Origin of the sequence: Sphingopyxis sp. (assembly GCF_041916015.1) — a bacterium.
GTDB lineage: Bacteria > Pseudomonadota > Alphaproteobacteria > Sphingomonadales > Sphingomonadaceae > Sphingopyxis.
Genome location: NZ_JAYSAH010000012.1, coordinates 1 through 54,030, shown reverse-complemented (window position 1 = coordinate 54,030; position 54,030 = coordinate 1). Strand labels below are relative to the sequence as shown.

General features: G+C 64.9%; 59 protein-coding genes (1 of these 59 only partly in view). 28 read left to right on the top strand and 31 right to left on the bottom strand.

Annotated features, from left to right (window positions below; all coding sequences use genetic code 11):
- Positions 1–539, bottom strand: partial view of a dienelactone hydrolase family protein gene (locus tag ACE3SL_RS01910; protein ID WP_374524070.1) — the 5' portion only. 262 nt of this gene lie to the left of the window's left edge; only the first 539 of its 801 coding nucleotides appear in the window; its start codon is at positions 537–539; its stop codon lies off the left edge, out of view.
- A 195-nt stretch (positions 540–734) separates the two neighbouring features.
- On the opposite strand from ACE3SL_RS01910, the gene hrcA reads away from it, so the two are divergent.
- Together hrcA and grpE are read left to right on the top strand one after the other, a co-directional pair.
- The gene (hrcA, locus tag ACE3SL_RS01905) at positions 735–1,778 is read left to right on the top strand and encodes a heat-inducible transcriptional repressor HrcA (protein ID WP_374524069.1); all 1,044 of its coding nucleotides are present in this window, start codon (positions 735–737) and stop codon (positions 1,776–1,778) included.
- 4 nt (positions 1,779–1,782) lie between these two features.
- Positions 1,783–2,331: a nucleotide exchange factor GrpE gene (gene grpE, locus ACE3SL_RS01900; protein WP_374524068.1), complete on the top strand. Its 549-nt coding sequence runs from the start codon at positions 1,783–1,785 to the stop codon at positions 2,329–2,331.
- A gap of 126 nt (positions 2,332–2,457) precedes the next feature.
- On the opposite strand, the gene def is transcribed toward grpE, so the two are convergent.
- The gene (gene def / locus ACE3SL_RS01895; RefSeq protein ID WP_374524067.1) at positions 2,458–2,991 is read right to left on the bottom strand and encodes a peptide deformylase; all 534 of its coding nucleotides are present in this window, start codon (positions 2,989–2,991) and stop codon (positions 2,458–2,460) included.
- Between the two features lie 31 nt (positions 2,992–3,022).
- Positions 3,023–3,619, bottom strand: a complete 597-nt coding sequence (gene recR / locus ACE3SL_RS01890; RefSeq protein ID WP_374524066.1) for a recombination mediator RecR — start codon at positions 3,617–3,619, stop codon at positions 3,023–3,025.
- A 225-nt stretch (positions 3,620–3,844) separates the two neighbouring features.
- On the opposite strand from recR, the gene fmt reads away from it, so the two are divergent.
- Complete coding sequence (gene fmt / locus ACE3SL_RS01885; protein ID WP_374524065.1) at positions 3,845–4,765, top strand: methionyl-tRNA formyltransferase; 921 nt, start codon at positions 3,845–3,847, stop codon at positions 4,763–4,765.
- On the top strand, positions 4,762–5,502 hold the full coding sequence (gene truA / locus ACE3SL_RS01880) for a tRNA pseudouridine(38-40) synthase TruA (RefSeq protein ID WP_374524064.1): 741 nt from the start codon (positions 4,762–4,764) through the stop codon (positions 5,500–5,502). Before fmt ends, truA begins: the two co-directional genes overlap by 4 nt.
- A 117-nt stretch (positions 5,503–5,619) precedes the next feature.
- Here truA and ACE3SL_RS01875 read toward each other — a convergent pair whose 3' ends face one another.
- On the bottom strand, positions 5,620–6,150 hold the full coding sequence (locus tag ACE3SL_RS01875) for a CarD family transcriptional regulator (RefSeq protein WP_257548901.1): 531 nt from the start codon (positions 6,148–6,150) through the stop codon (positions 5,620–5,622).
- Between the two features lie 315 nt (positions 6,151–6,465).
- Between ACE3SL_RS01875 and ACE3SL_RS01870 the strand changes: the two genes are divergently transcribed.
- Positions 6,466–7,278, top strand: a complete 813-nt coding sequence (locus ACE3SL_RS01870; RefSeq protein WP_374524063.1) for an SDR family NAD(P)-dependent oxidoreductase — start codon at positions 6,466–6,468, stop codon at positions 7,276–7,278.
- Between the two features lie 156 nt (positions 7,279–7,434).
- Here ACE3SL_RS01870 and ACE3SL_RS01865 read toward each other — a convergent pair whose 3' ends face one another.
- The 5 genes from ACE3SL_RS01865 to hisG form a co-directional block, all read right to left on the bottom strand.
- Entirely contained in the window at positions 7,435–9,537 is a 2,103-nt protein-coding gene (locus ACE3SL_RS01865) for a sodium-translocating pyrophosphatase (RefSeq protein ID WP_374524062.1), read from the bottom strand.
- A gap of 188 nt (positions 9,538–9,725) precedes the next feature.
- The gene (gene thiL, locus ACE3SL_RS01860; RefSeq protein WP_374524061.1) at positions 9,726–10,658 is read right to left on the bottom strand and encodes a thiamine-phosphate kinase; all 933 of its coding nucleotides are present in this window, start codon (positions 10,656–10,658) and stop codon (positions 9,726–9,728) included.
- A gap of 197 nt (positions 10,659–10,855) precedes the next feature.
- The gene (gene nusB, locus ACE3SL_RS01855; RefSeq protein ID WP_374524060.1) at positions 10,856–11,305 is read right to left on the bottom strand and encodes a transcription antitermination factor NusB; all 450 of its coding nucleotides are present in this window, start codon (positions 11,303–11,305) and stop codon (positions 10,856–10,858) included.
- Positions 11,302–12,600 carry a histidinol dehydrogenase gene (gene hisD / locus ACE3SL_RS01850; protein WP_374524059.1) on the bottom strand — a complete coding sequence of 433 codons (1,299 nt, stop codon included), beginning with the start codon at positions 12,598–12,600 and terminating at the stop codon, positions 11,302–11,304. Before hisD ends, nusB begins: the two co-directional genes overlap by 4 nt.
- Entirely contained in the window at positions 12,587–13,255 is a 669-nt protein-coding gene (gene hisG / locus ACE3SL_RS01845) for an ATP phosphoribosyltransferase (RefSeq protein ID WP_374524058.1), read from the bottom strand. The genes hisD and hisG overlap by 14 nt, the downstream gene beginning before the upstream one ends.
- Positions 13,256–13,293: 38 nt before the next feature.
- Here hisG and ACE3SL_RS01840 point away from each other — a divergent pair, with 38 nt between their 5' ends.
- Positions 13,294–14,373, top strand: a complete 1,080-nt coding sequence (locus ACE3SL_RS01840; RefSeq protein WP_374524057.1) for a DUF2332 domain-containing protein — start codon at positions 13,294–13,296, stop codon at positions 14,371–14,373.
- A 4-nt stretch (positions 14,374–14,377) separates the two neighbouring features.
- Here ACE3SL_RS01840 and ACE3SL_RS01835 read toward each other — a convergent pair whose 3' ends face one another.
- Together ACE3SL_RS01835 and ACE3SL_RS01830 are read right to left on the bottom strand one after the other, a co-directional pair.
- Positions 14,378–14,845: a DUF1465 family protein gene (locus ACE3SL_RS01835; RefSeq protein WP_374524056.1), complete on the bottom strand. Its 468-nt coding sequence runs from the start codon at positions 14,843–14,845 to the stop codon at positions 14,378–14,380.
- A gap of 126 nt (positions 14,846–14,971) precedes the next feature.
- Positions 14,972–15,169 (bottom strand): YdcH family protein, encoded by a 198-nt coding sequence (locus tag ACE3SL_RS01830; protein WP_374524055.1) that lies wholly within the window; start codon positions 15,167–15,169, stop codon positions 14,972–14,974.
- Positions 15,170–15,308: 139 nt separating this feature from the next.
- Between ACE3SL_RS01830 and ACE3SL_RS01825 the strand changes: the two genes are divergently transcribed.
- Positions 15,309–15,467 carry a YdcH family protein gene (locus ACE3SL_RS01825; RefSeq protein WP_374524054.1) on the top strand — a complete coding sequence of 53 codons (159 nt, stop codon included), beginning with the start codon at positions 15,309–15,311 and terminating at the stop codon, positions 15,465–15,467.
- A 48-nt stretch (positions 15,468–15,515) separates the two neighbouring features.
- On the opposite strand, the gene ACE3SL_RS01820 is transcribed toward ACE3SL_RS01825, so the two are convergent.
- The 3 genes from ACE3SL_RS01820 to ACE3SL_RS01810 all read right to left on the bottom strand — a co-directional run bounded on the left by ACE3SL_RS01820 (position 15,516) and on the right by ACE3SL_RS01810 (position 17,970).
- Positions 15,516–15,899 carry a PilZ domain-containing protein gene (locus ACE3SL_RS01820; RefSeq protein WP_374524053.1) on the bottom strand — a complete coding sequence of 128 codons (384 nt, stop codon included), beginning with the start codon at positions 15,897–15,899 and terminating at the stop codon, positions 15,516–15,518.
- Between the two features lie 94 nt (positions 15,900–15,993).
- The gene (gene dksA / locus ACE3SL_RS01815; RefSeq protein WP_374524052.1) at positions 15,994–16,455 is read right to left on the bottom strand and encodes an RNA polymerase-binding protein DksA; all 462 of its coding nucleotides are present in this window, start codon (positions 16,453–16,455) and stop codon (positions 15,994–15,996) included.
- A gap of 669 nt (positions 16,456–17,124) precedes the next feature.
- Positions 17,125–17,970: a hypothetical protein gene (locus ACE3SL_RS01810; RefSeq protein ID WP_374524051.1), complete on the bottom strand. Its 846-nt coding sequence runs from the start codon at positions 17,968–17,970 to the stop codon at positions 17,125–17,127.
- A gap of 109 nt (positions 17,971–18,079) precedes the next feature.
- Between ACE3SL_RS01810 and ACE3SL_RS01805 the strand changes: the two genes are divergently transcribed.
- The 5 genes from ACE3SL_RS01805 to ACE3SL_RS01785 all read left to right on the top strand — a co-directional run bounded on the left by ACE3SL_RS01805 (position 18,080) and on the right by ACE3SL_RS01785 (position 22,264).
- The gene (locus ACE3SL_RS01805; protein WP_374524050.1) at positions 18,080–18,421 is read left to right on the top strand and encodes an ArsR/SmtB family transcription factor; all 342 of its coding nucleotides are present in this window, start codon (positions 18,080–18,082) and stop codon (positions 18,419–18,421) included.
- Positions 18,418–18,882 carry an SRPBCC domain-containing protein gene (locus tag ACE3SL_RS01800; RefSeq protein ID WP_374524049.1) on the top strand — a complete coding sequence of 155 codons (465 nt, stop codon included), beginning with the start codon at positions 18,418–18,420 and terminating at the stop codon, positions 18,880–18,882. Before ACE3SL_RS01805 ends, ACE3SL_RS01800 begins: the two co-directional genes overlap by 4 nt.
- An 83-nt stretch (positions 18,883–18,965) precedes the next feature.
- On the top strand, positions 18,966–20,240 hold the full coding sequence (gene serS, locus ACE3SL_RS01795) for a serine--tRNA ligase (RefSeq protein WP_374524048.1): 1,275 nt from the start codon (positions 18,966–18,968) through the stop codon (positions 20,238–20,240).
- Between the two features lie 116 nt (positions 20,241–20,356).
- Complete coding sequence (gene surE / locus ACE3SL_RS01790) at positions 20,357–21,133, top strand: 5'/3'-nucleotidase SurE (protein ID WP_374524047.1); 777 nt, start codon at positions 20,357–20,359, stop codon at positions 21,131–21,133.
- Positions 21,134–21,166: 33 nt separating this feature from the next.
- Positions 21,167–22,264, top strand: a complete 1,098-nt coding sequence (locus ACE3SL_RS01785) for a TrkA family potassium uptake protein (protein ID WP_374524046.1) — start codon at positions 21,167–21,169, stop codon at positions 22,262–22,264.
- On the opposite strand, the gene ACE3SL_RS01780 is transcribed toward ACE3SL_RS01785, so the two are convergent.
- A complete protein-coding gene (locus ACE3SL_RS01780; protein WP_374524094.1) occupies positions 22,221–22,547 on the bottom strand; it encodes a DUF423 domain-containing protein in 327 nt (108 codons plus the stop codon). The two genes, ACE3SL_RS01785 and ACE3SL_RS01780, sit on opposite strands and share 44 nt — an antisense overlap.
- A gap of 87 nt (positions 22,548–22,634) precedes the next feature.
- Between ACE3SL_RS01780 and ACE3SL_RS01775 the strand changes: the two genes are divergently transcribed.
- The 4 genes from ACE3SL_RS01775 (at position 22,635) to ACE3SL_RS01760 (ending at position 26,852) form a co-directional block, all read left to right on the top strand.
- Positions 22,635–23,336: an esterase/lipase family protein gene (locus ACE3SL_RS01775; protein WP_374524045.1), complete on the top strand. Its 702-nt coding sequence runs from the start codon at positions 22,635–22,637 to the stop codon at positions 23,334–23,336.
- Between the two features lie 88 nt (positions 23,337–23,424).
- Positions 23,425–24,795, top strand: coding sequence for a 30S ribosomal protein S12 methylthiotransferase RimO (gene rimO / locus ACE3SL_RS01770; RefSeq protein ID WP_374524044.1), 1,371 nt, complete (start codon positions 23,425–23,427; stop codon positions 24,793–24,795).
- 69 nt (positions 24,796–24,864) lie between these two features.
- Complete coding sequence (locus ACE3SL_RS01765) at positions 24,865–26,346, top strand: DUF4403 family protein (protein ID WP_374524043.1); 1,482 nt, start codon at positions 24,865–24,867, stop codon at positions 26,344–26,346.
- A 68-nt stretch (positions 26,347–26,414) separates the two neighbouring features.
- Entirely contained in the window at positions 26,415–26,852 is a 438-nt protein-coding gene (locus ACE3SL_RS01760) for a hypothetical protein (protein WP_374524042.1), read from the top strand.
- On the opposite strand, the gene ACE3SL_RS01755 is transcribed toward ACE3SL_RS01760, so the two are convergent.
- Both ACE3SL_RS01755 and ACE3SL_RS01750 read right to left on the bottom strand, forming a co-directional pair.
- Entirely contained in the window at positions 26,828–27,841 is a 1,014-nt protein-coding gene (locus ACE3SL_RS01755) for an anion permease (RefSeq protein ID WP_374524041.1), read from the bottom strand. The two genes, ACE3SL_RS01760 and ACE3SL_RS01755, sit on opposite strands and share 25 nt — an antisense overlap.
- A 15-nt stretch (positions 27,842–27,856) precedes the next feature.
- Positions 27,857–28,981, bottom strand: coding sequence for a DUF47 family protein (locus ACE3SL_RS01750; protein ID WP_374524040.1), 1,125 nt, complete (start codon positions 28,979–28,981; stop codon positions 27,857–27,859).
- A 194-nt stretch (positions 28,982–29,175) separates the two neighbouring features.
- Between ACE3SL_RS01750 and ACE3SL_RS01745 the strand changes: the two genes are divergently transcribed.
- The gene (locus ACE3SL_RS01745; RefSeq protein ID WP_374524039.1) at positions 29,176–30,708 is read left to right on the top strand and encodes a flavin-containing monooxygenase; all 1,533 of its coding nucleotides are present in this window, start codon (positions 29,176–29,178) and stop codon (positions 30,706–30,708) included.
- A 142-nt stretch (positions 30,709–30,850) separates the two neighbouring features.
- Here ACE3SL_RS01745 and ACE3SL_RS01740 read toward each other — a convergent pair whose 3' ends face one another.
- Entirely contained in the window at positions 30,851–31,033 is a 183-nt protein-coding gene (locus ACE3SL_RS01740) for a DUF3008 family protein (RefSeq protein ID WP_374524038.1), read from the bottom strand.
- Positions 31,034–31,107: 74 nt separating this feature from the next.
- Positions 31,108–31,941, bottom strand: a complete 834-nt coding sequence (locus tag ACE3SL_RS01735; RefSeq protein WP_374524037.1) for a PdaC/SigV domain-containing protein — start codon at positions 31,939–31,941, stop codon at positions 31,108–31,110.
- A gap of 54 nt (positions 31,942–31,995) precedes the next feature.
- On the opposite strand from ACE3SL_RS01735, the gene ACE3SL_RS01730 reads away from it, so the two are divergent.
- From ACE3SL_RS01730 to argC, 3 genes are all read left to right on the top strand, one after another.
- The gene (locus ACE3SL_RS01730) at positions 31,996–33,408 is read left to right on the top strand and encodes a M17 family metallopeptidase (RefSeq protein WP_374524036.1); all 1,413 of its coding nucleotides are present in this window, start codon (positions 31,996–31,998) and stop codon (positions 33,406–33,408) included.
- A 77-nt stretch (positions 33,409–33,485) separates the two neighbouring features.
- The gene (locus ACE3SL_RS01725) at positions 33,486–34,430 is read left to right on the top strand and encodes a C40 family peptidase (protein ID WP_374524035.1); all 945 of its coding nucleotides are present in this window, start codon (positions 33,486–33,488) and stop codon (positions 34,428–34,430) included.
- A gap of 6 nt (positions 34,431–34,436) precedes the next feature.
- The gene (gene argC / locus ACE3SL_RS01720; protein WP_374524034.1) at positions 34,437–35,357 is read left to right on the top strand and encodes an N-acetyl-gamma-glutamyl-phosphate reductase; all 921 of its coding nucleotides are present in this window, start codon (positions 34,437–34,439) and stop codon (positions 35,355–35,357) included.
- 4 nt (positions 35,358–35,361) lie between these two features.
- Here argC and ACE3SL_RS01715 read toward each other — a convergent pair whose 3' ends face one another.
- On the bottom strand, positions 35,362–35,577 hold the full coding sequence (locus ACE3SL_RS01715) for a hypothetical protein (protein WP_374524093.1): 216 nt from the start codon (positions 35,575–35,577) through the stop codon (positions 35,362–35,364).
- Positions 35,578–35,748: 171 nt separating this feature from the next.
- Here ACE3SL_RS01715 and ACE3SL_RS01710 point away from each other — a divergent pair, with 171 nt between their 5' ends.
- On the top strand, positions 35,749–37,089 hold the full coding sequence (locus ACE3SL_RS01710) for a sorbosone dehydrogenase family protein (RefSeq protein ID WP_374524033.1): 1,341 nt from the start codon (positions 35,749–35,751) through the stop codon (positions 37,087–37,089).
- Positions 37,090–37,326: 237 nt separating this feature from the next.
- Positions 37,327–37,986: a GGDEF domain-containing protein gene (locus ACE3SL_RS01705; RefSeq protein WP_374524032.1), complete on the top strand. Its 660-nt coding sequence runs from the start codon at positions 37,327–37,329 to the stop codon at positions 37,984–37,986.
- Between the two features lie 36 nt (positions 37,987–38,022).
- On the opposite strand, the gene dnaN is transcribed toward ACE3SL_RS01705, so the two are convergent.
- A complete protein-coding gene (gene dnaN / locus ACE3SL_RS01700) occupies positions 38,023–39,138 on the bottom strand; it encodes a DNA polymerase III subunit beta (protein WP_374524031.1) in 1,116 nt (371 codons plus the stop codon).
- 164 nt (positions 39,139–39,302) lie between these two features.
- Here dnaN and ACE3SL_RS01695 point away from each other — a divergent pair, with 164 nt between their 5' ends.
- Complete coding sequence (locus ACE3SL_RS01695; RefSeq protein ID WP_374524030.1) at positions 39,303–39,800, top strand: hypothetical protein; 498 nt, start codon at positions 39,303–39,305, stop codon at positions 39,798–39,800.
- Between the two features lie 289 nt (positions 39,801–40,089).
- Here ACE3SL_RS01695 and ACE3SL_RS01690 read toward each other — a convergent pair whose 3' ends face one another.
- Positions 40,090–40,971: a LysR family transcriptional regulator gene (locus ACE3SL_RS01690; RefSeq protein ID WP_374524029.1), complete on the bottom strand. Its 882-nt coding sequence runs from the start codon at positions 40,969–40,971 to the stop codon at positions 40,090–40,092.
- 150 nt (positions 40,972–41,121) lie between these two features.
- Here ACE3SL_RS01690 and ACE3SL_RS01685 point away from each other — a divergent pair, with 150 nt between their 5' ends.
- From ACE3SL_RS01685 to ACE3SL_RS01665, 5 genes are all read left to right on the top strand, one after another.
- Positions 41,122–41,445 carry a UrcA family protein gene (locus tag ACE3SL_RS01685; protein ID WP_374524028.1) on the top strand — a complete coding sequence of 108 codons (324 nt, stop codon included), beginning with the start codon at positions 41,122–41,124 and terminating at the stop codon, positions 41,443–41,445.
- Positions 41,446–41,564: 119 nt separating this feature from the next.
- Positions 41,565–42,803, top strand: a complete 1,239-nt coding sequence (gene rlmN, locus ACE3SL_RS01680) for a 23S rRNA (adenine(2503)-C(2))-methyltransferase RlmN (protein ID WP_374524027.1) — start codon at positions 41,565–41,567, stop codon at positions 42,801–42,803.
- A gap of 216 nt (positions 42,804–43,019) precedes the next feature.
- Positions 43,020–43,481, top strand: a complete 462-nt coding sequence (locus ACE3SL_RS01675) for a hypothetical protein (protein WP_374524026.1) — start codon at positions 43,020–43,022, stop codon at positions 43,479–43,481.
- Between the two features lie 87 nt (positions 43,482–43,568).
- A complete protein-coding gene (locus tag ACE3SL_RS01670; protein ID WP_374524025.1) occupies positions 43,569–43,898 on the top strand; it encodes a YnfA family protein in 330 nt (109 codons plus the stop codon).
- Positions 43,895–44,539, top strand: a complete 645-nt coding sequence (locus tag ACE3SL_RS01665; protein WP_374524024.1) for an MOSC domain-containing protein — start codon at positions 43,895–43,897, stop codon at positions 44,537–44,539. The genes ACE3SL_RS01670 and ACE3SL_RS01665 overlap by 4 nt, the downstream gene beginning before the upstream one ends.
- A gap of 118 nt (positions 44,540–44,657) precedes the next feature.
- Here ACE3SL_RS01665 and virB11 read toward each other — a convergent pair whose 3' ends face one another.
- The 9 genes from virB11 to ACE3SL_RS01620 form a co-directional block, all read right to left on the bottom strand.
- Positions 44,658–45,677 carry a P-type DNA transfer ATPase VirB11 gene (gene virB11, locus ACE3SL_RS01660; protein ID WP_374524023.1) on the bottom strand — a complete coding sequence of 340 codons (1,020 nt, stop codon included), beginning with the start codon at positions 45,675–45,677 and terminating at the stop codon, positions 44,658–44,660.
- On the bottom strand, positions 45,674–46,237 hold the full coding sequence (locus ACE3SL_RS01655) for a TrbI/VirB10 family protein (RefSeq protein ID WP_374524022.1): 564 nt from the start codon (positions 46,235–46,237) through the stop codon (positions 45,674–45,676). Before ACE3SL_RS01655 ends, virB11 begins: the two co-directional genes overlap by 4 nt.
- 560 nt (positions 46,238–46,797) lie before the next feature.
- Complete coding sequence (locus ACE3SL_RS01650; protein WP_374524021.1) at positions 46,798–47,493, bottom strand: TrbG/VirB9 family P-type conjugative transfer protein; 696 nt, start codon at positions 47,491–47,493, stop codon at positions 46,798–46,800.
- Complete coding sequence (locus tag ACE3SL_RS01645; RefSeq protein WP_374524020.1) at positions 47,490–48,332, bottom strand: virB8 family protein; 843 nt, start codon at positions 48,330–48,332, stop codon at positions 47,490–47,492. The genes ACE3SL_RS01650 and ACE3SL_RS01645 overlap by 4 nt, the downstream gene beginning before the upstream one ends.
- Positions 48,329–49,567 carry a type IV secretion system protein gene (locus tag ACE3SL_RS01640; protein WP_374524019.1) on the bottom strand — a complete coding sequence of 413 codons (1,239 nt, stop codon included), beginning with the start codon at positions 49,565–49,567 and terminating at the stop codon, positions 48,329–48,331. Before ACE3SL_RS01640 ends, ACE3SL_RS01645 begins: the two co-directional genes overlap by 4 nt.
- Positions 49,567–51,939: a VirB4 family type IV secretion/conjugal transfer ATPase gene (locus ACE3SL_RS01635; protein ID WP_374524092.1), complete on the bottom strand. Its 2,373-nt coding sequence runs from the start codon at positions 51,937–51,939 to the stop codon at positions 49,567–49,569. The genes ACE3SL_RS01640 and ACE3SL_RS01635 overlap by 1 nt, the downstream gene beginning before the upstream one ends.
- On the bottom strand, positions 51,918–52,202 hold the full coding sequence (locus ACE3SL_RS01630) for a type IV secretion system protein VirB3 (RefSeq protein WP_374524018.1): 285 nt from the start codon (positions 52,200–52,202) through the stop codon (positions 51,918–51,920). The genes ACE3SL_RS01635 and ACE3SL_RS01630 overlap by 22 nt, the downstream gene beginning before the upstream one ends.
- Positions 52,203–52,205: 3 nt before the next feature.
- On the bottom strand, positions 52,206–52,508 hold the full coding sequence (locus ACE3SL_RS01625) for a TrbC/VirB2 family protein (protein WP_374524017.1): 303 nt from the start codon (positions 52,506–52,508) through the stop codon (positions 52,206–52,208).
- A gap of 57 nt (positions 52,509–52,565) precedes the next feature.
- Positions 52,566–53,909 carry a serine hydrolase domain-containing protein gene (locus ACE3SL_RS01620; protein WP_374524016.1) on the bottom strand — a complete coding sequence of 448 codons (1,344 nt, stop codon included), beginning with the start codon at positions 53,907–53,909 and terminating at the stop codon, positions 52,566–52,568.
- Positions 53,910–54,030 lie beyond the last annotated feature (121 nt).

Below are 54,030 nucleotides of genomic sequence, written 5' to 3'. Positions count from 1 at the left end.
ATCCGCGCCTTGACCGCGGCGAGCTCACCGGGCGCGATGTGCATCCCGGCGGCGTCGTTCAGCGGCAGCGACGGCTGCGAAAGAACCGGGGCGAGCACCGCGGGTTCGAGCATCATCGACAGCGCGAAATTGCCGGTGAAGCACATGCCGATCGCGCCGACGCCCTTGCCGCCGCATTCCTTGTGCGCGAGCGCCGCCAGCGCGCGGAGCCACTGGACAGCGGGCGAGCTTTCGTTCGCCTGAAAAGCGCGGAACTGGCGGCTGATGCAACCCCCGATCATCGTGAACAGCGCGCCAGGCATCCGCGGCACCGCGCCGTCCTTTCCGAAGATATGCGGCATATAGACGGTGAAGCCGGCATCGCGGACCCAGCGGGCAAAGCGCGCGACATGCGGGCTGATGCCGGGCATTTCGGTCATGACGATCACGGCAGGGCCGCTACCCATCGTGTAGACGCGGTGCGGGCGGCCGAGCAGCGCGATGGTGCGGTGGTCGAAATCATCGAGCGGGTCGTCCTGATTGAGCAGACGTGTGGTCATATGGCTCTCCCCCGGTTGGAAGGCTATGCAGAAGCGCCACCAATTGCACCTCCTTTTCTTCGTCATTCCCGCGAAAGCGGGAACCCAGCACGCCGACGTTTCAACTGGGTTCCCGCTTTCGCGGGAATGACGAGGTCGGGGCGTCATGTAGACGCCTGCTTGCCCCTCCCCTTCCGCGCCCCTACATCCGTGCGCATGACCACCCCGCCCATCACCGAACTGACCACGCGCGCGCGCGATGTGTTCCGGCTGGTGGTCGATGCCTATCTGGAAACGGGCCAGCCGGTCGGATCGCGCACGCTGTCCAAGCTCGCCGCGCTCAACCTGTCGCCCGCCTCGATCCGCAACGTGATGCAGGACCTCGAAGAGTTCGGCCTGCTCGCGAGCCCGCATACCAGCGCGGGGCGGCTGCCGACCGAGCAGGGCCTTCGCCTGTTCGTCGACGGGATGATGCAGGTCGCCGAACCTTCGGCCGAGGACCGCGCGCAGATCGAGGCGAGCCTGACCGAAGGCGGCCCGATCGAAAGCGCGCTCGCGCAGGCGACCGCCGCGCTGTCGGGCCTGTCGGCGTGCGCCGGCCTCGTCCTCGTTCCCAAGCATGAGCGGGTGCTGAAACAGGTCGCCTTCGTACCGATGTCGGGAACGCAGGCGCTTGTCGTGCTCGTCGCAGGCGACGGGACGGTCGAGAATCGCGTCATCGACATGCCGCCGGGGTTCAACCCCTCGGCCCTCGTCGAGGCGGGCAATTATATTTCGGCGACGCTGTCGGGGCTGACGCTGACCGAAGCGATGGCGCGCGTGCGCCGCGAGATCGAGGCCGAGCGGATCGCGATCGACCGCGCCGCGCAGGATCTCGTCAGCCGCGGGCTCGCGATCTGGTCGTCGGACGGCGCCGACCGCCCGGTGCTGATCGTGCGCGGCCAGGCGAATCTGCTCGACGAAAGCGCGGTCGGAGATCTCGACCGGGTACGGCAATTGCTCGACGAACTCGAAACCAAGCAGGAGATCGCCGGCCTGCTCGACAGCGCGCGCGAGGGCAGCGCGACGCGGATTTTCATCGGGTCGGAGAACAAGCTCTTTTCGCTGTCGGGATCGTCGGTTATCGCCGCGCCCTATCACGGCAGCGACGGCCGCGTCGTCGGCGTCGTCGGGGTTATCGGCCCGACGCGCTTGAACTATGCGCGGATCGTTCCCATGGTGGATTTCACCGCACAATCTCTCTCAAGACTGATACGATAGGCTTATGACGAACATCGAGAATGACACGCCCGTCGAGGACGGCGCGACCGACGACACCGCAACCGCGGCCCCCGCCGCCGAGCCGCAGGACGAAAATGCGAAGCTCGCCGAACAGATTGCGGCGCTGCAGCAGGACTTGCTCTATGCGCGCGCCGAGACGCAGAATGTCACGCGCCGCAAGGACAAGGAAATCGCCGACGCGCACGCTTATGCATCGACCAAGTTCGCGCGCGACATCCTGTCGGTCGCCGACAACCTGGGCCGCGCGCTCGCCGCGTTGACCGCCGAACAGCGCGAGGATGCGGCGATCAAGCCGCTGATCACCGGGCTGGAAGCCACCGAGCGCGAATTGCTGAGCGTGTTCGAACGCAACGGCATCACGCGCATCGCGGCCATCGGCCTGCCGCTCGATCCCAACCAGCATCAGGCGATGCTGGAAATCCCGAGCGACAAGGAGCCCGGCACGATCGTGCAGGAAATGCAGGCGGGTTATATGATGAAGGACCGGCTGCTGCGCCCCGCAATGGTGGGGGTCGCTAAAAAGGCGGATTGATTTCAGCCCGACACCCATTGCGTGTGTCCCCGCGAAGGCGGGGACCCATCATCCGATGGCGGAAATCCGAAACGGCCGGTGATGGCCCCCCGCCTTCGCGGGGGAACATGGACCTGATAATGCCGCCTAAGCGGCCTTGCGCTGCTTCGCGAGCTTCTTGAGCAGCATGTCGCGCTTCAGCTTCGACAGATGGTCGATGAAGAGGATGCCTTCCAGATGGTCGTGCTCGTGCTGGATGCACGTCGCCATCAGGCCCGTCATGCGCTCGCGGTGCGGCTTGCCGTCCTCGTCCTGCCAATCGACCGTAACCTCGGCGGGGCGCGTCACATCGGCATATTGTTCGGGGACCGACAGGCAGCCCTCCTGATAGACGCTATGCTCCTCGCTCTCGTCGGAGAAGACGGGATTGATGAACACGCGCGGAGTGCGGATGACCTTCTTGCCCTCTTCGTCATCGGGATCGGGTTCCTGCAGGTCGATGACCAGGATGCGCTTCGGCACCCCGACCTGAATCGCGGCGAGCCCGATTCCGGGCGCGTCGTACATCGTCTCGAACATGTCGGCGACCAGCGTCTTCAGCTCGGCGTCGAACGTCTCGACGGGCTTGGAAATGACGCGCAGCCGCGGATCGGGGGTCTCTATGATAGGGAGTAGGGCCATGGGTGCGAGGTATGAACTCGGAAGCCCGCCGTCAACCCACCGGCCGCCGCGCCCGGAGTGCCTGTGCCAGCGTCCCCTCGTCGAGATAATCGAGTTCACCGCCGACCGGCAGGCCATGCGCGAGCTGCGTCAGCCGTACCGGATATCCCTCCAGCCGCTCGGCGAGATAATGTGCGGTCGTCTGCCCCTCCAGCGTGGCGTTCATCGCGAGCACGACCTCGTCGATGCCGCCCGCGGCGACGCGGTTCACCAGCGCGTCGATGCTGAGATCCTGCGGCCGTACCCCCTCCAGCGCCGACAGGCGGCCGCCCAGCACATGATATTTTCCGGGAAAAAGCCGCGACTTGTCGAGCGCCCACAGGTCGGAAACCTCCTCGACGACGCACAGGCTGCGATCGTCGCGACGCGGATCGGCGCAGATCGCGCAAGGGTCCTGCGTATCGACATTGCCGCAGATCGTGCAGGTCACCAGCCGCTCCGACACCGTCTGGAGCGCCGCGAGGAGCGGAGCGAAGCTGCTCTCGCGCTTCTTCATCAGATGCAGCACCGCACGTCGCGCCGAACGCGGGCCGAGCCCCGGCAGGCGGGCGAGTTGCTGGACGAGCGCATCGATTTCGGTGGAGGCCATGTACAGCACCTATCGCGCCCACTCGCACCATACAATCCTCTCCCCTTGCGGGAGAGGATGCCGGAGCTTTGCGCGAAGCGCTTAGCGAAGGCTGGAGAGGGGATGCGACGTTGCAGCCCCCTCACCCGCTGCGACTAGCCAGCAAGCTGGCAAGTCTCGCTACCCTCTCCCGCAAGGGGAGAGGGGCACTTGCACAACCCCTGATCCTCCGCCAAAGCGCCGCCCATGCGCATCGCCTTCATGGGAACGCCGCCCTTTGCGGTGCCGACGCTCGCCGCGCTTCATGCGGCGGGGCACGAGATCGTGGCCGTCTATACGCAGCCGCCGCGCCCCGCGCAGCGCGGCAAGAAGCTGCAGCAGAGCGCGGTGCATCTCTGGGCCGAAGCGCATGGCCTGCCCGTCCGCACTCCGAAGAGTCTGAAAAGCGAAGAGGCACAGGCCGAATTCGCGGCGCTCGGCCTTGATGTCGCGGTGGTCGCGGCTTACGGTCTGATCCTGCCGCAGGCGATCCTCGACGCGCCGCGCGAAGGCTGTCTCAACGTCCATGGTTCGATCCTGCCGCGCTGGCGCGGCGCCGCGCCGGTGCAGCGCGCGATCCTGGCGGGTGATGCCGAGACGGGCGTCACGATCATGCAGATGGACGCCGGGCTCGACACCGGCGCGATGCGGCTGGTCGAGGCGACGCCGGTCGCGGGCAAGAGTGCGGGGATGCTGACCGACGAACTCGCCGGCATGGGCGCGGCGATGATGGTCAAGGTGCTGAGCGACCTCCATGCCTTTGTCCCCGCCGCGCAGCCCGACGAGGGCGTCACCTACGCCGCCAAGATCGACAAGAGCGAAGCGCGGCTCGATTTTCTGGTGAGTGCGGTGCAGGTCGAGCGGCAAATTCGCGCGTTCGACCCGATGCCGGGCGCGTTTTTCGAACTCGACGGCGAACGGTACAAGATATTGGCGGCCGAAGTCGTCCATCCGGCGGAGACGATCGCGGGCGCGGCGCCCGGCGTCACGCTCGACGATGCGCTGACCATCGCATGCAACCCCGGTGCGATCCGCGCGACGCGGGTGCAGCGCGCGGGCAAGCCCGCGATGGACGCCGCCGAGTTGCTGCGCGGACGGGCGATTCCGCAGGGCACACGGCTCGCATGACCCGCTTCGCGCTCACCATCGAGTTCGACGGCCGCCCGTTCATGGGCTGGCAGCGGCAAAGCCACGGGCCGAGCGTCCAGCAGGCGCTGGAGGAAGCCGTCACGCGCATCACCGGCGAGGAAACGGCGGTGCACGGCGCCGGGCGCACCGATGCCGGCGTCCACGCGATCGCGATGCGCGCGCATGTCGATATCGAGAAGGCGATCCAGCCCTTCCGGCTGATGGAAGCGCTCAACGCGCAGCTTCGTCCTGCTCCGATTGCGGTGCTCGCCTGCGCCGAAGTCGCCGACGACTGGCACGCGCGCTTTTCGTGCATCGGACGCGCCTATGAATATCGCATCGTCAACCGGCGCGCGCCGCTGACGTGGGACAAGGGGCTGTCGTGGCAGTTCGCGAAGCCGCTCGATGCCGAAGCGATGCACGGCGCCGCGCAGGCTCTTGTCGGCAAGCATGACTTCACGACTTTCCGGTCGGTGCATTGCCAGGCCGAAAGCCCGGTGAAGACGCTCGACCGGATCAGCGTCAGCCGCCACGGCGACGAGATCATCATCGAGACCGCGGCGCGCAGTTTCCTGCACCATCAGGTGCGTTCGATGGTCGGCTGCCTCTCCATGGTCGGCGAAGGCAAATGGTCGGCACGCGATCTGAAAGCCGCGCTCGACGCGGCGGATCGGAGCGCATTGGGGCTCAATGCACCGCCCGACGGGCTGTATTTCGTCGAAGCGCGATACCCCTGATCCCCTCCCTTCGTCACCCGAATCAAGTCCGGATGACGACAAAAGAGAAAGTCGTTGAAACGAAAAAGGGCGGCCCCGCAGGACCGCCCTTCATTCCCCCTTTGGAAAGCCGCGGCCTCAGACCGCCTTTTCCAGATAATATTTCGGCGCATGCTCGTTGAGGATCTGGAGGATCTTCGCCTGCGCGGTCTTTTCGTCGCTTTCTTCCATCGCGCCGAGTTCGCGCGCGAGGCGGCTCGACGCCGCTTCGAAGATCTGGCGCTCCGAATAGCTCTGCTCGGGCTGATCGTCGGCGCGGAACAGGTCGCGGGTCACTTCGGCGATCGACACCAGGTCGCCCGAATTGATCTTGGCTTCATATTCCTGCGCGCGGCGCGACCACATGGTGCGCTTGACCTTCGGCTTGGTGGTCAGGACCTGAAGCGCTTCCTTCAGCGTCTTGTCCGACGACAGCTTGCGCATGCCGACGCCTTCGGCCTTGTTGGTGGGAACGCGAAGCGTCATCTTCTCTTTTTCGAAGCGGAGAACATAGAGTTCCAGCTGCATTCCGGCGATTTCGGATTTCTGCAGTTCGATGACGCGCCCCACGCCATGCTTCGGATAAACGACATAATCCCCGACTTCGAAGACGAGCGTGTTTGCGGACATGCAAGTTCCTTTCTTGGGCCTTGCCGGTGAACTGGGAAGCGCAAAAAGCCGGGTGCATCCTGCCCTCTTCAAAAGGGGGATCGGCGATTTTGGGCGGCGCTAGCCAGTCAGAGTGACAAGGGATATGGCTCCATCGGACGCCAGGCGAAGCCTCGACCCAAGGCAGGCAGAGGCAAACTATCGGCGTGTTGATATTTATTATATCAGATTCGCAACAAAATTGCCACCCCCGCGCGGAAATCCGCGAAACCGGCGGCTTGACGGCGATTCCAATCGGTTTCACCCTGAAACCGGATAACAGATGGGAAGCAGGATATGCAGGATCAAGTCTGGTGGGTGACCGGGGCGTCTTCTGGAATCGGCGCGGCGCTGGCGCGCGGTTTGGCGGCGCGTGGCGCGAAGCTGATCCTGTCGGGGCGCAACGTCGCGGCGCTCGAGGCGGTAGCGAAGGAATGCGGCCCCGGCACGATGATCCTGCCGTTCGAGGCGACCGACTATGCCGCCCTCCCCGCGCTGGCGGACGAAGCGTGGGACTGGTGCGGGCGGATCGACGGACTGGTCAACAATGCCGGCATCTCGCAGCGCAGCCTGGCGGTCGATACCGATTTTGCGGTCTATCAGAAGATCGTCGATGTCGACCTGCTCGCGCCGATCGCGCTGACCCAGCAGCTTCTGCCGCGGATGGTTGCGGCGGGCGGCGGGCAGATCGTCGCGATTTCGAGCGTCGCAGGGATCGCCGGCGTGCCGCTGCGCAGTGCCTATTGCGCCGCCAAGCACGGGCTGATCGGCTATCACGACAGTGTGCGCGCCGAGAATGAGCATCTGGGATTGAAGGTGCTGGTCGTCGCGCCGGGATCGGTGCAGACCAATGTCAGCCGCAACGCGCTGAACGCCGACGGCAGCCGCCGCGGGGAAAGCGACGCGGCGATCGACAACGGCCTGTCGCCCGACTTTGCCGCGACGCAGATTCTGGATGCGATTGCAGCGGGCAAGCGCGAGTTGGTGGTTGCCGAGGGTGCCGAAGCGGCAATCGCAGGCCTCCGCCGCAGCGACCCCGATGCGCTGTTCGACCGGATGAGCACGATGGTCCAGGCGGGCTATGCGCAGCAGATGAAGGCGCAGCGCTAAATCAGATACTTCGTCATTGCGAGCGAAGCGAAGCAATCCAGAGTGGCTTACGCGAGCCTTGGATTGCTTCGCTTCGCTCGCAATGACGAGGCAAAAGAAAAAGCCCCGCCGGATCACTCCGGCGGGGCCTAATTTTCACCCTGACGGGCGCGATGCTTACATCGCGTGTCCCGCCAGCGCCGCGAGCAGCAGCAGCGCGACGATGTTGGTGATCTTGATCATCGGGTTCACCGCCGGGCCCGCGGTGTCCTTGTAGGGATCGCCCACGGTATCGCCCGTCACCGCGGCCTTGTGGGCTTCGCTGCCCTTGCCGCCGTGGTTGCCGTCCTCGATATATTTCTTGGCATTGTCCCACGCGCCGCCGCCCGAGGTCATCGAGAGCGCGACGAACAGCCCGCCGACGATCACCCCGAGGAGCAGCGCGCCGAGCGCCGCGAAGCCATTGTCCTGCCCCGCGACCGCCGAGATGACGTAATAGACGACGATCGGCGCCAGCACCGGCAGCAGCGAGGGGATGATCATCTCCTTGATCGCTGCCTTGGTGACGAGATCGACCGTGCGCGCATAGTCGGGCTTCGAGGTGCCCGCCATGATGCCCGCATCGTTGGCGAACTGATCGCGCACGTCCTTCACCACGTCGCCCGCCGCGCGGCCGACCGCGGTCATGCCCATCGCGCCGAACAGATACGGAAGCAGCGCGCCGAGCAAAAGGCCGACGATCACATAGGGATTTTCGAGGCTGAAATTGACCGTCAGGTTCGGGAAGAATTCCTTGAGGTCGGTCGTGTAGGCCGCGAACAGCACCAGCGCGGCGAGCCCCGCCGAACCGATGGCGTAGCCCTTGGTCACCGCCTTGGTGGTGTTGCCGACGGCATCGAGAAGGTCGGTCTTTTCACGGACCGAATCGTCGAGCCCCGCCATTTCGGCGATGCCGCCCGCATTGTCGGTCACCGGACCATAAGCGTCGAGCGCGACGACCATGCCGGCGAGCGCAAGCATCGCGGTCGCGCCGTATGCGATGCCGATCAGGCCCGCGAGCTGGTAGGCGATGATAATGCCGGCAACGATGACCAGCGTCGGCAGCGCGGTGGCTTCGAGGCTGATCGCGAGGCCCTGGATCACGTTGGTGCCGTGGCCCGTCTCCGACGCCTTGGCGATCGAGCGCACCGGGCGGAAATTGGTGCCGGTGTAATATTCGGTGATCCAGATGATCAGCCCGGTGATGACCAGACCGAGCAACGAGCAATAGAAGAGCGCGCGACCGTTGAAGTCGGTCCCCGCGATATTCGTTTCCATCCCGCCGAGCGCATATTGCGTCGAGAACCAGATCGCCGGAACCGCGAGCACGGCCGAGACGAGGAAGCCCTTGTACATCGCGCCCATCACGTTGTTCGACGAACCGAGGCGGACAAAGTACGTGCCGATGATCGAGGTGATGATGCACACGCCGCCGATCAGCAGCGGCAGCGCCATCAGGCCCGGCAGCAGGTCGCCCGCGCCCTTGAGGAGCAGCGCGGTCAGCACCATCGTAGCGCCGACGGTGACGACATAGGTTTCGAACAGGTCGGCCGCCATGCCGGCGCAGTCGCCGACATTGTCGCCGACGTTATCGGCGATCACCGCGGGGTTGCGCGGATCATCCTCGGGGATGCCCGCCTCGACCTTGCCGACGAGGTCGGCGCCGACGTCGGCGGCCTTGGTGAAGATGCCGCCGCCGAGACGCGCGAAGATCGAGATCAGCGAGGCGCCGAAGGCGAGCGCGACGAGCGCATCGACGACCGTGCGGTCGTCGCCGCCGACCGTCTTGCCCATCTGCGTCGTCAGCACCCAGTAGAAGACCGAGATCGCGAGCAGCGCGAGGCCGGCCACGAGCAGCCCGGTGATCGCGCCGGCGCGGAACGCCAGCGTGAGGCCCGCCTGCAGGCCCTTCTGCGCAGCCGCCGCGGTCCGCACGTTCGAGCGGACCGAGATGTTCATGCCGATGAATCCGGCGGCGCCCGACAAAATGGCGCCGATGACGAAGCCCGTCGCCGATACGCCGCCGAGCGTGGCGGCGATGATCACCGCGACGACGACGCCGACGATGGCGATCGTGCTATATTGCCGTTTCAGATAAGCCTGCGCGCCTTCCTGGATGGCGGCGGCGATTTCCTGCATCTTTTCATTACCCGCGGAGGCGCCGAGCACCTGCCGCGAGGTAATGAAGCCGTAGAGCACGGCCAAAAGGCCGCACGCTATCGCGATCAAAACCGGATTCATGCGTGTCTGTTCCTTCCCCATAAGAGAAGGGCGAACGCATAGATAGCAGTCGAGCACGTCCGACTTATTGTTGCCGGTTCGCTCTCTCCCCTGATGCGACCGCCCCACATATTGGACGGCGGGGTTATGGGAAGAAAGAATGGCGAGGGCAAGCCCGCACTTTCGGCAATTTTCCGTGCCTCGGCGGCCTAATGTGTGAAACCGAGACGTTCCGGCAGCGCGATCCGCTGCGCCTTGTGAATCAGGGTGAGCCCCTCGCCCACCCCCGCATGGCCCACGGGCGTCACCGCGATGCCGAGCCCCGCGGCGATTTCGCGGATCGCCGCCGCCCGGCCCGGATCGGCGGCGAACAGCAACTGATAATCGTCACCGGCGGTCGCCGCGGCGAGGCGCGTGTCGAGGACGTCGGGGCGCACCGCGAGCAGCGCCGCCGACAGCGGCACCGTCTCGACCATCAGCGTGATGTCGCAGCCGCTCGCCGCCGCCATGCGCCCGGCGTCGATCAGCAGGCCGTCGGAGAGGTCCATCATCGCGTGGACATGCGGCACCAGCGCCTGCCCCAGCGCGAGCTGGGGTTGCGGGCGGCTGTAGGCGGCAAGGCAGGTCTCGTTCGGATCGACCTCGCCGAGCCGCATCGCGAGGCCGACGCCCGCGTTGCCGATCGTGCCGCTGACCCACAGCTGGTCGCCGGGCTTCATGCCGCCGCGCGACGGGACGCCCTCCGACGGGGCGCGGCCGATGGCGGTGAGGCCGAAGCTGCGCGGGGCGCCCGCGGGCACCCCGACCGTATCGCCGCCGAGCAGCGGGACGTCGTGGCGGCGCAGCACCTCGCCGAGGCCGCGCACGAAGGCCGCGTCCCAATGCTCGTCGCCGGTCAGGCTGTAGCCTAGCAGCACGCCGACGGGCGCCGCGCCCTTGGCCGCGAGGTCGGACAGATTCACCGCGACGAGCTTCCACGCCACGTCCTGCGGCCGTTCGTCGGGAAGGAAATGAATGCCCTCGACGATCATGTCGTGGGTGAGGACGAGGCCCTCGAACACCGCCGCATCATCGGCAAGCCCGCGCGCGGCGGGATCGGTCGCGATGCCGCGCAGGCGGGCGATGAAATCGGCTTCGTTCATGGCATGTGATTTAGCGGCATTCATCGCGGCAGGACAATTGCCAGCTTGCACGCATCATCGGATAGACCGAACCGCATATCCTCATAAGCTGCCGTGTTCCCCCGCGAAGGCGGGGGTCCATCTTCGGACAGCGCCATCTTGAACCGGCGGGAGATGGGTCCCCGCCTTCGCGGGGACACACGCGGTTGACGGGAGCGTTATTTCGCCCGCACATCCTTGCCGATCGCGTCGAGCAGGCCATTGGCGAACCCCGCCTCGCGGCCGTCGAAGAAGGCCTTCGCGACATCGACATATTCGCTGACCACCGCACCGACCGGCACGTCGCTCCGCGCGATCAGCTCATAGGCACCGGCGCGCAATATCGCCTTCATCGTGCGGTCGAGCCGGTCCATCGTCCAGCCGCTCGCAAGGCGCGCGGTAATCGCCGCATCGACCTCGTCCGCCCGCGCGAGCGCGCCCTTCACGATATCGTCGAAGAAGGGAATGTCGGCGTCGGCATATTCGGCATCCTCGATGATCTTGCCGATGCGGTGCTGATGAAACTCGTGAACGAGCTGCGCGACCGGGGTGCCCTCCATCTCGTGCTGATAGAGCGCTTGCACGGCGGCAAGGCGGGCGGCGGAGCGGGATTGGGCGCGTTTGTTCATGGCTGTTTCAATCTGTTCTGGACGCTGAGCGCATGGGCGGGAAGCCCTTCGGCCTTCGCGAGCGCGACCGCGGCGGGACCGATCGCGGCGAGGCTGGCTTCGTCGAGCGCGAGGAAGCTGGTGCGCTTCATAAAGTCGGTAACCGACAGCCCGCTCGAAAAGCGCGCGCGGCGTCCGGTGGGGAGGACGTGGTTCGGACCCGCGACATAGTCGCCGATCGCTTCGGGGGTTTGCCGGCCGAGGAAGACCGAACCCGCGTGGCGCACTTGGGCGAACAGCGCGTCGGCCTCGGCCGGATCGACCGCGAGTTCGAGATGTTCGGGCGCGAGCCGGTCGCAGAGCGGGATCGCGTCGGCGAGGTTCGGCACGACGATCACCGCGCCATTGCCGGCCCAGCTTTCCTGCATCGTCGGTGCGGTCGCAAGCGTCGGAATGACATGCGCGACCGCCGCCGCGACCGCATCGGCGAAATCGCCGTCGTCGGTGAAGAGGATCGACTGGCTGGTGGGGTCATGCTCGGCCTGACTCAGAAGGTCGGCGGCGATGACATGCGGTTCGTTCTTCGCGTCGGCGACGACGACGATCTCGCTCGGTCCGGCGACCATGTCGATGCCGACGACGCCATAGAGCTGGCGCTTCGCTTCGGCGACCCAGGCGTTACCGGGCCCGGTAACGACATCGACCGGCGCGATTGTCTGCGTGCCATAGGCGAGCGCCGCGACCGCCTGCGCCCCGCCGACGCGCCAGATTTCGTCGACCCCGCCGATATGCGCGGCGGCCAGCACGACCGGATTGACCTCGCCGCCCGGCGTCGGGGTCATCATCACGATCCGCTCGACCCCTGCGACCTTCGCGGGGAGGATGTTCATCAGCACCGACGAGGGATAGGCGGCGCGCCCGCCGGGAACGTAGACTCCTGCCGCATCGACCGCGCTCCACCGCGCGCCGAGCCGGGCGCCGGTAACGTCGCGATAGTCGCGATCCTCGGGAAGCTGCGCGGCATGATAGGCACGGATGCGTGTCGCAGCGAGGTTCAGCGCATCGCGCAGCTCGGGGGCCAGCGCGTCATAGGCCGCGGCGCATTCCTCTTTCGAGATGCTCCAGCCGCTTGCGTCCAGATCGAAGCGGTCGAACTTCGCGGTATAGCCGGCGAGCGCCGCGTCGCCCTCGGCCTTCACCCGCGCGATGATCGCGGCGACGTCGGCCGAGACGTCGGAGGCGCTTTCGCGCCGGTCGTTCACCAGTGCGTCGAACGCCACCGCGAAGCCGGGATCGGAGGCGTCAAGCCGCCGCATCGCCGACCGCCTGACGGAATTTCTCGACCAGCGCGGGCACCTCGGCCGAGCGCAGCTTGAACGCCGCGCGATTGACGATCAGCCGCGCCGACACCTCGGAAATCACCGTCTGCTCGGCGAGCGCATTTTCGACGAGCGTCCGCCCGGTCGAGACAAGATCGACGATGTGCGAGGCAAGTCCCAGCTTCGGTGCGATCTCCATCGCGCCGTTCAATTTGATGCACTCGGCCTGAATCCCCTGCCCCGCGAACCAGCGGCGCGTCGTCGCGGGATATTTGGTCGCGACACGAATATGGCTTTCGCCCCCCAATTCGTTGGCGCCCGGCGGTGCGCTGCCCGCGGGCCCCGCGAGCGACAGGCGGCAGTAACCGATGCCGAGGTCCACGGGCGCGTACAGCTCCGAATAGTCGAACTCGTCAACGACGTCCGACCCGACGATCCCGAGCTGCGCGGCGCCGTGCGCGACGAAGGTCGCCACGTCGAAAGCGCGGACGCGGATCAGCGAGATATGCGGCTGGTTCGTCCCGAACACCAGCGCGCGGCTCTTCTTGTCGAAGAAGTCCGCCGCGGGCTCGATGCCGACGGCCGCGAGCAGCGGCAGCGCCTCGTCGAGGATGCGTCCCTTGGGGATGGCAAAGATGATCGGTTCGGGCATAAGCGCCGTGCCTTTAAGCGGCGACGGGAGAAAGGGCAATGAGCGAGCGTTACGAGTTTGTCGACATAGGCGCGACCGGCGGCGGCGCGGTGCGGACCGCTTTCGCCAACCAGATCGCCTATTGCCGGTCGAGCGACGCACCCGTGACCGCGCGGATCGTCGCCGCGCTCGCAACGTTGCTCGACAAGCCCGTCACCGAATTCGCGCGCCGCATGGCCGAATGGCAAGGCGCGCCGCTTGCCGATGCCTTGCCGCTCCGCGCCGCAGGCGGCCTCCACGCGCTGCACCTTGCGGATGCCGCCCCCGAACTCGCGCCCATCTATGCGAATGCGGAGGATATCAACGATGCGGCGATCGTCGCCGGCGTGGTCGCGCGGCACGAGGAGGCACTGCTTCCCTGGCTCGACGGGCCGCCGCAGACCAACGAGGCGGGGCGCTCGTCGAACTTCATCGCGGCGATGCTGTGGCTCGCCGAGCGAGGCCTGCCGGCGCGCTTCGACTGCCTCGAAATCGGCTCGAGCGCCGGGATCAATCTGATGCTCGACCGCTATCATTATGATCTTGGCGGTGTGCAGGTCGGGCCGCAGCCGGGCGCCATCGCCTTCACCCCCGAATGGCGCGGGGGCCATCCGCCGCAGTTGCCGATCGAGATCGCAGGGCTGAAAGGCTGCGATGTCGCGCCGGTCGATCTGACCGACCAGGCGCAGGCGATGCGCCTCAAAGCCTATATCTGGCCCGAACATGCGATCCGCTTCGCACGCATGGAAGCAGCAATCGCCGCGGCGCACGAGCAGAAGCCGAATCTGGTCCGCGCAACCGCCGCCGATTTCGTCGAGGCCGAGCTCAGGAAGCCGCAAGCCGCGGGAACGACGCGCGTCCTGATGCACTCGATCGTCTGGCAATATGTCCCCGAGGACCAGCAGATGCGCGTCACGACCGCGATGGAGGAAGCCGGCGCCGAGGCGACCGCCGAGCGGCCGCTTGCCTGGATCGCGCTCGAGGCCAATCGCACCGCACACGTCCACGAACTGGTCGTGCGCCATTGGCCGGGCGGCGAAGCGGGCCATACGCTGGCCCGGTCGCACCCGCACGGGGCGTGGGTGGAGTGGCTCGGCTGAGCTGTTAAAGCCGCGCTTCCAGCCGCGCGAGCAGCGCCTGCACCGGCGTGATCGCGGGCGCGTCCCATCCGGCCTCCATAGCGGCGATCCGCTCGAACAGCCGCTCGCTCGCGGCGACGATGCGGCGCAGGGGTGCATCGAATCCGGCGCAGATGTCCCAGTCGGCGGCGACCGGTTTGCCGATGCGCGCCGCGCTGTCGTTGGGCCCGGCACCCGGATCGCCCGCGATCATCGCGCGGCGATGGAGCAGCCAGGCGATGATGTGCATCAGCCGCGTCGTGGTCTTCAACGATTCGCACGCAAGCCCGATCTGGCGCAGGCTGTCGCCCGGCGCCCGGCCGAGATCGCGCTGCGCCGCAAAGGCGGCATGCGCCTCGTCGGCGAGCAGCATCGCATCGACATAGAGATTTTCGATCTGCGCGCGATGCTCGGGAAGGCCGATCGCACCCGTCTCTGTCCGCCCCATGGTCATGGCCGACGGGATGCCACGGCGCAGACGCCCGCCGCAACGGCAGTAACCATGAAATTTGCGAGCGTCCCGTTTTGAATCAGGCGCTTTCGAGGTGGAGGCACCGGGCCGGTGCCGTTCACAGGCGAATCACGCGATGATGTCGGGAAGCAACTGGTCCTCGCACCAGCTTATTTCGTCGCGCAGGCGGAGCTTGCGCTTCTTCATCCGCGCGAGCTGAAGCTGGTCGGGAACGGTCGCGTCGCCGAGCGCGATGATCGCGGCGTCAAGATCGCGATGCTCGAGCCGAAGCAGTTCCAGGCGCTGGGTAATTTCCTCGGGGTTCACCCCTCCGCTCTGCCACGATCACGCCCCGTCTGCAACGGGCTGTCCTTGGGGGGCACCGACTGGCCGAATCGCGACGACATGCGACGCGATTCGTGATTTACTCGGCACTGCCACTACGAGTCGAAAAGGAGAATGGCCCATGACCACGTCGCACCTTTCCGCCCTGAAGTCCCGCCACGCGGACCTCGACGAGAAAATTGCGAATGAAGAGCGCCGCCCCAGTCCCGATACGGCATTGCTGGCGCAGATGAAAAAACAGAAACTGCGTATCAAGGAAGAAATGGCCGCGACCGCCTGACCGTCGCCTGACCGCTACCGCCCCGCTGGCGCCTTCTTTGCGAACGCCTCAGCGCCGGCGGTAGAGAGGTCCGTTCAGCGCCGAGATATGCGGCGGAACTTCCATCTTCTGAACGACCTGACGGCGCACCGCGTGCGGATCGACCGGACGGTCGAACGCGATCCCGAACTTGCCCTCGCCGATCCAGACTACCCGGCCCGGCACGAAGCCGACGTTGCGGAGTTCGACCTCGACCGTCATGCCCTGATCGACGCCGCGCACCGGCGCTTCGGCCAGCATCCCGCCCGCCGACAGGTTGCGCACGCGCACGACGAGCGGCGCGGTTTGGCCGGGCCACAGAAGATTGGCCTGCATGAACAGGCTGTCGCGATCGGCACCGCGCGACAGCGCCGCCACTTCTTCATCGACCGAAAGCGGTTCCCGCGATTCCATTACGACCTAATCCCCGCGCTGAATGTCAGGCGGCGAATCTAGAAGCCAGCAATTGCGGAAACGTAAATGGACGAGCGGTTTGTCCCGCTCTGGCTCAATCCTCGCGCGAGATGCGTTCGTTGCGCTCGTGCCGCTCCTGCGCTTCCAGCGTCATCGTCGCGATCGGGCGCGCCTGCAGACGTGCGAGCGAAATCGGTTCGCCGGTAACCGCGCAATAGCCATATTCGCCGTCGTCGATGCGGCGCATCGCGGCGTCGATCTTGGCGATCAGCTTGCGCTGGCGGTCGCGGGTGCGAAGCTCGATCGCCCAGTCGGTCTCGCTCGAGGCCCGGTCGGCGAGATCGGGTTCGCGCAGCGGACCATCCTGCAGATGGGCGAGCGTCGATTCGGACTCGGTCAGAATCGATTTCTTCCATGCGAGCAGCAGGTTGCGGAAATATTCCTGCTGCCGCTCGTTCATGAACTCTTCGTCGTCGCTCGGAACATAGTCCGAATCGAGGTTCGACCTTGCTTCCAAGAGCGCGTCGGCGCCAACATCGGCAATCTGGGTTGGCATAAAGGGCTTCTCGCGTCCTTTCCTGTCACCTTGCCGCCCGGGACGGACGACCAGGGGAATGCGCCGCGCCTATAACCACCCCCAAGGTGCGACACAAGCGCGGAAGCTCCCGCTAGCGACGAACCGCTGAAGCGAGGCTGAACCGGAACCGCACAAGCGATCACCCGCCCTCCCTTCAATTTACCAATGGGGCCGAATTGAAGGGATTTTCGTTCTGATTTGGGACAGTTATGCGTATTTTTCTTGATTTCGCCCCCCTTTTCCCGCTCACGGACAGGTAAACGCGGTTAACAGCATGGACGCGTAGACGAAGCTTTGGCCTTTTGGCTCTAGCGGGAGGTGCAGCAGGGAGGTCCTGCCGCATCTGCAACGGGAAAGAGAGAGCGAAATTATGTCTGTCCGGATGGCCCTCGCCAAGCTTTGTGCCTGCACTTGCGGCGGCGCCCTGATCGGGAGCGGCGCGATGCAGATCGCCGACGTGCCGAAGGCGCGGGCATCGACCGTGCAGTCCTGCACGCCATGCGGCGCGAAGAAGGTCGTGCGCAAGCGTCACGCGGCGCGCAAGCCGGTGAAGCGCGTCCGCCGGGTCGTGACGACGAAGCGAATCATCCGCACCGCGACCCCGCAACAGCAGGTGGTGACCCAGACGATCCCGCTGCCCCCGATTCCCTATGCGCCCTTCCCGCAGGGCGGCTGGGAAGGCGGCGGCGGCAGCGGCGGCGGTGTGACCGTCATCGGCGGCGGCTTTGGCGGCGGTTTCGGCGGCGGCTTTTTCGGGGGGTTCTTCGGCGGCAGCTCGGGCGGCAGCAGCGGCAGCGTCGTCGTGACCTCGACCACGACCGGCGGCGTCTCGACGTCGACCAGCTCGACTTCGGGCGGCGTATCGACCTCGACGGGCGGCGTCAGCACCTCCACGGGCGGAGTTTCGACCTCGACCGGCGGGGTCAGCACCTCGTCGGGCAATGTTTCGACCTCGACCGGCGGCGTGAGCACCTCGTCGTCGAGCAGCAGCTCCTCGTCGAGTTCGTCGTCTTCGTCTTCCTCCTCTTCGTCGAGCTCATCCTCGTCGGGCGGCGGCAGTTCGCACGGCCATGGCAGCTCGGGCTGGGGCGGCTCTTCGCACGGCAGCTCGGGCTGGGGTAGCTCGTCGAAGGGCGGCAGTTCGAGCAGCAGTTCGTCTTCCTCGTCGAGCAGCAGCTCCTCGTCGTCGAGCAGCACCTCGTCGGGCGCGACGAGCACGAGCAGCAGCTTCGGTTCGACCAGCAGTTCCTCGTCGTCGAGCAGCAGCTCGTCTTCATCCTCCTCTTCCTCGTCGTCGAGTTCGGGCGGCAGCAGCAGCCACGGAGGTTCGTCGGGCGATCCGCACCCCGTGCCGGCGCCGCCGATGATGCTGCTCTTCGGGGCCGCCGCCGCCGCGCTCGTCGCGCGCCGCCGCGCCGCGAACCGCAACGACGACGACGCCAGCGCGGCGTAAAACCATCCACTGGCGGTTGCGGGCGCGCCAGCCGGCACCACCTGACTGAGGGCCGCCCTGCGGGACGGCCCTCTTTTCATGCGCCCAATCTTTTCATCTGCCACGCCCTTTCAGTTTGCCATTCGGTGAACTTTCTATATGGTTCACCACATGGTGAACCAACAGCCCGCGCTCGACTCGATTTTCCACGCACTCGCCGATCCGACGCGGCGCGCGGTCGTCAGCCGCCTGCTCGGCGGCGATGCGCCTGTGAAGCGCTTGGCCGAACCGTTCGACATCGGCCTTCCCGCCTTTCTCAAGCATCTGGCGGTGCTCGAGGGCGCGGGATTGATCCGCTCCGAGAAGCTGGGACGCGTGCGTACCTGCCGCCTCGACGCGGAACGACTCGCCGCGGCCGAGGGATGGCTCTCGCAGCAGCGCGCCGTCTGGCAAGGCCGCACCGACCGCCTTGCCGCCTTCGTCGAATCACAGAATCCCGAGGAGAGGATATGATGAGCAACGATACCGAACTCACCATCGCCCGGCTGATCAAGGCGCCGCCGTCAGCGGTCTGGAACGCCTGGAGCGACCCGGTCAAGCTTGCGCGATGGTGGATTCCCGCGCCGATCGAATGCCGGGTGGACACGCTCGACCTCACGCCCGGCGGCGGCTTCGTCACGCGGATGCGCGAAGGCGGCGGGGATTTTCAACCACATGTCGATGGCTGCTTCCTCGAAGTCCTTCCCGAAAAGAGGCTCGTCTTCACCACCGTGATGACCGCGGGCTGGCAGCCCGTCGAACCGTGGCTCGCGATCACCGCGATCCTGACCTTCGAGGCGCAAGACAGCGGCACCCTCTATTCGGCGCGCGTGCTGCACAAGAGTCCCGAGGACAGCCGCAGGCATGACGAGATGGGCTTTCAGGACGGCTGGGGAACGACGCTCGGACAATTGGCAGAGATGCTGGAGCGCTGAACAGACTCGCCCCCGCGAAGGCGGAGGCGACGAAACGGGATCAAGGCTTGCACCGCCCGCCCCGCCCCGCCATAGCGCGGCGCATGCACGATATCCGCCTAATCCGGGAGAATCCCGCAGCGTTCGACGCCGGCCTCGCGCGCCGCGGCCTCGAACCCCTGTCCGCGCAAATTCTCGCGGCCGATGCGTCGCTCCGCGCGCTGCAAACCGAGATCCAGGCCGCACTCGCGCGCCGCAACGAGGCATCGAAGCTGATCGGCCAGGCGATGGCGCAGGGCGACAAGGACAAGGCCGAAGCGCTGAAGGCCGAGGTGGCGGAGCTCAAGACCACACTCCCCGCCAAGGAAGAGGCCGAGCGCGAGCAGGTCGCCGCGCTGCAGGACAGGCTTGCGGCATTGCCGAACCTTCCCGCCGCCGACGTGCCCGACGGCCTGGACGAGGACGGCAATGTCGAGATCGCGCGTTGGGGCACCCCGCGAACCTTCGATTTCAAACCGCAGGAACATGCCGATTTTGCTCCCGCGCTCGGCCTCGATTTCGAGACCGCGGCCAAGATGTCGGGCGCGCGCTTCGCGTTCCTGAAAGGCCAGATGGCGCGGCTCGAACGCGCGCTCGGCCAGTTCATGCTCGACATGCAGACGAACGAGGCGGGCTATGTCGAATGCGCGACGCCGCTGATGGTGCGTGACGAAGCGGCGTTCGGGACCACCCAGCTGCCGAAGTTCCGCGAGGATCTGTTCCAGACCACCGATGGGCGCTGGCTGATCTCGACCTCCGAAATGAGCCTGACCAACGCGGTGCGCGAGGAAATCCTGCCCGAGGCCGAGCTGCCGATCCGCATGACCGCGCTGACCCCCTGCTTCCGCTCCGAAGCGGGATCGGCAGGACGCGACACGCGCGGCTATATCCGCCAGCACCAGTTCTGGAAGGTCGAGCTCGTCTCGATCGTGCGGCCCGAAGACAGCGACGCCGAACTCGAACGCAAGACCAGAGCGGCCGAGAAGATATTGGAAGCTTTGGAGCTTCCGTATCGCAAGATGCTCTTGTGCAGCGGCGACATGGGGTTTGCTGCACGCAAGACCTATGACCTCGAAGTCTGGTTGCCGGGACAGGATAGCTACCGCGAGATTTCGAGCTGCTCGAACTGCGGCGACTTTCAGGCGCGCCGCATGAACACGCGCTTCCGGCGCGAAGAAGCCAAGGGCAATGAGTTTGTTCATACGCTCAATGGCTCGGGCCTAGCCGTGGGCCGCACGCTGGTGGCGATCCTCGAAAATTATCAGCAGGCCGACGGCAGCGTCGATATTCCGGCGGCGCTGGTTCCGTATATGGGCGGGATTACTAGGCTGACGCCCTGACCCGTCATTGCGAGCGCAGCGAAGCAATCTCCAGCCTTCGACCAAGCGCAACATTCCCGCTGGAGATTACTTCGTCGCTGTGCTCCTCGCAATGACGACCGGCTTGGACGAAAACGATGCGCATCCTCCTCACCAACGACGACGGCTATCACGCGCCCGGCATGGCGGTGCTGGAGGCGATCGCGCGCCAGCTTTCGGACGATATCTGGGTCTGCGCGCCGGCCGAGGAGCAATCGGGCGCGGGCCACTCGCTGACCCTCTCGCGGCCGGTGCGCATCCGCCAGCACGGCGAGCGGCGCTGGTCGTGCAGCGGCACCCCAACCGATTCGGTGATGATGGCGATCGGCAAGCTGATGCCCGAAAAGCCCGACCTGATCCTGTCCGGGGTCAATCGCGGCGCCAACCTCGGCGACGACATCACCTATTCGGGCACCGTCTCAGCGGCGATCGAGGGCGCGCTCGCCGGCATCCGCGCGATCGCGCTCAGCCAGGTTTATGCGAAGGAGGGCATGGGCGACAGCGTGCCGTTCGAGGCGGCCGAGCAATGGGGCGCGAAGGTGCTGCGCCCGCTCATCGCCCTCGACATGCCGCCGCGCACGCTGATCAACGTCAATTTCCCCGCGATCCCCGCCGCGGCGGTCAAGGGCATCCGCGTCACACGGCAGGGCTTCCACGATTATGGCCGCGGTTCGATCGTCGAGGGCGTCGATCCGCGCGGCTATCCCTATTTCTGGTTCGGGCTCCACGGCATCGAACATAGCCTCGGCCATGACAGCGACCTAGAAGCGATCGACGACGATCATATCTCGGTCACCCCGCTCCAGCTCGACCTGACCCACGACGCCTCGCTCGCGACGCTGCGCGGCGCCTATGCGGCGGAGTTTGCGGGCTAGCCTTCGTCGCAAGCCTTTGGCAAAAGGACCGCAATGAGCCGGCGGCCCAATCCGAAGCTGAAACTGCAACAGGGTTTCCAGACGCTGCGCCGCGCGGCCAAATGGCCGGTCTGGGCCGACCTCGGCGCGCGGCTCGGCCTCGCCTTCGTGCTGATCGCGATCGTCATCCTCGTCCACTGGATCGACCGTGCGGGGCTGCACGACAGCCACGACAACCAGATCAGCTTCCTCGACGTCGTCTATTTCACGATGATCTCGGTCACGACGACGGGCTTCGGCGACATCGCGCCGGTGTCCGACCGCTCGCGGCTGATCGAGGCGGTGATCGTGACGCCGATCCGCATCGCCATCCTCTTCATCTTCCTCGGCACCGCCTATAGTTTCGTCATCAAGCGCACATGGGATAAATGGCGTATGGCCCGCATTCAGGCAAAACTCACCAACCATATCGTCGTCCTCGGCTTCGGCGTCAGCGGCAGCGAGGCGGTCAAGGAACTGATCGCGCGCGGCACCGACCCCGCGTGCATCGTCGTGATCGACCCCTCGCGCGGTCGGGTCAACGCCGCCGAGGCGTTGGGCTGCAACGTGATGGAGGGCGACGCCTCCAGCGACGAAACCCTTCTCGACGTGCGGATCGCCGAGGCGCAGTCGGTGCTGGTGTCGGCGGGGCGCGACGACACATCGATCCTGATCGTGCTGACCGTCCGCCATCTCGCGCCCGAAGTACCGATCAGCGTCGTCATCCGCACCCAGGATAATGAACTGCTCGCGCGGCAGGCGGGGGCGAGCAATGTCATCAACCCGGTCAGCTTCACCGGCCTGCTCCTCGCTGGATCGGCGCAGGGCGAGCATATGGCCGATTATATGGCCGATCTCGCCGGGACCGGCGGCCGGGTTCAGCTTCGCGAGCGGCCGATCAGTCCCGAGGAGATCGGGCGCGGCCTCGACCAGCTCGCCAGCGGCGGCCGTGGTCTCCGCGTCTATCGCAGCGGCAAGCCCTACGGCTTCTGGGAGCCCGAGGCGCAGCGGCTCGAATCCGGCGACACGATCCTGGAAGTCATCAATTGCGAGGATTGCGAGGCGAAGCCTAGCCCCGCCAGTAAATCCACCCCGCCCAAAGCCAGCCGATGATCAGCAAGGTCCCGCCGATCGGCGTCACCGCGCCGAGCCATTTCGGTGCGCCGAGCGCCATCGCATAGAGGGTCGCGGCAAAGATCGCGGCTCCCGCCAGCAAGGTGATCGCCGGCCCGCGCGCGCTCCCCATGATCGCGAGCGCCGCGACCGCATGAACGAGCTGGTAGAGGCCGCCGGTGCGCAGCCATTCGGCCTGCTGCGGTCCCGCCGCGCCATGCGCGCCGAAGGCTCCCGCCGCCACCGCGATTGCCGCCGAAATCGCCGCCAGCATCCCGATCATCCGCACGTCCCCCCGATCTGCTTGCCCAATCCGCTTGCAAAGCCGCGCAAGCGCGCCAAGCTATAAGCACGAGGGAGGGAGAAAGCGATGCCCCGCGACATTCCGCTGCCCCGCGGCCTGAAACCGCCGAGCCGGCTTGCGACGCTCGGCGAACTGGCGCTGCCGTTCGAGATGCTGCGCTATGGTCTCGGCGGCTGGCAGTTGATCGGCGCCCCGCGCGGCGACGGGCGGCCGGTCGTGCTGCTCCCCGGCTATGGCGCGAGCGAACTGTCGATGCGCCCGCTCGAGGCGTGGCTTCGCCATCTCGGCTATCATGTCCGCGACTGGGGGCTCGGCCGCAACAATGGCCGCGTCGGCGCGGACGTCCAGCGCTTCGCTGCGCAGGCGGCCGAGTGGGCCGGCGGCGCGCCGCTCACCCTGATCGGCTGGAGCCTCGGCGGGGTGATCGCGCGCGAGACGGCGCGCGAATATCCGCACCTCGTCCGCGAGATCGTCACCATGGGCACCCCGATCATCGGCGGACCCAAATATACAGCGCTCGCCGAGCGTTTCGCGGGGCGCGACTTCGACGCCTATGAGCGCGAGATTCACGCGCGCAACCTGAGGGGACTGACCCAGCCGCTGACGGTGATCTATTCGGACCGCGACGGCATCGTCGGCCCCGATATCGCGATCGACATCTACAATCCGCAGGCACGCAACCTGAAGGTCGATGCGACGCACCTGGGGCTGGGCATCAATCCGCGCGTGTGGCGGATCATCGCCGATACGCTGGCGGGAAAAGGCTGAGTCGTCATTCCGAGGAGCGGAGCCTCGCAATGACGCCAAAGCGCAAGGGTGACAAACCCGCAAAAATCGCCTATGGGCGCCGCCGATCATGACAGTCAAAACCCTCCCCTCCCAGCCGAAGGTCGGCATGGTGTCGCTCGGCTGCCCGAAGGCGCTCGTCGATAGCGAACGGATTCTCACCAAGCTGCGCGCCGATGGCTACGGCCTGTCGCCCGACTATGCCGGCGCCGACGTCGTGCTCGTCAACACCTGCGGCTTCCTCGATTCGGCGAAGGAGGAAAGCCTCGAGGCGATCGGCGAAGCAATGGCCGAGAACGGCCGCGTCATCGTCACCGGCTGCATGGGGAGCGAGGCCGATGTCATCCGCGCGCGCTTTCCCAAGGTACTCGCGGTCACCGGGGCACATCAATATGAACAGGTCGTCGATGCCGTCCACGACGCCGCGCCGCCGACGCAGGGGCCGTTCGTCGATCTCGTTCCCGAGGGCGGGCTGAAGCTCACGCCGCGCCATTACAGCTATCTGAAGATCAGCGAAGGCTGCAACCATAGCTGCGCCTTCTGCATCATCCCCGATCTGCGCGGAAAGCTCGTCAGCCGGCGCATCGACGCGGTGCTGCGCGAGGCCGAGAAGCTCGTCGCCGCAGGGACGAAGGAACTGCTCGTCATTAGCCAGGACACCTCGGCCTATGGTGTCGATATCCGGCACGACCCGCGCGCGTGGAAGGACCGCGAGGTCCGCGCGCATATGACCGACCTCGCGCGCGAACTCGGCCAGCTTCGCACGAGCGAGGGCCGCGCACCGTGGGTGCGCCTCCATTACGTCTATCCCTATCCACACGTCGACGCGGTGATCCCGCTGATGGCCGAGGGCCTGCTGACGCCTTATCTCGATATCCCCTTCCAGCATGCGAGCCCGAGCGTGCTCAAGCGGATGAAGCGCCCCGCGAACGAAGCGAAGGTGCTCGAACGATTGAAGAGCTGGCGCGCCATCGCCCCCGATATCGCGATCCGGTCGAGCTTCGTCGTCGGCTTCCCCGGAGAAACCGAGGAGGATTTCCAATATCTCCTCGATTGGCTCGACGAAGCGCAGCTCGACCGCGTCGGCGCCTTTCGTTTCGAGCCGGTCGCGGGCGCGCAGGCGAACGCCCTGCCCGATCCCGTGCCCGAGGCGGTCAAGGAAGAACGCTATCAGCGCATCATGGCGAAGACCGCCGCGATCAGCGCCGCGAAGCTGGAGGCGAAGATCGGCCGCGTCCTCCCGGTGATCATCGACGAGGTCGGCGAGGCGGACGAGGACGGCAGCATCGGCGCCACCGGCCGCAGTCAGGCCGATGCGCCCGAAATCGACGGCCATGTCTATCTGCGCGACGTCGCCGCGACGCTGAAACCCGGCGATATCGTCGATGTCACCGTCGAGGACGCCGACGAGCACGACCTGTTCGGGGTGGTTGAACCCTGATCTTGTGAATTTATGGAACGATCTTAATCGATTGATGGTAGGTAAGAATCATCAATCGGGGGCAAGGCCATGCGCGCGATCACGGGGTTGGCTGCAGCGATAGTCCTGACGGGGCTTCTGTCCGGATGCAATCCCGCAAAGGGGGGCGCCGAGGCTCCCCCGCACGCGACCGACAAGGCGCCGACGCCCTCGCAAACCTCGCTGATCGCGGTGCCGATCGACGCGAACATCGCGCCGCTCCGTGCCGAACTCGAACGCGCGGTGCCGAAGACGCTATGGACGATCGACCGGCGCGAGAAGGCATGCGTGCCGCCGCAGCGCGTCAAGCTGTTCGGCAAGAAGCTGAAGGTCACGCCCGCCATTCCCTGCACCATCGTCGGGCAGGTCACGCGCGGGGCGCTGCGCCTGCGCGGCGAGGGCAATGAGATCGTCGTCGACGTGCCGCTCCATGCGGCCATCGCCGCGCGCGATGTCGGCGGGGTGCTGAAGGGCGAGACCGCGACCGGATCGGCGCTCGCGCATGCGCGCATCCGGATCGACCTGACCGCCGACTGGCGGATGCAGGGCAAGGCGCGGATCGGTTATGGCTGGACCAAGGCGCCGGGGATCGACTTCCTCGGCAAGCGGATCACCTTCACCGACGAGGCCGACGCGAAGCTGAAGCCCGTCATCGCGGGCGTCGAGCGCGAGGTGAACCGCGAGATCGGCAAGATCAATATCCGCGCGCAGGCGGCCGACATCTGGCGGCAGAGCTTCACCTCGCTCGAACTCAACCGCGAAAATCCGCCGGTCTGGATGCGCGTGACACCGAAACGCATTTTGTACGGCGGCTACCGGCTGAACGGACAGACATTGAACCTCAACCTCGGCATCGAGGGCGTGACCGAGACCTTCGTCTCGGGCCGCCCCGACGATCCGAAGCCGACGCCGCTGCCGAAACTGGTGCGCGAAACGCCGCGACCGCACCTCGACATTCGCGTGCCGGTGATCGCCGATTATGCGCAGCTCCAGCCGGTGATCGACCGCGCGCTCGCGAAACGCGCGACGCGGCCGTTCGTGCTGCCGAAACTGGGGCCGATGATGGTCAGATTCGGCCCATCGACCGTCTATGGCGCGCCGGACGGACGCATTGCCGTCGGCGCCGACGTCGAGGCGCGGCTGGAAGCCCGCACCGGCGAACCGACGCGCGGGACGATCTGGATGACCGCGGTGCCGGCGAACGAGCCCGGATCGGCGCAGGTCCATTTCACCGATCTCGTCGTCAACGGCGATACGAACGGGGTCGGCGGCGATCTGCTGGTCCTCATCGGCCGCAGTCCCGGTTTCGCGCCGCTGATCGCCGAGGCGCTCACCCAGAATTTCACGAACGACCTCGAAAAGCTGGAAGGCAAGATCCAGCGTGCGGTCGGCCAGCGGCGCGAAGGCGCTTTCGTCATCCGCACCCGCATCGACGGGTTCGAGACGGGCAAGATCAAGGCTTATGGCAACGGCCTTTATCTGCCGGTCCGGATGACCGGCGGCGCGAGCGTCGATTATCGTCCGGGAAAGTAAGGACTTGCCCTGCCGCCCTCGTCCCAGCAAACTGATGTTTAGGGGGCAACGACAGAAAGCTCTCGCCCATGCAGAAAGAACGCGCGCCTTTTCTATTCTTCCTCGCACTCGCTGTTTGCCCGGCGGCACTGGCCGCACAGGAGCCGGCGGACGCCGGCGCGCCCATAACCGAAAGCGGCATCTGGATCGGCGATCTCGCCTTGTGCGGCGCGGGTCCGGTGAAGGCGGAGCCACGGATCGACGGCTATAACGGCCTGCCCGTCGTCAACATCACCCTGCCTGCCACGCTTCGCGAGGCTCTGGCGACACTGACCGCGGCCAGCATCGGCAAACCGCTCCCGATCCGCGTCAACGGCAAGATCGTGAGCGAACCGCATGTCAACGAGCCGATACAGGGCGGCGAATTGCAGATCTCGGGCCTCGGTCGGGCGGAGACCGACGAACTTGTCGCATCGCTGCAAGCGTGCGCAGGTGACGCTGCTCAGAACAGCCGGGTAAGCGAATAGAAGATCGCAGCCACCACCGCGCTCGCGGGAATGGTGATGAACCACGCCGCGACGACATTACTCGCGACGCCCCACCGCACCGCGCTCGCGCGGCGGGCGACACCCGCGCCGATGATCGCGCCGGTGATCGTGTGCGTCGTCGAGACAGGAATGCCGAGCAGGCTGGCGGTGAAGACCACGATCGACCCGCCGGTCGATGCCGCGAACCCCTGATGGTGCGATAGCTTGGTGATGCGCCCACCCATCGTCTCGATGATCTTCCACCCGCCCGACAGCGTGCCGAGCCCGATCGCGATGTAGCAGGAGATCGCGACCCAGTGCGGCACGTGGAACTCGCCGGACATATAGCCCGTCGAATAGAGGAGGACGGTGATCACCCCCATCGTCTTTTGCGCGTCGTTGAGGCCGTGGCTCAGCGAGTAAGCGGCCGAGGAAAAGAGGTGGAGATAGCGGAAGGTGCTTTCGGCGAATTTCGCGGTGGCGCGGCGGAGCGCCCAGCTGCTGATCAGCATGACGAGCATCGCAAGCAGCATCCCGAGCATCGGCGAGAGAAAGATCGCGATCACGGTCTTGTTGAGCCCGGTCCACTGGATGCCCTCGAACCCGGCATGGGCGACCCCGGCACCGACGATGCCCCCGACGAGCGCGTGGCTCGACGAGGAAGGAATGCCCTTCAGCCAAGTGACGACATTCCAGAACATCGCGCCGACGAGCGCGCCGAACACGACCGCAGGGGTCACCAGATCCTTGTCGATCAGCCCGGCGCCGATCGTCTCCGCCACCTTGTGCAGCGCCGGAAAGGCGAGCGACAGGAAATAGGCGGCGAAGTTGAAGAAGGCCGCGAACAGCACCGCCTGCACCGGACGCAGCAGCCGTGTCGCGACCACCGTCGCGATGCTGTTCGCCGCGTCGTGCAAGCCGTTCAGGAAATCGAACGCCAGCGCGAGGAGGATCAGGCCGGCGAGCAGAGGAAAAGCGAGTTCGTGCATCGGGAACGTCCCCGCTTATGCGTGGTCGATGACCAGGCCGTCGATTTCGTTCGCGACATCCTCGAAGCTGTCGGTGACGCGCTCGAGGTGGCGGAACAGTTCGCGCGCGATCAGGAAGCGCGTCGGATTCGCCTCGCCATGCTCCTTGAACAGGCGCTTGAGCCCCGCGGCGTGGATGTCGTCGGCATGGCCCTCCATGCGGACGAGCCGCTCGGTCAGTTCGTGCAGGCGCGTGCCGTTCGCCGAAATATTGCGAAGCAGCGGCAGCGCCTCGGCGGTCAGCCGCGCCGCATCGACGATGATCCCCGCAATGTCGCGCATTTCGGGCTCGAATTCGGTAACGTCGTAGAGATCGACCGCGCCCGCGGTCTTCTGCATCTCGTCGATCGCATCGTCCATCGACGCGATGAGGTCGGTGATCGCGCTGCGGTCGAACGGGGTCAGGAAGGTCCGGCGGACGGTCTGCAACACCTCACGCGTGATCGCATCGGCGTCATGCTCGCGCTCGATGATCTCCTGCACATGGTCGGCCATGCCCTCGCCGCCCTGCAGCATCCGCGCAAGCGCTTCGGCGCCCGCGGTCAGGGTCGCGGCATGGGCCTCGAACAGCTCGAAGAAATTGCCCTGCTTGGGAAGCAGGCGCTGGAACCAGGCAAACATGCGATTGACCCCTGTCTTTTCCGCAACATTGAAGACGACGCCCGATCGCTGCGCCGCGGCGCGGAAGCCGCGGTCGCCGAACGAGCGGATCATCGCCTGAAGGTCGGGCTCGTCGACCGACGCCGCCGCCTGATCGAGCGTGAACCAGCGCCGTTCGCGCTCGTCCATTTCCTTCCATTCGCCGAGTTCGCGCGTCACCGCCAGCGGAAACACCTCGACATTATACATGATTGCCGCACCATTGGCGCGGCGCTTGCGATATTCATAGCTGCCGATCGAGGTCGGGCAGACCGCGCCGATCACGCCCGCCTCCTCCTCCGCCTCGACCGCCGCCGAGGCATGCCGGTCGAGCCCGGTCAGCGGGTTGCCCTTCGGCACGACCCAGCGGCCCGTACCGCGCGAGGTGACGAGCAGGATTTCGGTCGGGCCGTCCTTGTCGGGGCCGCCGAATCGATAGGGAAGAACCGCGATCTGACGCATGAAACTGGTTTGATGATCCCGCTACCCGCCCCATGCAGCGGCCTGAAATTGCAAATCGGTGACGCCACTATGACAAGATTGTGACAGCCGCAATGGGCCATAGCCGCAGCGGCACTTTCCGTAAACGTCAATTCGATTGCAAAATGCAACCGGGTGCGTAAGCTGTCCCCCAAAGACAGACGGGAGACGATATCATGGCAGGCACGGCAAGCCCCGTGGACCAGGACGTACTGATCGTTGGCGCGGGCCTTTCGGGCATCGGCATGGCGGCGCATCTTCAGATGAATTGCCCCGACCGGAGTTTCGCGCTCGCCGAGCGCCGCAGCAATCTGGGCGGCACCTGGGACCTGTTCCGCTACCCCGGCATCCGCTCGGACAGTGACATGCACACGCTGGGGTTCGTCTTCGAACCGTGGAAGCATGAAAAGTCGATCGCCGACGGCCCCGCGATCCTCGACTATCTGAATCGCATCGTCGACGAACGCGGCATCCGCGACAAGATCCGCTTCAACGCCAAGGTCGTCGGCGCCGACTGGGACAGCGCGGCCGCGCGCTGGACGGTCGCGATGGAGGACGACAAGGGCGCGGTCACCACCACGACGGCGCGTTGGCTCTACCTCGGCTCGGGCTATTACGACTATGACGAGCCCTTCGACGCGCAGTTCGCGGGGCGCGAGGATTTCAAGGGACAGATCATCCATCCGCAATTCTGGCCGAAAGACCTCGACTATGCGGGCAAGAAGGTCGTCGTGATCGGATCGGGCGCGACCGCGGTGACGATCGTCCCTTCGATGACCGAAAAGGGCGACGGCAAGGGCGCGGCGCACGTCACGATGCTCCAGCGCACGCCGACCTGGTATTTCATCCGCCCGGCAAAGGACGGCTTCGCGAATACGCTCCGCAAATTCCTGCCCGAAAAGCTCGCGTACAGGATCACGCGCTTCAAGAATGTCCGGTTGCAGGACCTCGCCTTCCGCCGCGCGCGCGAAAAGCCGGAGAAGGTCAAGGAATTCCTCACCAAGAGGCTGAAAGCGAGCCTCGGCGACCGCTACGACGCCGAGGCCTTCACCCCGCCCTATAACCCGTGGGATCAGCGCCTCTGTCTCGTACCCGACGCCGATTTCTTCGAGGCGATGAAGGCCGACAAGGCGTCGGTCGTCACCGATCATATCGAGCGGTTCGACGCGACCGGCATCCAATTGAAGTCGGGCAAGCATCTGGATGCCGATATCATCATCACCGCCACCGGCCTGAAGCTGGCGGTCGCCGGCAAGATTCCGGTGCGCGTCGATGGCGAGGCGATCGCGTGGAACGAGCATTTCTATTACAAGGCGTGCATGTTCTCGAATGTCCCGAATTTCTCGGCCGTGTTCGGCTATCTCAACGCCAGCTGGACGCTGCGCGCCGACATCGTGTCGGAATATGTCTGCCGCGTGCTCAACCATATGAAAGAGGTCGGTGCCGACATCGCGACCCCGGCGCTCGCCGATCCGGACAGCCTGACCGAGGAGAATATCTTCGACTTCTCGTCGGGCTATATCCAGCGCGCGCTGCACATCATGCCGCGGAATGCCGACCAGCTGCCGTGGCGGCTCAGCCAGAATTATGTGCAGGACCGCATCGACATGCGGACCGGCGCAATCGCTGACGGTGTGCTGGCTTTCAGCAAGGCGGGCGATGCCGCGAAGGCGGCACCAGCTCCGGCGGAACTCGAAGCAGCGGAGTAAAGCCTACACTCGTCATTGCGAGCGCAGCGAAGCAATCCAGAGCGGTTACGCTACACTGGATTGCTTCGCGGAGTTTATCCTGAGCGCCTGCAAGGCAGTCGAGGCGCTCGCAATGACGAAGTGATGTTGGTGCGAGATTTCCCTAACCCACATGCTCGGGCTTGCCCTTGGTCGAGCCGTGGGCGAAGTCCTCGAGCTGCTTTTCGGTCATGCTGTCGACCATCTGTTTGGACGCGCCCTTGAGTTTCGACCTGGGCGTCTCGCCGCGCTTGGCGCTGAGCGCGGCGCCCGCGGCTTTCTGCTGGGCTTTGGATTTGGCTGGCATGGGATGTCTCCTTGTCCACCCCGCCAGCCATCAACGCTTAACCTCCGCCCGGGATGCAACATCGGATGGCACGATCAACGGATCGGCAGAAAATCGCGCTGATATTCGCGCTTCACCGCATTCACCAACGCCACCGACATCGGCAGGTTGATCTTGTAGCTGCCCTCGGCATAGGGGCCGATCTCATAGGGACCGATCGCAATCGTCAGGCGGTCGAGATAGCGGCCGCCTGACGAACCGAGCCAGATCGTCTGCGCCGAGGGGATCGGGCAATCGGCGAAGGGCGTGCCTGGCTCGCGCGACCAGGTGATGCCGCGCGCCGCCTTCGCGCGCTCGATCCCGGCGCAAAGATCGTCCTTTGCCGCGCGATCGAACGCCTCGGAACTGGTGAACAGGTCGAGCGGCTTGAGCCGGACCGCGTGATTGCGGTCCCAGATCAGCGTGTCGAAACTCTGCATCCCGTGCGCGCCGCCCATATAGGTTCCGATCTCGCTCGACAGGCTGAGGAAGCGCGGGGTCGAGGTGATGCGCTGCCAGCGTTCAAGATGGCTGTGCGCGTGATAGGGGAAGCCTTCCTTTTCCGCCGTCGCCCGGTCGCGGCGCGCTTCGGCGATCAGCGCGTCGCGCTTGGTCACGCGGTCGTTGTCGAGCCATTTCGCGAGCCCGGGGATGCGCGCGGCATCGACCGGATAGGCATAGGCGAATTCGATGAGATCGTTCGTTTCCCTGACGTCGGATGCGGTCGCCTGTTCTGCGACGACGTCCTCGACACCGCCGGGCGGCGCACCCGGAACCGCGGCCGCGACGGCCTTTTCCCTGGGCGTCTGCTCGCGTTCGGAACAGCCCGCGAGCAGCAGGGCGCTTGTAAGAAGAAACAGGGCGGTTCGGCGAGGAGAAGCTATCATCATGCCCCAACAACGCCGGGAATCGACAAAGTTTCCCGGTGGGCCTAGCACAATCGCATGACCGACTATTCCGACCTGATCCAGCCCGACAAGGGGCAGGATGCCCGCACGATCCATCTCGTCGACAAGAAAAGCTATGATGCCTGGCTCAAGGGCCGCAGCGCCCGCGAGCGCGCGCACCTTGCGGCGGTCGGCTTCAAGCCCGACCCCTTCGTCCATGCGATCCTTCCCGGCGACGATCCCGAACGCTGGGCGGTGGTCACGACGGTCGCGAAGATTGAGGAGCTTTCGGCCTGGTGCCTCGCCAAGCTGGCGCAGATCCTGCCCGAAGGCCGCTATCGCGTCGAAGGCGGACAACCCGGCAAGGCGCTGTTCGGCTGGCTGAGCGCGCAATACCGCTTCGATGCCTACAAGACGAACCCGGCCGTCAAAGGCGCGCGCGTGCTATTGACCAGCGATGTCGGCGCGATCGCGCCGATCGTTGCCGAGATGCGCGCGGTCGCGCTCGTCCGCGACCTCGTCAACACGCCCGCCGCCGACATGGGCCCTGCGATGATCGAGAAGGCCGCCGAGACGATCGCCAAGGCGCACGGCGGCAAGCTGACCGTCACCAAGGGCGAAGCGCTCGAACAGGGCTATCCGATGATCCATGCGGTCGGCCGCGCCGCGGCGAAGCATCATGCGCCGCGGCTGATCGAGATCGAGTGGGGCAAGGACAGCCATCCGCGCATCGCGCTGGTCGGCAAAGGGATCAGCTTCGACAGCGGCGGACTCGATATCAAGCCCGCATCAGGCATGCGGCTGATGAAGAAGGATATGGGCGGGGCGGCACACGTCCTCGCGCTTACCGAGCTGGTGATGGCGAGCGGACTGCCGGTGCGGCTCCATTGCCTCGTCGCGGCGGCCGAGAATGCAATCTCGGCGGACGCCTTCCGTCCGGGCGATGTGCTGAAGAGCCGCAAGGGCCTGACGGTCGAGATCGGCAACACCGATGCCGAGGGACGCCTCGTGCTCGGCGACGCCCTCGCCAAAGCCGGCGAGGACAAGCCCGAATTGATCGTCGATTTCGCGACGCTGACCGGCGCCGCGCGGGTCGCGCTGGGGCCGGACCTGCCCGCGCTCTACGCCAACGACGATGCGCTCGCCGACGATCTGCTGCGGGGCGGCACCGAGCGCGACGATCCGCTGTGGCGGATGCCGCTGTGGGACGGCTATGCCGACCTGCTCGAAACCGACATCGCCGACCTCGGCAATGCCGGAAGCTCCTCCTTCGCGGGGTCGATCACCGCGGCGCTGTTCCTGAAGCGCTTCATCCCCGACGATACGGCCTGGGCGCATTTCGATACCTTCGCGTGGCGCCCCTCGGCGAAGCACGGGCGTCCGAAGGGCGGCGCGGCGCTCGGGCTGCGCGCGGCGTGGGCGATGCTGCAAGCGCGCTATGACCGGCGCAGGAAAGGCGAACATCCTTGATAAAGCGGGGGGCGCTGGTCTAATGCGCCGCGATTGTCCGCCGGGCGCGGGAAAAGGGCTTTATTACAGGACGACCAGTGACAGCGAATAGCGGCGATATTTCAGCGGCAAACCGCGTGCGAATGGGGCGCCCCGGCGTCGCCGGACAGGGCCGCGACCGCTTCGGGCTGGCAGGCACCTCGCACGCCTATGATCCGCGCGTCGTCGCGATCCGCCCCGACCTCGCCGATATCGCGGTCGCCGGCGTCCATTTTGCGCCGCATTATGCCGCGCCGATGATGATGAGCGGGGTGCTCCCTGCCGCCGCGATGCGCGCTGCGCCGTCGCTCGACGCCGAGCAGACAAGCGAGCTGCTGTTCGGCGAGGGCTTCGCGCTGCTCGACCTCACGGGCGGCTGGGCGTGGGGCTATAGCCTCGCCGACCATTATGTCGGCTATCTCGCCGCCGAAGCGCTCGGCGCACCGATTGCGCCGACGCACCGCGTCGACATGATCGAGGCAATGCTCCATTCGGCGCCCGACGCCGCGAGCGGCGGCCCCGCCGTGCTGCCGCGCGGCGCGCTGGTGATGGGCGATGCCGAGGGCGAGTGGCTGAAGACCTCGCACGGCTATCTCCCGCTCGCCGCACTCGTCGAGGTCGGCCACGAGCATGACGATCCGGCGGCCGTCGCCGAAGCGATGGTCGGCACGCCCTACCTCTGGGGCGGCCGCACCGCGAAGGGCATCGACTGCTCGGGCCTCGTCCAGCTTGCCTGGTCGTCGGCGGGCATCCAGCTGCCGCGCGACAGCGACCTGCAGCTCGCTGCGCTCGGCGCCGACAAGGACGTCGCCGCCGCCGATCTCGCGCGCGGCGACCTCGTCTTCTTCCCCGGCCATGTCGGGATCATGGCCGACGGCCGGAACCTCGTCCATGCCAGCCGACGATGGATGGAGGTCAAGGTCGAGCCGCTCGCCGACGTCGTCGCGCGCTTTGCGGAAGAAGGACATGCGCCGCCGGTGAGCGGCATGAAAAGATTGCGGTAAATCCTTATGACACAGACGGTTTTCATCGACGGCGCGGCGGGGACGACGGGCCTCGAAATCGCCGGGCGGCTGGCCGGGCGCGCCGAGTTCTCACTGATCACGCTGGACGAGGCGCGCCGCAAGGACGCCGCCGCGCGGCACGAAGCGTTGAACGAAGCCGATTTCGTCATCCTCTGCCTTCCCGACGGAGCGGCGGTCGAAGCGGTCGGTATGATCCGCAACGACCGGACACGGGTGATCGACGCCTCGACCGCGCACCGGGTCGATGCCGCCTGGGCCTATGGCTTTCCCGAACTCGGCGCCCTCCAGCGCGAGAGGATTGCGGGATCGAAACGGGTGAGTAATCCCGGTTGCTACCCGACGGGATTCCTCGCGCTGGTTGCACCGCTCGTCGCGGCGGGCCTCGTCGCGCGCAATGCGCGGCTCAGCGTCAATGCCGTCTCGGGCTATTCGGGCGGCGGCAAGGAGCTGATCGCCCGGTTCGAGGCAGAACCGGACATCGGCTTTCGCAGCTACGGTCTCAATCTCGCACACAAGCATGTGCCCGAGATGCAGCAGCATGCTGGCCTGTCGCACCCGCCGCTATTCGCGCCAGCGGTGGTCCCTGTCTATCGCGGGATGCTGGTCGAGGTGCCGCTGGCGTTCGACCGGGCGGTCGCCGATGCGGCGTTCGATGCCCTCTCCGCCCAATTCGAGGGCTCCCCGCTGGTCGGCGTGCGCCGTGCAGGAGATGAAAGCGAATTGCTGCTCCGCAAGGACGACGCGGCGACCGACCGGATGGAGCTGATGCTCTATGCCGACCCGAGCGCCAGTCAGCTCCGCCTCGTCGCGCGGCTCGACAATCTCGGCAAGGGCGCCAGCGGCGCCTGCGTCCAGAATCTCAACATCATGGCGGGATTGCCCGAGACGGCGGGCCTGCGGCTTTAGATTCTCAGTGCACCGTGTCGAGCGCGGTGTCGATCGACAGATAGGTGATCAGCCGTTCGATCTGGCGCCAGCGCGCGAAATGGAGGTGGTTGCCGAGCACGCGATATTGCTCGGCCCGCGCCGCGGCCGCGAAGCCCGCTTCTTCGCCATGCTCGCGGATCAGCATGGTCGCATCGTCGACCGCGCCGCGGTCGGCAAGAAAAGGTGCTGGCAGTTGCATGCTGTCCCCGGCCCGTTGCATCGGCGCCGTCCTAACGCGCCCGCCTAACCGCCCCGTTCCCAACCGTGATGAACGAGTGGGTAAGGTTAATATCGAACCGTACGCGATTAACCATCGGTGCTCCGGAAACGCCTCTTTGCCCTCGCCGTCTCGCCGTGTAAGACTGCGGCCATGCGCAAAATCCTCAAATATGCGGGCATCGCCCTCGTCCTTCTGATCATCGCGGCGGGCATCGCCTATTATGTGCTGTCGCGGCCCGACGTCGCGCGCTTCTCGACCGCCGAGCTCAGCGGCCGGGTGCCGGTGATGGCGACGCAGCGCGCCGAGAGCATTCCGACGATGAACGTGCCCGAGGCGACCAGATGGCCCGCCGGTGAAGCGCCGCGGGCGGCGCAGGGGCTGAGTGTCGGGCGCTTCGCCGAAGGCCTCGATCACCCGCGCTCGATGCTCGTGCTGCCGAACGGCGACGTGCTCGTGGCCGAGGCGCAGAGCCCGCCGCGCGACAGCTCGGGGATCGAGAACAAGGTGATGGGCAGCCTGATGAGCAAGGCGGGTGCGGGTGGCAAGTCGGCGAACCGCATCACTCTGCTCCGCGACGCCGACGGTGACGGCAAGGCCGAGGTCAAGGCCGCCTATATCACCGGCCTCAACTCGCCCTATGGCATGGCGCTGGTCGGCAAGACGCTCTACGTCGCGAACACCGACGCGATCCTCGCCTTCCCCTATGTCGAGGGCGAGACGAAAATGAGCGGCAAGCCCGCGAAGCTCGTCGACCTGCCCGCGAAGGGCACCAACCGCCACTGGACCAAGAGCCTGACGGTATCGCCGAAGGGCTGGCTCTATGTCGGGGTTGGCGCCGATTCGAACATCGGCGAAAAGGGCCTCGGCAACGAGACGCGCCGCGCGAGCATCCTCGAGGTGCGGCCCGAGAATAAATATATGCGAACCTTCGCCGCGGGTATCCGCAACCCTGTCGGCCTCGCCTTCTATCCCGGCAGCAACCAGCTCTGGGCGGTGGTCAACGAGCGCGACATGCTCGGCAGCGATCTGGTTCCCGATTATATGACCGACATCGACGAGGGCGATTTCTATGGCTGGCCCTGGTATTATTGGGGCGGCTACATCGACCCGCGCGTTCCGCCGGAGGACGAGGATCGCCGCCAATATGTGAAGCGCCCCGACTATGCGCTGGGCTCACACGTCGCGCCGCTCGGCTTCACCTTCACCGACAGACTGAACCTTGGCGAGCGCTGGGCGAACGGCGCGCTGGTCGCGCTGCACGGGTCGTGGAACCGCGAGCCGGTGTCGGGCTATGACGTGGTGTTCGTGAAATTCGGCGCGAACGGCAAGCCGGTCGATGCGCTGCCCGTCCCCTTCCTCGACCGGTTCCTGGCCAAGGACGGCAAGACGACGCGCGGCCGACCGGCCGACGTCAAGGTCGCGAAGGATGGCAGCGCGCTGGTTGCCGACGATACCGGCAACACGATCTGGCGGGTCGCGAAGGCGGGTTGATAATCCCTTCACCAAATTCCCAGCCGTCCCCGTCCATGGCGCTTGCCTCGCGCGTAACAGCGGCCGGTTTTGCGCCACCTCCGGATATGGCACGGACGACTTAAGCAGAGATTTACTTTTTTCTCTAAAGAATCGTGCCCGCATTGTCAGGACGTCGCCACCGTGGACAGGTCATTCCCAAGCTGGATCAAGGTGATAGGCGGAGTTGCATTTTCGATTGGCGCAACCTTGCTCTTCATGGACATTGTCAGAACTTTCCCCGACATGGAGGTCACGCCGCAATGGTTCAAGGCGGGCGCGCTCTGCGCGGCCGTGATCTCGACCCCGGTCTGCATCTTCCTCAACCTTCAGGGGCGCCGGATCGCGGAATTGCACGCGCAGCTCAGCGAGGCCTATCTGGAGTTGGAGCAGCGGGCCAGCATCGATCAGATGACTGGTCTGTCGAACCGCGAGTCGTTCCTGGCGACCATCAATCTCCATGCGGAGCGCGGCTGGCTGATCGTCGGGGACCTCGATCATTTCAAGCAGATCAACGACCGGCACGGTCACGTCATTGGCGACAAGGTGCTTGAGAAAGTCGGCGAAGCGATCCGTCAATGCGTGCGGGAAGAAGATATTTGCGCGCGGCTCGGCGGCGAGGAATTCGGCATATTTCTCCCCAAGGCGTCGCGTAAAACGGCGGAATCCATTGCCGAGCGCGTTCGATCGGCCATCGCCGATCTTTCGATCCGCACCCGCGCGGGAGAATTGGTAACGCCGACGATCAGCATCGGCGCATCGCGAAGGGAGGCGGCCGGCCTCCGGGATCTCATCGAACGGGCCGATAATGCCATGTATCAGGCCAAGCACAAAGGCCGCAATCAGGTCGTCTTTGCAGAGGCGCGGAGCTCGGCCTGAGTCCGCCCCCTCTCCGCATCGCTATCTGAGGGCTCGTTATACGCGCATCGGCATCAGCACATAGAGCGCCGGGCTCTTCTCGCTTTCGCGGATCAGCGTCGGGGCGTTGGCGTCGGCGAGGTGCAGTTCGACATTGTCGCCATCGACCTGGCCGAGGATGTCGCTGAGATAGCGGGCGTTGAAGCCGATCTCCATCGCCTCGCTGTCATAGCCGGCGGCGAGCTCCTCGGCGGCGGTGCCGTTTTCGGGGCTCGTGACGCTGAGCGTGATGCGGTCCTTGTCGAGACCGACCTTGACCGCGCGGGTCTTTTCGCTGGCGATCGTCGATACGCGATCGACGCCCTGGAACAGGCTCTTGGGATCGACCTTCAAGAGCTTGTCGTTCGCGGTCGGAATGACGCGGCTGTAGTCGGGGAAGGTGCCGTCAATCAGCTTCGAGGTCAGTACGGCGTTGCCGAGCTGGAAGCGAATCTTCGAAGCCGACAGGCTGATCTCGACATTGCCCTCGGCCTCGTCGAGCAGCTTGCGGATTTCGCCGACGCATTTACGCGGCACGATCACGTCGGGCATGCCGGTGGCGCCGTCGGGGCGCGTCACCGTGTAGCGCGCGAGGCGGTGGCCATCGGTCGCGGCGGCCTTCAGCACCGGCCCCGTCGCATCCTCTGCGACGTGGAAGAAGATGCCGTTCAGATAATAGCGCGTTTCCTCGGTCGAGATGGCGAAGCGCGTCTTGTCGATGATCTGGATCAGTTCGGCGACCGGCAACTCGAAGCTAGTCGGCAGGTCCCCTTCGGCAATCACCGGAAAATCGTCGCGCGGCAGCGTCGGCAGGTTGAAGTTCGAGCGGCCGGCCTTGACCTGCATCTTGCCCTCGGCGGCGGCGAGGCTGACTTCGGAACCCTCGGGCAGCTTGCGCGCAATTTCGAACAAAGTGTGCGCCGAGACGGTCGTCGTGCCGGGGGTTTCGACTTTTGCCGCGATCGTTTCGACGACCTGCAGATCGAGATCGGTCGCCATCAATTTGAGCTGACCGCTGGCGTCGGCTTCGATCAGGACGTTCGACAGAATGGGAATGGTGTTGCGCCGTTCGACCACGGACTGGACGTGGCCGAGGCTCTTGAGCAGCACCGCACGTTCGATCGTCGCTTTCATATTATCACATCATCCCTGTAGCGCGGGAAAAGTCCCTGAGAGTCCGGCGAGACGGGCCTTTCGCCCCGAATCCCGTCCCCCGAAAATGTCCACCTTCCTTAACGCCCGCACGGCGCGGTGCAAGCCATGCTTGCAAAGCATCCGCAATCGCGCGAACGGGAACCATGCGGCAGACGGCCCTTCTTTTCCTGATCGCGCTGGTGGTTCCGGCGGCCGCATTCGCCGCGCCGCGCACCGCGCTCGGCATTTTCGACGGCTGGGCCGCATTCCGCGAGGCGCAGACCGCGCGCTGCTACGCCATCGCCGCGCCCGCCGCGACGATCGGCAAGCCGCAGGTCAAAGCCTATGCCAGCGTCGGATATTGGCCGAAGTCGCGCATTCGCGGCCAATTCTACATCCGCCTGTCGAAGGAACGCGGCGCGGGGCGCGAACTGCGCCTGACGGTGGGCAGCCGCCGCTTCGTCCTGACCGGCAACGGCGTCCACGGCTGGGCGAGCGATGCGCGGATGGACGCCGCGGTCATCGCCGCGATGCGCGCTGCGCCGAGCATGAGCGTGGAGAGCAGCACCGAGGCCGGCGGCGCGATCGCCGACACCTATCGCCTGCGCGGCGCGGCGACCGCGATCGACGCGGCGGCACTGGGATGCGCGAACATCCGCTAAGGCAGTTTCGGAAAGCGGCGGATTTCTGCGCAACTTTATTCGGGATTGATATTTTCTCGTCATCCCGGACTTGATCCGGGAGCCATTCATCCAGCGCTGCGCCAATGAACCCCGGATCAAGTCTGGGGTGACGAAAAGAGGATTGTCGGACCCGACCGAAAACGGCGGAATACAGCGTAACTTCACTCGGAATTCGCATTTGCGCGTGAAGGCGGTCTGGAGTTGGGAGAGCATGGCACGGACGCTATGCCAGCAGAAGATTGTAGGACAGCGATTTGTCGATCGCCCCCTATTCCCGCCCCAGCTTCGCCAGCGCGTTCGCCAGAAAATCCAGCACGATGCGGATGCGCGGGACGCGACGGAGGCGTTCGTGGGTGAGCAGCCAGAGGCCGGTGGTGTCCTCCGCCTTGGGCGGGATGCAGCGGATCAGGTCGGGCTCGCGGTCGGCGAGGAAGGCGGGCAGGATCGTGAGGCCCATGCCCGCGCGTACCCCGGCGAGCAGGCCCGAAGCGCTGTCATATTGCATGACCACCGAATCCTCGAGCCGATATTGGCGGAGCCATGCCAGATAGGGTTCCCACACTCCGCCGCCGCCGCCGATGAACGGATGGGTCGCGAGCTGTTCGCGGCTGTGCGGGATGCCGTGGCGGTCGGCATAGTCGCGGCTGCAATAGACCGTCCACGGATTGTCGGCGATGCGCCGCCCGACGAGGCCTGCGCCCGCGGGCTGCTTGCTGCTGCGCAGCGCGATGTCGGCGGCGCCGGCGGCGAGGTCGCGCGGCTCGTCCGAGGTATCGAGATGGATGTGGATGCCCGGATGCGCGGCGCGGAGGTCGCGCAGGATCGGCGGCAGGACCGTCACCGCGAAGATTTCCATCGTCGTCAGGCTGACCGTACCGCCCGCGTCGCGCGAGCGGGCGCCCGCGGCATCCTCGAACCGGTCGGCGGCCTCGCGCACCGCGACCGCGCTCGCGAGCATCGCCTCGCCCACCGCGGTCAGCGCATAGCCCGTCTGCCGGCGCTCGAACAGGTCGAGCCCCGTCGCCGCCTCCAGCGCCGCGATGCGCCGCGCGACAGTCGTCTGACTGACGCGGAGCGCCTGCGCGGCGGCCAGCGTGCTGCCGGTGTCCGCCACCGCGAGAAAGGATTTGAGGTCGTTCCAGTCGAACATGATGCCTTTTGCGGAATAATCCTATGCGCCGCATTCTGCAATTATGCAGAATGGTCGCGCAACATCGTTGCTCCCGCGGCGGCGGGCGATCGCTTATCTGACGATTGCCGGCTTCCTCCCCTCCTTACCCGCCGGCCGATGGAGATCCAGATGACAAAAGCTCTGATCCTCGCCGCGCTGGCCGCGACTTCGCTGGTCCAGCCCGTTTTCGCCGAACCCGTGACCCGGACCGTCGTCGTCGAGCATGGCGATCTCGACCTCGGCACGCCGGCCGGCGCCAAATCGCTCCAGCACCGCGTGTGGCGCGCCGTCGTCGCCGTGTGCGGAACGGCCTCCGACTTCGACGTCGCGGGCAAGAACGACATCCAGCACTGCCGCCGCGACACCTTGCAGGTCGCGTCGGCAAAGGCCGAGCAGGCGCTTGCCCGCATGTCGCGGAGCGAGCCTGTTCGCGTCGCCGCGATCCGCAACTGATCGGCGGGCACTCGGCCGACACCTTGCAGGGCCGCGATCCCGGTGGATCGCGGCCCTGATTTTCATCCGCCGTCCCGCGATTGCGCAAACCGCCCTTCCCCATTATATGGCCGCGCATCATGCAGATTCCCGGCCATATCGACCCCGTCACGACGGGCACCGTTCCGTTGCGCGGCGGCAACCGCATCGACCTGGTCGGGCTGACCCGCGACGCGATCCGCGCCGAACTGGTCGAGGCGGGGCTCGACGCCAAGGGCGCGAAGCTGCGCGCGAAGCAGATCTGGCACTGGATCTATCATCGCGGCGTCACCGATTTCGAGGCGATGACCGATATCGCCAAGACGATGCGCCCATGGCTGACCGACCGCTATATCATCGGGCGCCCGACGGTGCGCGAGGCGCAGGTGTCGAACGACGGCACGCGCAAGTGGCTGCTCGCCGCGGCGGACGGCCAGGAATATGAGATGGTCTTCATTCCCGACGCCGATCGGGGAACGCTCTGCGTGTCGAGCCAGGTCGGCTGCACGCTGAACTGCCGTTTCTGCCATACGGGCACGATGCGCCTCGTCCGCAATCTCGGCGCGGGGGAGATCGTCGGGCAGGTGCTGCTCGCGCGCGATGCGCTCGGCGAATGGCCGAAGGGCAATATGGCCTCGACCGCCGATAGCGACGACGAGGACGACGAGACCGGCCACTACACCCCCGACGGGCGGATGCTCACCAACATCGTGATGATGGGGATGGGCGAGCCGCTCTATAATTTCGATGAGGTCAAGGGCGCGCTGAAGATCGTCATGGACGGCGACGGGCTGGCGCTGTCGAAGCGGCGCATCACCCTGTCGACGAGCGGCGTGGTGCCGATGATGGCGCGCGCGGGCGAGGAGATCGGGGTCAATCTCGCCGTCTCGCTGCACGCGGTGTCGAAGGAGATCCGCGACGAGATCGTGCCGCTCAACCGCAAATATGGCATCGAGGAACTGCTCGCCGCCTGCGCCGCCTATCCGGGCGCGAACAATGCGCGGCGCATCACCTTCGAATATGTGATGCTGAAGGACAAGAATGACAGCGATGCCGACGCGCGCGAGCTCGTGCGGCTGATCAAGCAGTATAAGCTGCCCGCGAAGGTGAACCTCATTCCCTTCAACCCCTGGCCCGGCGCGCCCTATGAATGCTCGTCGCCCGAGCGGGTGCGCGCGTTCAGCAACCTGATCTTCGAGGCGGGCATCTCCGCCCCGATCCGCACCCCGCGCGGGCGCGACATCATGGCCGCGTGCGGCCAGCTCAAGAGCGCCGCGACCAAGCCGACGCGCGCCGAACTCGACCGCATCGCCGAGGAAAAGCAGGCCGCGCTCGGCTGATTCGCTTTCGCGCTTTCCTGTAAAATCCCATGACCCGATGCCGCGCGGAGGGCGAGGCACGCCTGCATACCTATGCTGTGTTGTAAAAATAACACAGGTAAGAAAATTGTCATATTCTGAACGATCCATTCATGGCAGCGACAGCCGCGAGGGCCATTTAGAGCCCCGGGCCGCGACCCAAAGGGCGTGGTCCGAAGGAATGAAAAGGAAAAGATTATGAAGAAGTTCGCAGTTGCCGCCGCTCTCCTCTCGGCAGTTGTCGCCACCCCTGCTCTCGCTGCCGACGGCGGCGAAGCCCGCGTCGAAGTGCGCGGCGGTTATGTGACCGGCAGCGGTCTCGACGACGCCACCCTCGGTGTTGCGGGCGGTTATGATTTCGATCTCGGCTCGACCGCTTTCGCGGGCGCCGAAATCGCCGGCGACAAGGTGCTGGTCGACGGCGCCAAGGTCCAATTCTCGGCCGGTGGCCGCGCGGGTGCCAAGGTCGGCACCAACGGCAAGCTCTATGCCAACGCCGGTTACACCTTCGGTCAGATCGACGACCCGTACATCGGCGCCGGCTACCAGCACAAGCTGGGCCAGAGCCTGTACGGCAAGCTCGAGTATCGCCACCAGTTCATCGGCAACAACGTCAAGGACTTCGACACCTTCGCTGTCGGCCTTGGCCTCGCGTTCTGATCCGTTCGGAACAGCGACACGATAGGGAAAGGGGCGGCCTGCGGGTCGCCCCTTTTCTTTTGCGCGCGATCCGGCCACGGTAAGCCCATGACCGCTTTCGCCTATATCGCGGCCGCGCTCGCCGAGATCGCCGGATGCTTCGCCTTCTGGGCGTGGCTGCGGCTGGACAAATCCATGTGGTGGATTGCACCGGGGATGGCGTCGCTGGCGCTGTTCGCCTATCTCCTGACGCTGGTCGATGCCGACCATGCGGGACGCACCTATGCGGCCTATGGCGGCGTTTATATCGTTGCGGCGCTCCTGTGGTTGTGGACAGTCGAGGGGGCGCGGCCCGATCGCTGGGATATGACCGGCGCGATCGTTTGTCTGGGCGGCGCCGCGATCATCCTGTTCGGACCGCGCGGAGCAGTGGCATGAGCTATCCGATCGACGCCGTGCTGACCGGCAAGGCGCGCATCTTTCGCGGCGAGGAGGCGAGCGCGATCGGCAAGATGCCGGCCGCGGGGCCGCTGTCCGTCGGCTTCCTCGGGATCGACGGCGATGAACAGGCCGATCTCTCGGTGCATGGCGGCCCCGACAAGGCGATCCATCATTATCCGCGCGACCATTATGGCTGGTGGGCCGAAACGCTGGGGAGCCATGCCCTGCTCGAAGCGCCGGGCGCGTTCGGCGAGAATATTTCGACTGCGGGGCTGGTCGAAAGCGAAGCGTGCCTCGGCGACCGCTACCGGCTCGGCACCGCGCTGGTCGAGATCAGCCAGGGGCGCCAGCCGTGCTGGAAGCTCGGGCATCGCTTCGGGGTCGCAAGTGTGCCGGCAACGGTGGTGAAGACGCGGCGGAGCGGCTGGTATTATCGCGTGATCGAGGAAGGCGCCGTCGCTGCAGGAGACGAGCTGGCGCTGGTCGAACGGCCGCTGCCCGAATGGAGCGTCGAGCGGGTGTTCCGGCTGCTGATCGGCGGCGGCGGCAAGCACGAGCCCGAAGCGCTGAAGGCGCTGGCCGCGATGGAAGCGCTGGCGGCGACGTGGCGCGCGCGGGCGGAGAAATTGCTGCCCTAGCCCCGTCTCCCGTCGTCATTCCCGCGAAAGCGGGAACCTAGTTCCAGCGTTGCTACTGGGTTCCCGCTTTCCCGGGCACACCGATGTTATAACTCCTTGGAAGTCGCCATTTGAGGCGCTAGTTTCGCCTGACATTGCTTCGCGACGGCAGCATGATCTCGGCAATCCGCCTTTTCCCGGCCACACGATCCAGATGGACAAAAACATCCACTGTACTCGCGACATAGTGCCTCACATCGTCGCGGTTAAGCTGGGTCCCCGCCTGTAGCGCCAGTAGGACAATCTGTTCGATGGCGCTCTGTGCATTATCGGCGTGAATGGTGCTCATCGATCCCGGATGGCCTGTATTGACGGCACGCAGGAAAGCAAAGGCTTCTTCGCCGCGAAGTTCGCCCAATATGATCCGGTCGGGCCGCATACGCAGGGATGCGGCGAGCAGATCATTGGCGCTGACCATGGCTTCACCCAGCGCGCTGCGTGCTGCGATCAGACCGACACTGTTGGCATGACGGACATACAGTTCAGGCGTATCTTCGATAAATATTAGCCGTTCCTGGGGAGGAATCTCGCGCAGCAGAGCATTCAGGAAAGTAGTTTTCCCGGTCGATGTCCCGCCCGACACCAGAATATTGCGCCGTGCGACAACTGCACCGCGAAGCATGCCCGCAATATCCGCTTTGGCCAGCTTATCGGCCAGCAACTCATCCGCCTTGCTTCGATCAGCGGTCCCGCGCAGCGTTTCATCAAAGGCGCCGGCGGAAACATAATCGTCGAGCGACAAATCAGGCGAGACATGTTTGCGGATGGCCAGCGCGATCGCACCGCGCGTTGCTGGCGGAGCGACGATTTGGACACGCGCGCCATCAGGCAAAGTGGCCGACAACAGGGGATGTTCGCGGCTGATGCCTTGACTGGAAAACGCAGCGATCTGCCTGGAAAGCCGGGCGAGTGTCGGCTCGTCCAGACGGGGGGCTTCATGCCGCTCAATTTCCCCGGCAATAGTTTCGACCCAAATCTCGCCGGGACGGTTGACATAGATGTCGGTGACATCGGTGCGAGCGAGCACGTCAGTAAGCGGGGCAAGATAGGATTTGAGGTAAATGCCGGCATGGCCAACGACCTTGGCAGGATCGCTCACCGCTCGACGTCCCGGCCACTGAAATCGAGGTCGCGGGCGACAAAGATCGAAATGCTTGTACCCTGTTTCACTTTCAGTGTCGGCATTATCTGCGATGGGTCGATGGCCTGTGTCGTACCCGTTCCCTGCTGCACTATGCCGGGCAGCACCACAATCGGACCGTCAACTGCTCGTCCGGCAAGATTAACGCCGAAATCGAGCGCCGATCGCAGGATCGCTCCAGCAAAGCGTTCGAAGAAATGCGAGTTGACCTGCGCCTTTATGCCTGTGCCGCCGAGCGTATCGCTCGCCGGTGACTCAATATTCACAGTGACGCCGTCTGGCCGGATCAGCCGGACCCAGTTGACCAGCAGCCTGTTCTGCCCCGGAGCGGTTTCCGAGTGATATTCGCCGATCAACCGGCTGCCGCGCGGGATAAGCACAAGCCTGCCATCGAAACCACGGACATCGTGCGAGACAATCGCGCGCGCCAGACCGGGACGCGTCGAATTGAGTGCGGTTTCCAGTACGGCGGGAATCAGCGTTCCTTGCGAAACGGTGAACAGTGGATTGGCGAACACGCCCGCGCGCGACCGGCTCCCCAATATGCGTGTCGCCCCAGGCGTCGAAGGGAATTGGACATTCGCACTCTCGCCAGTAGCGGCCTGATCCGCAGCTGACGGCCGCGACCCGGCGTCAAACACAAGCGCGGGTTCGGAAGGCGCTCGGGGCGCACGTTGAGGCGCTTGTCTGACGGGATTTGGAGAAATTGGCGGCGGGGGTGCCGGCTGATAGATAATCTGCGGGGGTGGCGGCTTCGGGCTGGGCGCCGGGGCTGCCTCGGCAGAATCGGGCATGAGCATCGGCATGGGCGTCCAAGGCGGGAGATAGAGTGGCGGGAGCGATTTCTGCGGCGCAAGCCGATCCGTTGCACCCGGCTTGACCGCAGGCGCCGAAGCAGCGCGGCGACGAGCTTCCAACGCCGTGAACAGCAGGATCGCAAGCAAGACGGCACCCAGCAAGATGCCCCAAGGCGGAATGCCCTGACGCGGCAAGCGAACTACCGGTTCGGCCCCAGCCTCACCCGGCAAGCGGGCCATGATCCGTGGGTCGCTCCCCTTGGGATGGGTGGAGGCCGCCATCAATTGGCCTCCACGACGCGGCGGGCGTGCGCAACATGATTATCGATCCGGAACATCAGCTTCGGAGAAACGCGGTCGATCACGAAGATGTCGTCGCGCATCATGCCGTTGACGAGCGACTCCCGTCCGCTGCGGTCGATCGCATAGACAGCCGGGACCGGATCGTCATGATGCCATTCGATATAGGTATGGATGCCGTCGTCGCTGATGCCGATCGGGCGGACGACGCTTGAGCCGCTCAGCTTGTAGCGGCCCTCGACGCTTACGACCTGCTCGTCCGCACGCTCGCCGCCATCGACTGACGGATAATTGAATCGCAGCGTATAGGCCATGTTCGGGGACGGTCCGCCGAGCGGTATCAATTCGAACAAATAGGTTCTGATGCTCGTTACCACCGTCATATTGGTAGTAACCCCGAACGCCACCGGCTTGATAAACATATGATCGCCGCGATGGCTGGGCGTTGCTTGCCAAGAAGAGGCATCGCCGACCGCAACACTCTCGATCATTTCGTCGGGACCGAATTCGACTGTAAGCTGATATCCTGGGGCAACGCTGAGCTGGATGATCTTGTCCTCGACATAATCGACCGACTGGATTCGCGGATCGAGGTCGATCGGGCGCGGGGTAATCTGCGCAGCCAGCGGGGGCGCTGCGAAAAGACCAAGGCCGATCACGGCGGCAAGCAGTCTCACGATTTGGTCTCGGGCTGGGCTGGTTTCTGTTGCGGCGGCGGCGGCACCTGGGGGCGATATTGCGGAAAAGGCTGGCCCGCTCCGCCATAGGGATAGGGAGTCGTGCCCTGACCCGGCGCACCATAAGGGGGGACAGGATTGGCGGGTGCGGGATCGGGCGTCAGAGTTTCGGGATCGCGGCGATAGCGCGTCACTTCGAATCCCAGCGGATTGATGAAACGATCCTCGGCCTGCATCGGTTCGCCCGAATAGCGATAGCGGATTACAGCGACCCACGCGCGCGGCTGGCCCGCACGCCCGGTTTCATCGCGCAATATGGTTTCAAAGCGGACCATCGTCACATTCTTGGAGACGGGAGAGATACTCTTCACGCGGGTTTCGACGACCGAATTGCGGGGATAGAGCATTAGCGGACTGTTCGGGCTCGATGCCTGCATGTCATTCAGATATTGCGCGCGCGCGCCTTCCGCAGACCATAATCCGACACGCCGATAATTGGTCTGAAGCGAATCGATGTCATAGCTTTCGCGCGCGATGACATATTGGACGAGGAAGCTTTGCGTGAGCGCGGTGTCTCCCGATATTTTCTCGGGCTCGACCGGGTCCAGCGCTTGAACATAGCCGGTCGTCTTATCGACAAGCAGAGTATAGGGCTGGACAGTCTTGAGCGGCATCAGGACGATCAGCGCGATGGCCTCCATCAACGCGATGGCCGCGGCCGTGCCGGCGATGATCCACGCCATGCGCCGTGACTTGCGCTGCGTGTCCTGCTGGTCCTTCGCCCAGCTGTCGGCTTCGACATAATAGGCGTCGAGCGCTTCCCTCGAATGTTTGTTCATGCGCGCCTGTCCCTTCGTCCGGAGCTGGCGGAAGAGCGCGTTGTCGTTCGGCGTTTTTGGCTTTGGCCGAGCGGCAGCGGAGCAGCGCGCGCCAGATCGCCGCCCAAGCCCGGGCGAACCTGTGCCGCACCCAGTGCCACCGAAGCGGGGGCAAGGCCCCCTGCCATGGCGACCCGACCTGCTTCGCGTCGGTGCGAAGCGGCCGCCGCGTCGGCGATCGCGACAGCGCGTGTTCTGCTTTCATCTGCGCTGCCGGAGCGGCTATCGACGATCTGGCGTGAATGAGCCCGCAGCCGGCCTGACACCTCTTGCGGCATTATTCGCCAAGTTTCGGGCAAGCGGAATCCATAGGCTACCCAGCCGACGCCATAGAGGACAGCGCCCAAGGTCAGGGCAAAAATCAGCGTCACCGCGAACAGTTCAACGGCGACCCCCGGGGTAGGGTAGCCCGCCAGTCGCGTCGCGATTAGCTGACCAAGCCAAGGCTCGATCATGGCCAGTTCGACGCCTAGGACAATCGACGCTCCCAGCGCGCCCAAGGCGGCGCCGCCGAGCACGCGCAGCCAGCCTTCGAAAACGCCACGCGTACCTTCAAAGAGCAGGAAGGCGATGAAAAATGGCCCTAGCGCAAGCAACAGTCCCGCAATCAACCAGGGCGCGGTAAGCGAGGTTATCGAGCCCGTAAGGAACATCATACGCGCACCGCCGAACATGAGCTCGTTGAACTCCGAGAGGGGAGCAGGCGTAAGGGGTGCGAGGCCGGGCTGCAGCGGCGCGGCGCCGGCACGTGGCGGCTCGCCGGCCTCTCCTGTACCCAAATAGCCAAGCGCGATGAGCGATTGGTCAGCATAGACGAGACGACCGACCAGCCCGCCTCCAGCGCCCGGCAAGTGTGCAGGACGGCCGATTTCCGAGGCCAATTGGGCCGGGGCACGGAACACCACGTCGTAGATGAGGGTCCGAAACGCGGGCCAGCTGGTTGCGAGTGCGAGTACGATGCCGATCTTGGCCAGCGCCAATACTCCGTCGCGCACGCTCGGACCTTCGCCGAGTAACATACGATAGCCGTAGAAGGCGACGAACAGGGTCAATAGCCCGGTCAGGGTCAGCGAAAGTGACGATCCCGGCGCCGCCAGCGCCTGATAGCCGCCCGACCCGATCGCCTGCGCCTGGCAATCGACAGCGTTGAGCACGGCCGATAGGAAATTATCCGAGGAAAGGCCGGGACACGCCATCAAGCTACTTCCAGCAGACGCGGCATCCAGGCAGCGGGATCGTCGCCCTCTTGCGCGCGGATTTCATCGAGTAGGCGGACCGTGCGTTCGCGGCCCGACATGATCATCAAAAGCGCCCGCTCGCCAGTCAGGTCGAGCCGCGCAACCACGCTGTCGCTACCATGCTTGACCAGAAAACAACGGGCGCTGTCGGGAAGCGTTCGGACGATTTCGAACTCGTGCGAGGTCAGGCCGAACCCGTCGATATAATCCTCTGCCCGCGCCTTGGGGTTGGCCATGAAAATCTGGGTGGCCGCTTGTTCGATGATCGCGCTGGCGATGCGGCTTTCAAGCGCATCCTGCGCGCTCTGCGTCGCGAACCCGACTATGCCGTTGCGCTTGCGGATGGTTTTTTCCCAGTCCTTGATCCGGCGGACGAAGATATCGTCGTCAAGCGCTTTCCAGCCTTCATCGACAATGATGATCGCGGCATTGCCGTCGAGCCGTTCCTCGACGCGGTGGAACAGATACATCATTGCCGGGGTGCGCATCGCCGGATCGTCAAGGATCTGGGTCATGTCGAACCCGACGGCCGAGGCGGCGAGGTCGGTGAGGTCGGCCTCGTTATCGAACAGCCAGGCGCGCTCGCCCTCGCCCCACCATGGCCGCATCCGCGCCCAGAGGTCCGACGCATGCGGCCTTTGCCCACCCCGGAAGAGTTCGGCCAAATAGCGCAGGCGGCGATGCTCGACCGGTTGTCCGAAATTGGCATCGACCGCGTCCTTGAGCCGCGCTGCCTCGTCAATATCCGCACCGCCTGCGAGCAGCGCCAGCCAGTCGATCAGGAACTGGCGGTTGACGGGATTGTCCTCAAGCTGAAGCGGATTGAGGCCGGACGGCGTCCCCGGGCGCAGCACATCATAACGCCCGCCGATGGCCCGGATAAACAGCTCGGCGCCTCGATCCTTGTCGAAGAAGATGATGCGCGGGTCGAATTTGCGCGCCTGGGCGAGCAGGAAATTGAGCACCACCGTCTTGCCCGAACCCGACGGCCCGATGACGGTGAAATTGCCGAGGTCGCCCTGATGGAAATTAAAATAATAAGGGCCGGCAGCCGTGGTCTCCAGCAACGTCACGGCGTCGCCCCAGTGATTGCCACTGGCGCGACCGAGCGGGAAGTTATGGATACTGGCAAAGCCCGCGAAATTGCTGGTCGAGACCAAGGCGCGACGGGCTATATATTTGAAGTTTCCGGGGAATTGTGCCCAGAATGCTGGCTCGAGCGCGATATCTTCCCTGACCGCGACAATGCCGAGATCGGCGAGCGCGGCGATCACCTCTGCGGCCCCTTCATCGACCGACTGGGGACTGTCGGCGCGAACCGCGATCGACATATGGTGCTCGCCAAAACCGGTCCGCCCGGCGGCGACATCGTCCTTCGCGTCCGCCAGCTCGTTGCGCAGGCTGGCCGCCTCGTCCTCGGCCGATTTCATCCGCCTGAGAGCAAGGTTCATCCGTCCCAGTGCCTGTTGGCGTTCGACAAAACCGAAGCTTTGCGAGACGACCATTTCGAATGGCAAGCGAAGCAGTTCGTCGAGCATGCCCGCGGCGGTCTGAGCCGGATAATCCTTGATCGAAACGATTCCGGCAAAACTGCGAGGCGCGGGGCCGGCCACGCTCAGTTCGATGGTTTCCTGGCCGAAGCTAACCCGGCGATAGGGGATATAGGATCCCAGATCCTGCCTAGGCAGCAATACCGGACGAAGCTCCGCGTTGTAGAGCGACGACAGGAACTCGAGAGGTTCGGAACATGACCCCTGGCGTGTCTGGTAGACCCCCAGCAAGCGGGGTTCATAGTTGCCCAGGGCCGCCATCAAGGCATCGCGGGCGGTATCGAGCTGGCGCTTCTCATACGCGCTGGCCGCTTCAGCGCCCTGTTCTGCGCGCGCCCATATCCCGCGTATTCGATCAAGGCCGCCCATACGGCCCTTTAAGGGACGGCGGATCAGGGTCAGGAACAACTCGTTCACATAAAGCTGCTTGGTGGCCAGCCGCTCTTGCCAGCTTCGGTTTAGCGTCCGCGAAAAATCGTCGGGATATTCGCCATCCAGTTCAGGATCGATGCGGCGGCGGACGATGTGATGATATAGCGCGAAACGCGAAGAGCCGATCGACTGGAGCATCGCATCACGCAATCGCTTGCGATAGTTTACCTCCTCGGTGTCGGCGGTTTCGAATAACAGGCCGCGCAGGTGGATAACCTGCATCAGCAGGCCGTCGCGGGTCTCTATCGTATGGTCATCGACATGGCGCGCATAAGGCAAGTGGTGCCCTGCGCTCTTTTCGCGAGCAACAACCTGCTGCTCCTTGTTCAGGGCCGATAGGAGTTGCATCGCCAGATCGCAAAATTCTTGATGCGCGGACAGCGGCTGGCCTTGGCAAGCCAGAGGTCGAAGAAGCGCGGTTCGCGCAGACAAAATATCATTCCGACTAGATGCACGACCAGAGCGGCGGCCAACGCCCAGGCCGACTTGAAAATAAGGAACAACTCTGTGGCGATCACGGCATTGGCGATGAAATAGCTATAAGTAACCCCCGCAAATATTTGCGGCCGCGTCAGTGCGACGAAGACCGTATCACGCTCGATCCCCTGCACGGCTTACCGTCCGCTCGCGGTGGACTGGATACCCGCGACGATGGAAGCCGCGCCGAACAGGATGAAACAGCCAAGGATGACCGTCGCGCCATAGCGCCAGTTGATCCGTCCGGTGAGCATCAGGAAACCGACCGTCGCCACCGCGATCACCGCGACGACGGTGGCCACCGTTCCCAGCAGGGTACCCTGTAACCAGCGAACCGCCTGGACGATGGCACCCGACCCCTCGGGATCGGACAACTCCCCCTGCGCCGAAGCGGCGGTCGCGAAAAAGGACGTCCACAATCCTGCGATTGTGGGCGTCACAAATCTAAACCGGTTTTGCACTTCTTCTTCCCTTATCCGTGATCATTTTTTGGGCGACTAAGTACCGAGCAGCGCCTGCAGAAACTCGTCGTCATCGAATTGGCTGGGGGGCGTTCGGGTTGGGCAGACCGGCAAGTCGGGAGCCTCGCTAGAAACTTTGGGTACGGCTCCAAAACGTACCACCACAAGGTTTTTCGACGGTATCACATACAGCCGCTGAAAGAGGCCGCCGGCAGCGGCGAAGGCGTCAAGCGGCGCAGACGGCCAGAGTTGCGTCCTGTCATCACACAAATCGGCCGCCACCACTGGCGGCAGGATGTCACCCGACTCGCCCGTTTCATCATAGTCATCTGGCCGTTGATATGTACTGATGTGCGTGACCGGATCCACCAGATCCGCGTTCAACCAGAACGATATACCATAGCCGCCAAATACAGGGTTGAGCGTATCGTCACTGGTGCTGGGCGTTAGCGCCCCATTGACGCAATTGTTCAGAGAACTCGCCGGCAGTAACCGTTCGCCATTCCACGTTCCCTGCTGCAACAAGAACTGACCATATTTTATCCACGCGCTGGCGGTAAGCGCTGCGCCGCCGGCCATTTGATCATGCGGATTAGCAATGGGGTTGGGATCGGAAGGGAGGCTATCGGCGTCAAGGGCCCCGTCCTGCCCCCAAGCATAGGCATCGGGGATATTCTCATAGGCATCGGGATAGCCATTGCCATCATGATCGGAGGCCGGGTCGTCAATAACATTGTCGGGAATGAGGGTCAGCCCGAACTTACTGAACAATTTTTGGTCTAAATATTCAACCGGATTGGGTCCCTGGAGGTTAATATGCAGTTTCCCATTGCCCGCATACGCACCTGAGCTCCCCAATGCTATCTGGAAATATAAAGCAAAATTTTGAAACGAAAGCGGATCATAGATAAAATTTGCATTCGACCTGTCGGTCGGCGAAATTTCATTTACAGCAAGATTATAGGTATCAGCCGTACTGACTTCATTAGGATTATATGACGAGTTACCAGCCAGTCCCGATTGGAGCATCAAAAGGTCGCGCAATGTTACATTAGCATCATTGTCAGTATTAGAAGTCCAGTCTGTTACCTTGTTTGCCACTTTTCGATTCAAATCCATATCGAATGAATGACCCTGATCATTTACGGCGAAGGCTTGCAAAGCGCAGCTGAAGCTCTTGGTTCCGCTGTTCAAAGTATGAACAAAATTCTCACTAGGATATTCTTTGCTATCTGGATCGGTATTTCCAGGGACACCCTTAAAAACAAGGCCCCCATCTTTCATAACAAGCAGATAATCTCCCTTATGATTTTTAGAATATTGTTCTGCGGCAATATAGTGATCATATTCATCGTCAGCATTGTTAGGGTCAGGACCCATTGATTTGCGGTAGCGATTATGATTCAGGCGACCACGAAGGAGCCTGAATTTGAGCGATTTATTCTGGCTGACGGACGAGCAGATGGCGCGTCTCCAGCCCTATTTTCCAAAGAGCCATGGC

What these genes read in the sequence shown, in the direction of transcription:
- ACE3SL_RS01715 (WP_374524093.1), bottom strand. Translation starts at nt 35,577, where the DNA reads ATGCAACTGCCAGCACCTTTTCTTGCCGACCGCGGCGCGGTCGACGAT.
- ACE3SL_RS01765 (WP_374524043.1), top strand. Translation starts at nt 24,865, where the DNA reads ATGCGCGCGATCACGGGGTTGGCTGCAGCGATAGTCCTGACGGGGCTT.
- hisD (WP_374524059.1), bottom strand. Translation starts at nt 12,600, where the DNA reads ATGCGGCGGCTTGACGCCTCCGATCCCGGCTTCGCGGTGGCGTTCGAC.
- fmt (WP_374524065.1), top strand. Translation starts at nt 3,845, where the DNA reads ATGCGCATCGCCTTCATGGGAACGCCGCCCTTTGCGGTGCCGACGCTC.
- ACE3SL_RS01835 (WP_374524056.1), bottom strand. Translation starts at nt 14,845, where the DNA reads ATGACCATGGGGCGGACAGAGACGGGTGCGATCGGCCTTCCCGAGCAT.
- ACE3SL_RS01695 (WP_374524030.1), top strand. Translation starts at nt 39,303, where the DNA reads ATGCGGCAGACGGCCCTTCTTTTCCTGATCGCGCTGGTGGTTCCGGCG.
- ACE3SL_RS01705 (WP_374524032.1), top strand. Translation starts at nt 37,327, where the DNA reads ATGGACATTGTCAGAACTTTCCCCGACATGGAGGTCACGCCGCAATGG.
- ACE3SL_RS01875 (WP_257548901.1), bottom strand. Translation starts at nt 6,150, where the DNA reads ATGTCCGCAAACACGCTCGTCTTCGAAGTCGGGGATTATGTCGTTTAT.
- nusB (WP_374524060.1), bottom strand. Translation starts at nt 11,305, where the DNA reads ATGAACAAACGCGCCCAATCCCGCTCCGCCGCCCGCCTTGCCGCCGTG.
- grpE (WP_374524068.1), top strand. Translation starts at nt 1,783, where the DNA reads ATGACGAACATCGAGAATGACACGCCCGTCGAGGACGGCGCGACCGAC.
- ACE3SL_RS01840 (WP_374524057.1), top strand. Translation starts at nt 13,294, where the DNA reads ATGAGCGAGCGTTACGAGTTTGTCGACATAGGCGCGACCGGCGGCGGC.
- ACE3SL_RS01870 (WP_374524063.1), top strand. Translation starts at nt 6,466, where the DNA reads ATGCAGGATCAAGTCTGGTGGGTGACCGGGGCGTCTTCTGGAATCGGC.
- dnaN (WP_374524031.1), bottom strand. Translation starts at nt 39,138, where the DNA reads ATGAAAGCGACGATCGAACGTGCGGTGCTGCTCAAGAGCCTCGGCCAC.
- ACE3SL_RS01665 (WP_374524024.1), top strand. Translation starts at nt 43,895, where the DNA reads ATGAGCTATCCGATCGACGCCGTGCTGACCGGCAAGGCGCGCATCTTT.
- ACE3SL_RS01785 (WP_374524046.1), top strand. Translation starts at nt 21,167, where the DNA reads ATGAGCCGGCGGCCCAATCCGAAGCTGAAACTGCAACAGGGTTTCCAG.
- ACE3SL_RS01780 (WP_374524094.1), bottom strand. Translation starts at nt 22,547, where the DNA reads ATGATCGGGATGCTGGCGGCGATTTCGGCGGCAATCGCGGTGGCGGCG.
- ACE3SL_RS01775 (WP_374524045.1), top strand. Translation starts at nt 22,635, where the DNA reads ATGCCCCGCGACATTCCGCTGCCCCGCGGCCTGAAACCGCCGAGCCGG.
- ACE3SL_RS01675 (WP_374524026.1), top strand. Translation starts at nt 43,020, where the DNA reads ATGAAGAAGTTCGCAGTTGCCGCCGCTCTCCTCTCGGCAGTTGTCGCC.
- ACE3SL_RS01635 (WP_374524092.1), bottom strand. Translation starts at nt 51,939, where the DNA reads ATGCAACTCCTATCGGCCCTGAACAAGGAGCAGCAGGTTGTTGCTCGC.
- argC (WP_374524034.1), top strand. Translation starts at nt 34,437, where the DNA reads ATGACACAGACGGTTTTCATCGACGGCGCGGCGGGGACGACGGGCCTC.
- ACE3SL_RS01865 (WP_374524062.1), bottom strand. Translation starts at nt 9,537, where the DNA reads ATGAATCCGGTTTTGATCGCGATAGCGTGCGGCCTTTTGGCCGTGCTC.
- ACE3SL_RS01760 (WP_374524042.1), top strand. Translation starts at nt 26,415, where the DNA reads ATGCAGAAAGAACGCGCGCCTTTTCTATTCTTCCTCGCACTCGCTGTT.
- ACE3SL_RS01690 (WP_374524029.1), bottom strand. Translation starts at nt 40,971, where the DNA reads ATGTTCGACTGGAACGACCTCAAATCCTTTCTCGCGGTGGCGGACACC.
- ACE3SL_RS01740 (WP_374524038.1), bottom strand. Translation starts at nt 31,033, where the DNA reads ATGCCAGCCAAATCCAAAGCCCAGCAGAAAGCCGCGGGCGCCGCGCTC.
- ACE3SL_RS01750 (WP_374524040.1), bottom strand. Translation starts at nt 28,981, where the DNA reads ATGCGTCAGATCGCGGTTCTTCCCTATCGATTCGGCGGCCCCGACAAG.
- ACE3SL_RS01620 (WP_374524016.1), bottom strand. Translation starts at nt 53,909, where the DNA reads ATGGGTCCTGACCCTAACAATGCTGACGATGAATATGATCACTATATT.
- dksA (WP_374524052.1), bottom strand. Translation starts at nt 16,455, where the DNA reads ATGCCAACCCAGATTGCCGATGTTGGCGCCGACGCGCTCTTGGAAGCA.
- rimO (WP_374524044.1), top strand. Translation starts at nt 23,425, where the DNA reads ATGACAGTCAAAACCCTCCCCTCCCAGCCGAAGGTCGGCATGGTGTCG.
- recR (WP_374524066.1), bottom strand. Translation starts at nt 3,619, where the DNA reads ATGGCCTCCACCGAAATCGATGCGCTCGTCCAGCAACTCGCCCGCCTG.
- ACE3SL_RS01805 (WP_374524050.1), top strand. Translation starts at nt 18,080, where the DNA reads ATGGTGAACCAACAGCCCGCGCTCGACTCGATTTTCCACGCACTCGCC.
- ACE3SL_RS01800 (WP_374524049.1), top strand. Translation starts at nt 18,418, where the DNA reads ATGATGAGCAACGATACCGAACTCACCATCGCCCGGCTGATCAAGGCG.
- def (WP_374524067.1), bottom strand. Translation starts at nt 2,991, where the DNA reads ATGGCCCTACTCCCTATCATAGAGACCCCCGATCCGCGGCTGCGCGTC.
- surE (WP_374524047.1), top strand. Translation starts at nt 20,357, where the DNA reads ATGCGCATCCTCCTCACCAACGACGACGGCTATCACGCGCCCGGCATG.
- ACE3SL_RS01755 (WP_374524041.1), bottom strand. Translation starts at nt 27,841, where the DNA reads ATGCACGAACTCGCTTTTCCTCTGCTCGCCGGCCTGATCCTCCTCGCG.
- thiL (WP_374524061.1), bottom strand. Translation starts at nt 10,658, where the DNA reads ATGAACGAAGCCGATTTCATCGCCCGCCTGCGCGGCATCGCGACCGAT.
- hisG (WP_374524058.1), bottom strand. Translation starts at nt 13,255, where the DNA reads ATGCCCGAACCGATCATCTTTGCCATCCCCAAGGGACGCATCCTCGAC.
- ACE3SL_RS01685 (WP_374524028.1), top strand. Translation starts at nt 41,122, where the DNA reads ATGACAAAAGCTCTGATCCTCGCCGCGCTGGCCGCGACTTCGCTGGTC.
- truA (WP_374524064.1), top strand. Translation starts at nt 4,762, where the DNA reads ATGACCCGCTTCGCGCTCACCATCGAGTTCGACGGCCGCCCGTTCATG.
- serS (WP_374524048.1), top strand. Translation starts at nt 18,966, where the DNA reads ATGCACGATATCCGCCTAATCCGGGAGAATCCCGCAGCGTTCGACGCC.
- ACE3SL_RS01670 (WP_374524025.1), top strand. Translation starts at nt 43,569, where the DNA reads ATGACCGCTTTCGCCTATATCGCGGCCGCGCTCGCCGAGATCGCCGGA.
- ACE3SL_RS01640 (WP_374524019.1), bottom strand. Translation starts at nt 49,567, where the DNA reads ATGGCGTGTCCCGGCCTTTCCTCGGATAATTTCCTATCGGCCGTGCTC.
- ACE3SL_RS01825 (WP_374524054.1), top strand. Translation starts at nt 15,309, where the DNA reads ATGACCACGTCGCACCTTTCCGCCCTGAAGTCCCGCCACGCGGACCTC.
- hrcA (WP_374524069.1), top strand. Translation starts at nt 735, where the DNA reads ATGACCACCCCGCCCATCACCGAACTGACCACGCGCGCGCGCGATGTG.
- ACE3SL_RS01645 (WP_374524020.1), bottom strand. Translation starts at nt 48,332, where the DNA reads ATGAACAAACATTCGAGGGAAGCGCTCGACGCCTATTATGTCGAAGCC.
- ACE3SL_RS01820 (WP_374524053.1), bottom strand. Translation starts at nt 15,899, where the DNA reads ATGGAATCGCGGGAACCGCTTTCGGTCGATGAAGAAGTGGCGGCGCTG.
- ACE3SL_RS01745 (WP_374524039.1), top strand. Translation starts at nt 29,176, where the DNA reads ATGGCAGGCACGGCAAGCCCCGTGGACCAGGACGTACTGATCGTTGGC.
- rlmN (WP_374524027.1), top strand. Translation starts at nt 41,565, where the DNA reads ATGCAGATTCCCGGCCATATCGACCCCGTCACGACGGGCACCGTTCCG.
- ACE3SL_RS01710 (WP_374524033.1), top strand. Translation starts at nt 35,749, where the DNA reads ATGCGCAAAATCCTCAAATATGCGGGCATCGCCCTCGTCCTTCTGATC.
- ACE3SL_RS01730 (WP_374524036.1), top strand. Translation starts at nt 31,996, where the DNA reads ATGACCGACTATTCCGACCTGATCCAGCCCGACAAGGGGCAGGATGCC.
- ACE3SL_RS01735 (WP_374524037.1), bottom strand. Translation starts at nt 31,941, where the DNA reads ATGATGATAGCTTCTCCTCGCCGAACCGCCCTGTTTCTTCTTACAAGC.